Consider the following 57,370-nt stretch of genomic DNA (forward strand, 5'->3'; position numbering starts at 1 on the left):
GGTGGCGCGCCTGTCTGGGCTAGTATCAAAAGTCGCAGGCAGCAACCTCGGTTGTTTCCTGCCTAAGATTTGGGCGATTGGCGCAGCTGGTAGCGCGCTTCCTTCACACGGAAGAGGTCGTGGGTTCAAGTCCCGCATCGCCCACAGGTAAAACAGCAGGTTAGAGGCCCTTTCTCAGAACAGCGGGAAAGGGCCTCTTCTGGTTCCACAAGCAAAACACAAACACTTTATTTACTCGCCCATGGTTCCGCGGCCTTGCCGAGCGCATCAGCAACGTTGTCGAGGTCGTCCTCAAACAGGTCGGCATACACGTCGAGGGTGACCGCTGCGGACGCGTGCCCGAGCATTCGCTGTACGGATTTCACGTTCGCACCAGCATGGATTGCAAGTGATGCAGCTGCGTGCCGGAGGTCATGCGGTGTGATGTTCGGGAACGGTTCGAACGATTCCCCCGCGGCGACCACTGACCGCGCCTCGTTCGCGTTCTCCACCGCTACTTGAAACGAGCGGTCACGCCAGTTGTTCAAACGGATTGGTCCGCCGCTACGACCCGGGAATACCAAGGCTGCACTGAGTCGTCCCGACGTAGCCTCTGTGACCAGAACTGTGACGAACGGCGGCATTGGCACGGAGCGGCGCCGCTTGCTCTTTGTCGGCCCCTCCTGCATGACACCGAGAACTTCCGTGACCGACGAGCGTACGTTCACCCGGCGTTTCGGTATGTCGAGGTCAGCAATAGTGAGGGCAGCGGCTTCTCCGAAACGCAGTCCCGTGTAGGCGAGGAAGATGACGAGCGTTCTGTGTTCTGGGTGTATCGCGCCCGCCAGCTCGAACACCTGCGCGTGCCCCAAGTACACGTTCTTCCGTGCACGTGATGACGGCATTTCAAGTTCTGACGCGACGTTCGCTGGTACCAGGCGAGCCGTCACGGCGATTCTCAGCGCCCCGCGCAGAACACCGACAGCCTTCTCGATGGTGGCACTTCCAGCCCCGTCATCGTCCATCTGCTGAATCCAGGCTTGAACGTCAGCGTTCCCCACGTCACCCACCGACCAGTCTGCCCACTTCGGCATTGCCCACTTCGACGCATGAAACCGACGTGTCGCCACGGTCGATGGAGACAGTGAGGCTGTGCGCGTCAGGTGCTCTGTGATGAGAGCGCCGACCTTGCGTTTGCGGGCGCTCTCCGCAATGAAGGTCCCGGCGTTCTTGTCGATGAGGGTCGCGGCTTCCCAAGCGGCGGCATCCCTCTTCGTTTTGAAGCCGCGTCGTTCAGTGGATTTGCCGGTTGGCTGACGGTACCGCACCATCCACCGGTCCCCGGATTTGGTCGTGTACTTTGCGAGCGAGGACATGTATTGAGCCTATCGACCGCTTCCGATGTGTTTGTACCAACAGTCACGGATGTGTTCTTTATCCGCCACGTACATGCAGTTCATGACGACTTTGAGAACGACGTACGAAACCCGCCGCAGGGGAACAGGTATGAATGCTTACCAAGCCCCCACTCCCCTGCTGACCGCGAAGGAAGCCGCCGTCTGGCTGGCAACGTCAGAGGCTGCGCTCTCCCAACTCCGTTACCGGAACGAGGGGCCGGCGTACGTTCAGCTGGGTCGCGCCGTCCGCTACCAGGTCGCCGACGTTCAAGCGTTCATTGACGCTGCTGTCGTCCGCACGAGTCGCTAGGGGAAACACGAAACGCCCCGCCCCGCACGAAGCAGGACGGGAACGTTTCGTTCAAGGTGGTGCTAGGCGGCCGGTGCGGTGACCGGCGTGGATGCCGGTGTCGCGGGGATGCCGTAGACAGGGTTGCGTGCCACCCCGAGCAGCCAGCCGAATGCGGGGACGCGCGTTGCCAGTGCCTGCACGCCGAGGTAATACAAGCTGCCGGCCAGCGCGCTGATGCCCAGCACAGCTTCAGCCTGAACGGCCGGCTCGAGGGCCAGGCCAATGCTAGCCAGCCATCCAGCGACGGCCCCAACAACTGTCGAGCAACTCGTAGTCGATGCGGTGCGAACAAAGCCAGCACTGTGCCTGCTCTGCTGCGAACCGCGCCCGGAACTCCCGGCGAATGAGTTTCCAACGGCGAGTGGAACGACCAGCGTTCTTCGCGACACCGGTCTGTTCCGCGGGCATCACGTAGTCCGTTCATGGTCCGTGAACCCGGCTGGTGTCAGAAGCGGCCGGTAGGGTGAAATCACTATCAGCCGGGGGATTTCGATGCAATTGATATTTGAGGTTTGCGCTCAGTGCGACGAGCGACATGCACTGCAGGCCAGCGGTGCCATGTCTATTCACACGACAGCCGCTGGTGAGCGTTGCGCAGGCGCACTGAATGAACCGGCAGCGCCGGTCGTCACGGCGCTGCCGGTAGTCGAAGCAACTGCGGTAACACCACGTAAAGCACCCAGCCGTTCAGTGCCCAGTCGAGTGCCAGTGGAGCCTCCCGTTGCGGTTGCCGAACCACCTTCCGAGACCTCGCAAGAAAGGGCAGTCAGACGGGAGGCTCAGCGCGAGGCGAGGTTCGCTCCGCGCAATACCCGTGAGATTGTCGACGCCGAGTTGGAAGCCGCATTCGAGGATGCCCGTGACGGGAAGCGACCTGCCAAGTTTGCACCTGGACCGATTGATAGAAGAATCTACGCAACCAACGGCGCACGCATAGTCAGAGGCGGGCTGCCGACCCTCGGTCGCAATAGATAGCTGTGGATGGTACGGGCGCCACGGGGAGCCAATACACGCCAGCGCAGAGGAGGAGCTGCTATGGCGCGGAGTTGCCTCAGCTTCGACCCGTGACGGCCGGCTTGACGTACACCCCGTTCGAGGCGCATAAGAATGGGGCGCACGGCCCGCGCAATGTCAGACGCGGGCGGTGCGGGTGACCGCTAAAGAACGGTCAGGCTTTGAAGGTCGAAGCCCTCGGGAGTCACGTCGAACACGAGAATGCCCGGGTCAGAATCGTCCCCGTTTCGGTGACGAAACCAGTCGCTCGAGTTATCCATGGTCGGTGCTTGAATCCACCATTTCGACTTGCCGGTGAAGGCACTGCGGCCAGTCGGCTCGATGCGAAGATGATGGCAATGGCCGGTCAGTAACAGGTCAGCATGAGCGAGGGATTGACCGCCGTGGGTATGCTTGGCCCAGAACGCAGGTGCGCCGCCGGGGCCGAATTGGTGGCCGTGGGTGACGCCGAGACCGACGCCGAACAAGTCGAGCACGAGGCTCTCATCCCAGTCCGCCGGAAGGTGCCACTGCGCGCGCAGTTTCGAAGCCGCGGCCAGGCGCTGTACTTGACGGTGAACATGGAGGCCGAGGTCATCGGCAGGCTTGCCCAAGTTCTGTTTGCCGGCTCTCCATCCCGTGTGGTTGGACGGGACTGCCATAACGTCGAGCGGTGCGTGCCGTTGCAGCCACGACGGTGGTGTTGTTCGGTGTCAGCGGCGCGCGCGCCTTGCGGCGGGATGCGGCGGACAAGGCTGGCAGGTTGGTGTCAGCACTGTGACGGGCACGGACGGAGAACCTGTAGGCGGTGAGCCAGGTCTCGTCATACCGTTGCCAGCGTGACGTTCGGCACCGACAACCTCGACCAGCTGCGGGTCATGCCCATGCTCGATGCAGCATGTCAGAGAAGTCAATGAGGGGCTGACCCTCAACCCGGCGGGAAGTAATCTCGCCGGTGGCGCCGTCCCATGTTGCTGAGGCCGACCAGCCGGCGGGTGCCGGGCGGGTGACTGCGGCCTGTGTGATGTTCTCGAAGGCCATCAGACTGCGCTCCCGATGAACTCACGTTCTCCGAAGCAATTGGAGTCGAACGGGAGCGACTCGCAGCTGCAAATTTGCTGTCTGTGTTTTGACACGGAGTTATAGCCGATGGAGCGCGGTCCGAACTCGCTCCGGATAGCTGCCAGAATCGCGCCGGTATTCAGAGCGCGGGTCGGGGCGACAAGCGCTCGGTTCAAGTTCAGTGCCGACTGTGCGTCCAGGCCGGCAATGAGGCGACCGAGAATGCAAAGTGGAGCTGGTCTGGGTTCTAGTAGTGCTGCAAACATGATGTGCCTTCCTCAGTCGCCCCTCCGGACGACTTGCCCCGGCATGGGGGCTGATGGGGATGCAGCATCCAGCTGCATGCGCGGGTGGCTCTGGGCAAGCCAGAACGGTTCGCGTGCGCCGGCGTGGTCCGTATACATCAAGGGTGGGCGGACTGCCGGTTAGAACCGTGCTGACTTAATCACAGAACGACACCGGAGCCGGGTGGCTGGGGTGTCGCGTTACTTAGGTATCAGTTAAGGCCGCTGGGTTTTGCAACGTCACGCCGAAAGTTTCTTCGACGTAGTCATCGACTGGTCCCCTTGAGCACCGGAATGTTCCCGGAATCTTCCAGCATATGTTCCCTGAGCCGGGAAGATTCTTCCCTCCGGGCGAGCTACGGACGTACTTGTCATTCACTTCGAGCAGGAACCCGAATGCAGCAACGCCGCCAATCAGATACCCGGCACCGTTACAGGGAACATTTCGGGAAGATTCAGCTAAAAAACGGGAACATTTCGGGAACACTATTTTCTAAAAATAGGTCAACTTCCCCGTCTTACCGGGGCAAAAGGAAGAAAGGAGAGTTTGGAACCTTTTTGAGATTCTTTTTAATACAGCTGTGCTGTATGCACTTAGGTCCCCCAGTTTTAGCTGGCGGCCAAATAATCTTCCAAACTCTCCTTTCTTCCCGACCGGCGTGAAGACGACCGCCCCACGTCGTCCGAACAACCATGCGCCGGCAGGTATTTGGCAAGCCCGCGTACATCACTGCTAGAGGTCGCAAACAGGGTCCAAAAAGATTCTCAAAAAACTTTCCCACTTTTTGCCTCGTTCGCACCTCTACATAGTGAAGGCATCAAACCCCGACATTGCAGCACTGACACTCACCCACACAGAACCCGCCTAACCAGCACCCATATGCGGAACCCCCGTCACGGAGGATTCCCTCCCTGGCCTAAAGCGCCGCCATATGCGGCCCCCTTGGTTAGGAACCAACAACATGAATTCCATCACTACAGTCCCAGTCATCATCAGCCCGTCTGTTGCTGGCATCAGCGTCACGCAGCTCGACCCCTCTCTGCCGACACAGCGCCTCGACCCCGCGCACGCCGAATACCTCGCTGTTCGCGGGGTGTCACCGCTTGTTGCCCAGGCGCGTGGATACGCGTCCTGCTCCCCCATCCCGCTGCCGGTTGATTCGCCGAATGAAGGCCCGATTCAGCACCGTGGTTGGAGCCGCGCGCAGGTTGAGGCATTCCACGAATTCAACCCGGAAACTGGTCGTTCGGTCCGCGCGCTCATCATCCCGTTGTTCAACGGCGTCGACGCTGAACCGGTCAATGACCAAATTCGCCTCGATGTCCCCCGCCGGGTCATCGACATGGAAGCAACCGCGAAGGCCAACCCAGCGCCGAAGGCCGGGAAGGACGGCGTTATCCCGGCCTCGACTAAAAAAGAACGCACCCTCTACAGGACGTTGAAATTTGAGGTTCCTGCATTTGAGGGTGCAGAGGCTGCTATGGACGGCCGCCAGTTTGGTGGACCTGCTGGTCCGGCCGGCAACTCTACGGTCCGCGGCTCCGACGAGGACCAGCTGCCCGTCGATATCAACCCGCTGGCGAACGCATGGGTCGACGACATCAGCGTCCCCGTCCTGCTGACAGAGGGCATCCCGAAGGCCGACGCGGTTCTGTCTGAGGCCTTGCGCACCGGTGTTCGCATCCTGCCTCTGGCGCTGACCGGGGTGACCATGGGGTACCACGGTGCCGGCACGGAACTCAACCCGACCGACGCGCCGGTGCTCGTTGCTGAAACTCTCGGGCGCATCCCTTGGGCGGGCCGCACCGTCTACCTGGCGTTTGACGCTGACTGGGCCACGAACAAAATGGTCAAAAGCGCCCTTACGACGACGGCCAAACTGCTGACCGACGCGGGTGCCGTCGTCAACATGGTCTGCATCCCGGCGACGAAGTCTGACCCGAAGCGCGGCATCGACGACTACCTGACGGCAGCACGTTCTGCCGGTGCGGTCGCACCGCTCACCGCGCTGCTCAACGACATGACGCTGAACCCGGCTCAGGCCGAATCACTAACCCGCTACTTCTCCGCGGATGACACCGGTAGAGGCGACCGGCTTGCCGCGGAGTGCATTGCCCAGCGCGATGCCCTGTTCAACGTGGACAGCGGGACTTGGATGCGTTGGAACGGCGCTATCTGGGACCGCCGCAGCGAGGCGCTGCTCATCCGCCGCGCGATGGAGCTCACCGAACGTGACGCTGACAACCAGGAGAACTACCGTGCGTCCCGCGGCAGTCGCGCCCTGCACGCGGCTGTCAACCTCGGCTCCACGCATCCTGACGTTGCCGCGAACGAACTCGACTTCGACTTAGACCCGAACCTGTTCAACGTAGCTAACGGCGTAGTTGACCTGCTGACCGGCGACCTGCTTCCTCATGACCGTGCGTTCAGAATGACCAAGCAATCCGACACTGTCTACGACGCGGCAGCTAAGGCCCCGACGTTCTTCGCGTTCCTGGAAGAAACGTTCGGCGGCGACAAAGAACTCATCGCCTATGCACAGCGCGCGTTCGGCAGCGCACTGTTCGGTGAGGTCCGGTCGGAGTTCGCAATTTTCTGCACCGGCTCCGGCCGGAACGGTAAAGGCGCGCTTCTGGCGGCGCTCTCGTTCGCGATGAGCAATGACTACGTCGCGACGTTGAACGCGAATATCTTGCTCGGCGAGACGAGCGACGAGGCGATGGCAGAGCTGAATGGCAAGCGCCTCGCTGTTCTGCAGGAGACGAAACCCGGGCAGTCAATTGATACCGCTGCGCTCAAGCGCATTGCATCCGGCGACCCTATCTCCGCACGAAAACTGTTCCAGGACCGATTCACCTTCAAACCGTCTCACACGACGGTGTTCGCTACGAACCACTTGCCGACCATCTCCGAACAGGACCGCGGAACTTGGCGCCGTATCAAGCCCGTGCCGTTCAACAACCAGGTTGCGGACGACGCGGAGGACGCCGCGCTCGGTGGCATGTTGCAGCTCGAAGCCGCCGGCATCCTCGCTTGGCTTGTTCGCGGTGCTATGTCGTTCCGCGAGGACGGGCTAGGTAGCTGCAAAGTCGTAGACGCGCTGCTCGAGTCCTACAAGAAGAGTGGTGACACCCTCGGGCAGTTTCTGGAAGAGCGTTGCGTCGTTGATGACAATGCCACCAAGAACGTCCCGTTCGCAGAGCGCTCGAAGACGGCCGCCTCGCGTGCAAACCGTTCAATGACCTACCGGGCCTTCCAAGAATTCTGCTTGGAGAACGGGTTGCGTTCTTGGACGCAGCGAGCACTGGTCGCCGCTCTCGGTGAGCGCGGCATCGTCGACCGCCTGGAGCCAGCCGTCAAGGAGGGCGGGGCCTGGTTCTGGACCGGGTTCAAGCTCGACGCGTCCAATGAATCCAACAAGCGGCACTTCCTGCCGTACTAGCGCCACCGCGGGGCGGCTGCAACTTTCTAGCCGCCCCGCGTACCTCCCGTACGTAGCAATAAAACCGCAGGTCAACCGACAAGCGGAACGCACAACCTTTTTGGAGAAACCTCATGTCCACCTCAATCCCCACCCGCATCGTGTCCCCTCGTGAAATCACGTCCGCCGAAGCTCGCCTGGCAATGAAGCGCAGCTTCGAACTCAATCCGACACGCACCACGTACCTGTTCTCAAGCCCGCTGCCGAGCGTGACTAATCCGATTGAGTTCCGGCGGATACGAACGACACCGACCGCCGCGTAACCAGCCTCACCGCAGGGGCGGCGAACTCACTCTCGTTGCGCAGGTCAGCGTTCACACGTCATCGGACACGGCCACCCTGACCGATGCCGAACGCGCGACCCTCACTGCGACAGGTGTCACCGCTGCTGTCGCAGCGTTCACCGCGGCCCTTGGCGACGTTGCGGAACACGCCTGGTTCGAGGTCGTCGGTCGTGACTCTGACCGGGTCCAATTGTTCATTGACGAGCGCGTCGCCATGACTGACGACGAGGTCCACGACCTCGCATGGCGGACGGCTGCGTCGGTCATCTGCGACAACCGTGCGACAGTCCGCGTCAACGCCTCGCTCTAGCACCACCGGGCGGCTGGCACCTACGTCAGCCGCCCTCAACCCGCACGACCAACTCATTGGAGAAACATCGTGTCAACACTCACGCTCGACTTCACATCAACCGCCATCATCTCGTTCGGCGCAACCGGTTCCACGGCGGCAGCTGTCACGGTCAGCATCTGGCTGCCGTCCGTCACCGACGACACCATCGAACAGGCAGCGAACGCAGTGTCGACCGACGCCGCGGTGGTTGCTATCGCGCACAGCCGGCTGACGGTCGAGGCGCGTCGCGCTCTGAACGCCGCGTCCGATATTGCTTATGGCGCGGTCGAAGACGCTGTCGCCGCGTCTGGCCTCACGGTCGGTGGAACACGCAACCACGAGTCGATGCTCTGGCTCGATGTCGTGACCATCAGAGGTGTTTCGAATCTGAAACTGCGCGGCCTTGTGCCCATCCCCGCCGCGGCAATTGCGACGGCTGTAGGCGCTTCGATTACCAGAAGCTTCCACGTCACGGTATCGGCGTTCGGCAGCACTTCCCTCTAACAACACCGGGCGGCTGACACCAACGCCAGCCGCCCTCAACACGCACGACCAACTCATTGGAGAAACAAATGTCATTCGAATACGCCACCGCCACCCCATGCGCCGTAACCCACCGTCTGGTTCCCGATGCCGAAGCGCCCGCCGCGACACGCGGTGCTCTCTGCGAAGCATGTTACCGAGGGCTTGCCAGCAACCTCGCACGTGCCGGGTCGGTCGCCGAACATGTAGCCACCCAGATTATCCCGTCGGTCAAGGCAGTCGATGCCGCCGGTTCATCGGGCGGGTCGAGCGGTAGCTCCGAGGCCCGTCCCCCAATAAATTTGAGGGCCGTCCATGTCGCAGACGAACTTTTTGGGACAGTCGCAAGGTTCTGCCAGGAGCTTGCAGCCGCATATAAGGAGTCAGCGCCTGCGGCGCCGCGTCACGCACGTCGAACAGCACGTGGAGAACTTGTCGCCCTTCCCGCAGGACTCACCCCTGACGGGGTGCATCAAGCCGTTGCGTTGCAGGCTCGCTGGCTCGCCGACCGTATCGACCGTATTGCTGCACCGCGTGACTCGGCGCTCATGGAGCTGCTTGTGTTCGTCGTGACCGACGTGCGAAGCGCTGTGTCCGGCTCCCTCGCCGCGTTCCCTCAGGAGGCACGCGCCAGCTACAGCGAACTCCCACACCCCGGGTGCGGCGGACGCGTCGCCACGTTCCCGCCGCTGCGGGCCGGCGATGCCGCTGCGGTGCAGTGCGAACGTTGTGAAGCTGTTCTCGACGAGGTCGAGTGGGAGCGCAGTTTGGTCATGGCAGGTGCGGAGGCCACGTCACCACGTGGGCGTGAAGCCGCGAGCATCATGCGGCACCTGAACCGTAAGCTCCTCAACGCGGCGGCTTAGTCTCTGAACCGCAACACCAGCCCCGCCGGGACCCGAAACCGGCGGGGCTTTTGCATGCCCCGATTAGGGACGGGTGGGAGCAAATGGATTCAGCGGCGGCATGGGCGGTAAACGGGCTGACCTCAATCGTGAATGACCTCGCTTTGTAGCGCATACCTCGGTACCTAAAACAAATCCCCAGGTCACGACAGCTTTTGCACCCCCCGCGTACATAGCGGTCATGACAGGTAACCAGCACAACCCAGTCCCCCGTGTCACCCGTGAGCAAGAGGCCGCATGGCACGCGGCTGCCACCCTAGGCCGCGCCTCTGCGCTCTCGCTAGAGGCGATAGAACACCACGCGCTACGGACGCTCACAGCCCGCACCCTGTTGCGTGAGGCGGCGGCTGGCCGCGCCGCTGAGGCCGCATTCACGGCAGCGTACGACGGTCTGTGCATCAACGCCGCCGCGCGCGTTCGAGGTCGCGGTGTCGACTTAGAAGACCTGATTCAGGAGGCTCGACTCGCACTCGTCCGGGCGACACGTCGGTTCAAGCTGGAGCTGGGATTCGCCTTTGCCACTTATGCGGTTCCGTTCGTGGCTGGAGCTTTGTCCAACCACATTCAGGCTGCTGGCCGCGTCATCCGACTACCCAAAGATGTCCACTCCGAGCTCGCTCGCCTGCGCCGCGTGACCGAGACGCTGACGACACAGTGGGGTCGCGAACCGACCAGACGCGAGCTTGCTCTGACCCTCGGTTGCGAACCGGAGCGCATCACTGAGTTGGAGAACTGGGTAGCACCGACGGGTGTCATCACTGAGGCAATGGAGGAGACGGTCTCCGACCCGACTGCCGCCGACGTGGACACCGCTCTGACCGATGCGGCCGCGGTGCTCGCCATGCTCGAACCGGTTACCGGGCGGGCGCGTGAGGTGCTCGAGTTGCGCTTCGGCTTGGCCGGCGGTTGGCCGATGACGCAGGAAGAAGTAGGTGCTGTTCTGGGCATCAGCCACCAATCCGTGTCGGCAGCTGAGGCACGCGGTTACGCAGCTATCAAGGCGCCGAGTTGTGCCTCGACAGCTTTCTGAGCGCCCCGCGTACACGCCTCATATAGGGCCGCAAAAAGATTCTCAAAAAACTTTCCCGTTTTTCCCGCGCTCACCTCTACAGGGTGAGAGACAAAATACCTCCCCGGCCAACCGGTCCGGGGAGCAGCAACAAACAAACGTCCTGGAGGACACAATGAATTTTCGTCAAGGCTCATTCGGCACAGTTTTCAACTCGGTCCGCTATTCAAACGGCAGCATGTTCGCGGTGGTCGTCGCGCCCATCGGCGCGGCGATATACCTCATCCGCGGCTACTGACAGAACCGGTTCATCTGTCCCCATGACCGTAATGGTTCGCGGTCATCTCCAACCCAGTTCCATGCCACGCGTACGGGAACGGCTCGGCGCTGGTGACGCTCTCTTGACCGAGGGCTAGGTCGAGTACCGGCATGTTCACAGCCGCAGCGAGTTCGCGCTCGAGTCCAAAATCGACCTGGAGTCACGAATGTACCCGGCGAGTGTGTCCTTCACAGGGCTGCTACTGGTTGGTGTCGGCGTCTACGGAGAGCGGGCGTGGGCTCACCGCTAGAACGCACCGCCCCGTGTATCGTCCCAGTACTCGATTTGAAGTCCAGGGATTTCCTGTCTCGCCCGTGCGACCACCATGCGCTGGCTCGACGCCGGAAATCCAACCATTTCCGGAGAGAAGCGCCAGTAGTCTTCATCTGATTTGAAGGTCAAAATGCCGACATCGCGCGCATCGTTTAAGTGGTCAATCACCTCAGTCACATCGTCTGCGGCGTGCGCCACGAGCCGCTCCATCGCCCAGAGGATGTCTAGTGGGATGGCTTCCGTTCCAGCCTCCCATTTCTTGACCGATTCCTCCTCAACGCTCAACACCTCAGCCAGCGAGCCGACCGAGTGACCCAGCATCTCCCGAACAACACGCAGCTCAGCAGAGGTCATCAAGTCTTCATCGAAGGGAACAAGGTCCTGTGTGCTGTAGACAATAGAGAGACCCGGGACTTCTGCGGCGATGCGTGCCATCAGGCCACGATTCCACGAGGCAGAAAATGGTCGCATGTCCGGCGCGTCTTTCCAAAAGTCTGCATCGTTCCTATAGGTCAATATGCCCACATCAGCCATATCGTTGAGTCGCTTGACGTTCATCTCAAGGTTGTACTGAGTGAGTTCTTCGATATCGCGAATCTTCAGGGCGACAGCATTCGGGACTTCGACTTGTCCGCTCTCCCACTTCTGGACGTCGGTGAGCTCCACATTGAGGACTTCCGCCAACGTGATGAGCGAAAGCTTTAGGTATTCGCGCTTCACCCGAAACTCAGCCGAGCGGAGAATTGTCATGAGGCTGCTCCTGCAGTGAGCAGGCGGCCGTTCGCCGTTGTGGTGGAAATCGGACTCTTATTCGTGTCTTTCGCATTCATTATTGGTCTCTTCGTTTCGGTTGAATGACGACCGCCAGAGTGCGGTGGTACACCCTACCTATGTGCGGTCCTATGAAGAGGGAGCGACGTCAAGTGCTCGATGGCAGCAGACTCCTGCGTGATTCCAAGGAATTCAGGCATGTAACCGATAGAAACTGGCTTAAGTATCGAGCGTTGATGCCCGTCTCAAAACATGCTCATCCGTGACGCGCACCCATGCCCCTTCGGTGTGAATTTTTGAAATCTCCACGACGTCTAATTCTCCTCGAGCCACACGTGCATAGATGGTGCTCGTGCTGACGCCAAGAATGCGAGCCGCGTCAGGTACAGAGACACCGGGAAGGTCAGCGGGCTTGAAGCCAGGTCGAGTCTTCTTCGCTGTTCTTGCCCCAGGTTTCTTCGTCGTTTCTGAGTTACGGCGCGCACGGGACTGCCTGGAAACTTCCGCTGCCTGTTTCGGACTCCATCGCCCCTGCGCTTCACCTGCTGACTCAAGTCCGGCCAGTTTTGCAATCTGCTCCCAAGTCAGCCCGCGGCCGACCAACGCCTCAGCCAAGTTTCGAGCCTCAATGGCGAGTAGTAACTGGAGTCGCGCAAGCCGATGCAGGGCCTCCTGCTGCTGAGGCCGAACCACCATGCCCGAGGGAGTTTCGGCCGGTTCCAGCATCGCGAATGCCGCCTGGGCGTCCGCAAGGAGTTTGTGAATACTGGCCATGCCTCAAGGCTACCGGCGCCTATTTAAGTCGAAGCCACAGATTTTAGCGATTGCACTCCAGCGCACGTGCTCACTGACGTGGATACGCTCCGCGGGCATAGGGGCGGCAGACGCAATCTGCGACGCGGTGCGGGGTGGGCGTTCCAATTGCCAGTACCACTGGCCTGGAGCCACCACGTCTATGACACAGACCTTGGCGAAAAATCCTTCAGACTGCCGCGCATTGGTAAGTGGATAGGCGAACAAACTTCAACATCCTGTTGGAGTTCAGCCGATACTCTGAGGTAACACTCGGAACTTCGCTTGGGGCGGAATCGCTGATACGAGAAGGAACACCACTATGAACATCGACCTCTCAGATGAGATTCCGACGCCACAGCCCGGTGTCTTCACTCGTCTCCGCACCGCTTTCACCGCTCAGACCACGAAGGTGCGCGCCATCAGCAAGACTCGCAAGGTCATCCTCGCCAGCACCCTGGCTGCCACCCTTGTGGTCGGCGGGACGTTCGGCGGGTTCGCCGCTGTTGCCGCTGTGCAGGAAGCGGCGCACACCAGCGCCCTCACCGCACACCAGGACGCAACGGTCACACTCGCCGCGGCGCTGAAGAGCGACGCGCAGGCTGACACCGACCTGACCGCTGAACTTGCTGCCGCCTCAGTTCTTGACGCACAGGTTCTCGCTCTCGTAGCCGCGACCGACGGGCTGGTGGACGCGGAAGCCCGCGCCGCCCTCGAAGCCGCGCGGGTTGAACTGACTGCAACCGCCACTGACATCGCCACCGCCCAGGGACTTGACCTGGCAACCGGCGCCGTCATCGAAACCGTCAGCGTCCCGAAGGCCCCGTCGGTCAAGGACACTGCGACGACCGACAGCATCCTCGAGTCCACCGTCGCCGTGGAGAAGCTCACGACTGCCGCTGGCACGGAACTGAAGAGCGTCACCGCGCTGTCCGCTGACCTCACGGCCGCCACGAACAGTGTGACCGACACGTTCCCCGCTCTCACGGAGTCTGTCGCCACAGCCGGTCAGGCACGCCTTGACACCACCCCGTCGGCCGGCGCCCCTGAACGTGACGCTCTCGCAGCAGCTATCGCCGCTGTTCTCGACGACTCAGACGCGCTCACCGCGCTGACCGTCTACACGACCGCTGCCGCAGCAACCACCGCATCACACGAAGCCGCAGTAGCAGCCGAAGCAGCAGCCGCCGCACAAGCCGCCGCCGACGCAGCAGCACGCGCCACAGCACCCCGCAGCTACACCGGCGGCGGCTCTGGTGCAGGCAAAAGCAGCGGCGGCGGAAGCAGCTCAGGTGGCGGTGCGGCCGCGGGTGGTGGGGCAGCTACAGGTGGCGACGCCCCGGTAGCAGGCGGTGGCGGAGGAAGCTACCTCACCGGCGACCAGCCGTGGTACCCGCTGCAGGTTCGACCCGGTGGACTCCCGTGCAGTGGTTCCGGGGGCGGTCAGGAAGTGACCTATGGAAGCACGCTAATGCCGCCAACCGATGCCTACAGCACGAGCACCTATGAAATCGCAGGCTACGGCTGGGGCATCACATGGACTTGCAGCCACGGCTGGTAACAACTCCCGCAATCTAGCCTCGTTCCCTCACGGGTGCGAGGCTAGATTCGTTGATGGGCCGTGGTTGCGTGAGTGCTGGTGAGAGCCGGTGTCTCAACCGTGTGTGCTTCAACCATGTGGGGCATGGGAGCTACGGCGGTGAGCGGCTTGATGAACAGGTTGAGTGCGGTGGATATTAGAACGTTCATAGCGATGCGCCTTTCTCATTCGAGCACCAGCGGTGCCCGCTTTCTATGTGCCCCCGTTTACCAAATGGCAGTAGCGGCCTTGCGCCGCCTGTGAAATCGTATTCTCCCCAGACACCGCGCATAGATAGTGCATGGAGCATGAGGCGTTTGGCATTCAGCTATCTTCCGCGAGCGAAAGCGTCGGGTCGCTCATCGTGCCTTTCATGACGAAAGCCGACGCTATTTTTCACGGGAGGTTGGTCGTCGGCGCCCAAGAAGGAATTCGTTTCGCACTCATGCACCGACCCTCTCCCACCGACGCGTGGCGCAGCATCGAGAACAGCACGGCCGGTATGGGCGCTGCCGAGGTGGCACGGTCGTGGTGACCGACTACGGCGCCTCGACACCGGAAGAATATGCCCGTCGGCTCACGGCTCTGACCGCCGCCTCGTGGAACGGGGAGTTGTCCGGGCTGCCAATGCCGGCTGACACGAGGGAGTTTGCAATGCGGCACGTCCGTGGCGAAATCAGCATGGAAGAACTCATCGCGCTAGTCAAAGGCCAGGCGCTTGAAGACCTCAGACAGGAGCGGGAATGACCGGCGGCGGTATCTCCGATGAGGAGCGGCAGTCGCGCTTGGAATCGTGGGAGTCAGCGTCGTGGAACCAATTCTTGTCGAGCGGCATCCCGCTCAGCGCGGATGCGAACGCACATGCAATGCGGTGGGTCAACGGGGAGGTCACGCGTGCCGAGCGGGCAGCTGAACTGCGCGCTGCCCGGGGCCTGCCGCCGGATTCAGAGGCCGAGTGACCCGCCAGAGTTGTTGCCGTCGAGCACGTCATTTTCTCGAACGTACGAGAGGAGGACCTTGACCGAAGTGTGTCGGCTTGTGCGCATGATGTCTGTCAAATTCACGCCCGCCCTATTTGCTGCCGTAATGTGCCCCGACCGTAGACCATGAACCGACAGCCCGGTCATGTCGACACCGGCCGCTCGTGCCCTCGATTTCAATATCAGATTCATGCTCTGCGGGGTCAGTGAACCGGCGAGGACAGAACCGGTCCGGCTGACCCTCGTGAAAACCGCATCATTCGTCGACCCTCCGCGGGCGCCCAACCAGATTCTTAATGCGCGAAGTGGACATGTTTCGTCGTTTTTGCCCGCCGGCAGGCCAATAATCACGCCCTCGCCGTTCTGGTCAGTTTTGCTGCGCTGGATACGGATGCGGACGCCGTCGACCGATAGGCGAACGTCGCGCCGCACCATCGCGGCCAACTCGCTGCGCCTCATAGCCGAAGCGAACCCGACCAACAGAATGGCGGCGTCCCTTTTGCCGGCAATGGTGCTCCGGTCCATGGAACTTAGAATCCTTTTGAGTTCCGAAAGTTCTATTGCCCTAGCCTGATGCGCCGGTGCGGTCCCTAGCTTCCTGCGTAATCCGGCCAGTACCGTCGACACCCCTCGTGAAGCACATGGGTCCCGGTGACCTTCCGAAAGATGGATGTCACGGATACTCGCGGCCGCAACGGTAACCGTTGACATCGAATGGTTCGACGCGAGTGTAACGAGGTACGCTGCGACAACGGCGGGCTCTGCAGGGACAGCCTGGTGTCCCTGCATTGCGCACCAGGCCGTAAATCCTCTGAGTGCACTTGCGTATGTGCGTCGGGTATTCGCAGACTTGCTTTCCAGTAGCGCAGCCTCGACGAGCAGGATTTGGGCTGGAGTTAGGTGAGTGCCGGCGACCGGTTCGAGTTGTTCCATGACCACTCTATGCGCGGTCGAGGTAGCGATAATGAAAAGCACAGTGAGTTATCGCTAAGGGGTGTTATAGATAGTGACCGCGCTGACATCGCCGGCCGGGTCGTGCAGCCTGCACCGATTGTGTCGCTACGGGTAGGCCGCGAGTATGGGGAAATTATTTTTGAGTCTTGTAGTTGCGACGATGTCCATAGCAATTTTGGCGGGGTGCACATCGACAGGCGGAGTTGGCGCTGCCGAGCCCACGTACACACCGGTCGCGGTCGAACTACCAGACGGCTTCGTCGATTTGGGTTCCGGCCTCGGCGCGAAGCGAATAGACGGCAAGGACTGCTCATACAAAGCGGGCGGCTGCTCGTGGATTGAGGTCTACTCAATCGCCGGCTGCCCAAACGGGGTCAGCCTGGAACAGAATCTAGAAAGTGCTGACGGGGTGGTTCTAGACACAGTGCATGGTTCGCTAGGTCAGATAGGCGCCGGACAGCGCGGTCAGATAGAGCTTGCGTGGACGACCTTCGGCATAAGAAACGTGAGTGTGACGAAGTCAAGCTGTTTCTAAGGCACGTTCGTCAGAACGGCTCGTCTCGGTCCTGGTCGAAATCGCCGGACCGATAGTATCGCCTCACCATGTCATTCATCCATGTTCCATTCACGCAACCGCCTTTACCTCATGAATGCAGACCGCCGTCACCTTACGCAGCCGCAGCGTTATCACCGCTTAGCTACGAAGTATTGCAACTCGGCACAGTGTGGAAATGCACGTGTGGTCGATGCTGGGGGCTGACGAGAAGTTTCCATTATTTCAAGCAGCCACTCGTCTGGCAGCCAGCACTAGCTTCCAGCTCTGCTCCATCAGGATGGGTAGCTAAGCAGCCTGTGAGCAGGTGGGTTAAACCCGGTATGTATGCGCTATTGGCATTGCCTTTCATCCTCATTGTTACCGTCGCGAACGCCACCTACAACACGTAGGTTTCTGCGTTCTGCGTCTGTCAGAAAGCTTCGTCCGGGTCAGGGTCGAACCCGGAAGGCGCTGGTGAGCTCGGAGCATGCTCATCCAGCCCGAGAATCCTGCAGACGCGAGCTGCACTCCAAGCCGTCATCCCGGTCCAAGGGCCTGAATCAATGAGGTGGAGTTCCCAGCTCCCCCAGCGCAAATCCCAGGCTCCGTCGCTGCCCTCAGGCAAACTCGTTATTCGACCGACAACGATTATGCGCGATGGCTGAAACGTATCGCCCTTCGATTCCAAGTACGCAACCACACCAGCGTCTCCGTCGACCTCGATGACCTCGACACCCGGGCAGACGGAGGCGCGGTCCATGACCGACCGGGCGGTTGCTCGACCCTCGCGTGCCACCGGGACGGTCATCGTCGGTGTCCGTGCCCGGAAGAATAGGTCACGCTCGTTCAGAGAATCCGTATCAACCGGCAGTACGCGAGCATCCGGCATCGTTATCAGTACCGACTGAATCACACCGCCGTGCCGTCCAGCCGGTACACCCGAACCGCCGCTGCGTCCATGTCGCTCTCGAGGAGTAGCCAGCGCACGTCTGCAGCGAGGTTGGCCGCTGCCCAGGCTGCGGCGGCGGTTGCGGTTGCGGTTGCGGTTGCGGTTGCGGTTGCGGTTGCGGCGAGGATGACAGTGAATACGGTGAGAGTGTTCATGCCCTCTCTATGCGCGGTGGGTGTGAACAGGGCAGACCGCCGCGTTCTATCGGCGTCAACGTCTGTCCCGGAGCGGCCACGGCGTTCGTCAGCCATGCGCGGATAGCGGCGGAGGCATCATCGCCGTGCATCACCTGCCCGAGCCTGCCGCAGTAATCCCGGCCCATGGATGAGGTGACCGTGGTGTGCCCGGGGATATTGAGAGGCACTCCGGCCACAAAGCCTGACTCACCGAACGCGCTTTCGGTCCCGGGCTGAAAGACTTCGACGATGTAACCGCGTCCGGACCCTCCGACAACCTGCGCCCATAACGACGGCCGGTCAGAGCGGCGGAACAACGCAAATTCTGATTCTGGGGTGCGGCCGAGCCCAGCCAGAACGCTGACCATCTCACCGAAGCCGCCCATGGGCAGCCAACCACAGTCATCGGCCAGCTTGACCTGCAGCCGTTCGTTGAGCGGCTGCGCTGCCGGAACGACGAGGGCGGGCTGTTTGCGAAACCCGTCAGGGTGCGGAAGTCAGCTATCTGGAAAACACTTTTTCCTCCGCAGACTGACACTTTTTCCTCCACTCCTGTTCTCCAACCCCACGGGCCCGTGATTACGGCCTCGACATGCACTTCCTTCACCGCGTGGTTCCTTGCTATCCTGCATCCATCCTGCGGGAGCCGGTCCCCTCGCCGCGTCGACGCTGGGGAACGATGTAGCAGTTTCACCCCGGTTCACAAGGCGATATTGGAGACGGATTCCTGCTTCCCGGTTAGGACACCAGACAGGAGAACTCCCTCCTGGAGCATGCAGCTGGAGGCACTCAAAGAGTCCGTCCTCATCGGCGGACGACTGCCCGCTCACAACGCACGCATCCCGAAAGCCGAACGCGACCCGGCATCAGCGCAACTTGCGTACTTCGTTACGAACCAGCGCAAGAATCGAAGCTCCCTCTCGATAGAACAGCGGGCTGCCCTTGAGGACATTCCGGGACTCCTTTGGAGCCCGCTCGACATGGGACAGCAACGTCCAGTAATTCGCTGACTACGTCGCCACGCACCGTCGGATTCGTCCACAGATGTGCGCGAACGGCGGGTCGCCCTGTGGGCGACAGGGCAACGAGCACTCATTAAGGGAGTCCCCGGCCGCAAGGCCCCGACTGCGGAACGGCAGAATCAGTTGACCGCGCTCTCGGGTTGAGAACGCCGAATTCCGGCCCGAATTCAGGCTGACCGGCTACAGGAGTTCACGGACTTCCTCACCGATGCAGCCCGTATACCCCGGCGACACAGTAAGAAAGTGCTGACACTTGAGCAGGCCAAAGAGTCAGCCCTCTTCGCTTGGCTGTCTGCTCAGCGCCATAAACAGCGCAAAGGTACGTTGGATACCGGAACACAACAGCGGCTTGAGCAGTTGCTCAGCTCCGGTGCGTTGCCGAACCCAGGAAAGGAACTTCCCAAGCCCTAATCGACGATGACCACGTTGACGACGACGTTCTCCGTGATGCCGCTGAACCCGGGGAGACCTCAGCGAGTTCGCCGCGCACAAGGTGAGATTGCAGACACATAGTTCCGCGCCATTGTCGTCATACCGGCAATGCCGCCACGCTCTTCACCGAACTGACAGACTGCATGCATGACTATCGAATTCGAGCTCGTGAGCCTTTCTTCCAACGCGGGCGATGAAGTTTCTCTGCCACGGGGTGCAGTCACTGCAGTTGTTGGAGGCAACAACGTCGGTAAGTCTCAATTGCTCCGTGATATTCGAGGTCTGGTTCACCAGAACGAGTACGTCCCTGTAACGATTTCCGCCTTGACGGTGGTTCGCCCAGTCGCCGACGGCGACGAGGAAATCATCGATTGGCTCGATGGACACGCAGCCCGAGCGGAAGTACGCGATGGGACGCAGCACTACGCGCCGCGGCTCGGAGGGGGCGAAGTTGGCCTCCGCCAGTTCAAGCAGTTCTTTAACTACCCAGCTGGAGAAGGTGTCCCATGGATGGGTCCCGACGCTGAGTTCTTTCTTCATTCAACTACAGCCGGAGCCTTAGCGGGATATGCCACAGGGTCTGCCCCAACCGGCGGCACATATGCGGCGGGGGCTCTGGCCCACTTGTACCGAGATGGAGACCTCGAATCGGAACTCAATGCGCTAACTGAGGGTGCTTTTGGAGTGGGAATCCTACTTGACCGAGCAAACACGGATTTTCGGCTCCGGGTCGGCAAGACGACCGTTCCGGTACCTCCGCTGAACCATCCGACCCGGGCATACGCGGACGCCCTCCTCAGATTGCCAACTCTTGACTCCCAAGGCGATGGCATGCGCAGTTTCATTGGACTGTGCCTGTTGGTGATGTCCGTGAGTCCTGGAGTGCTACTCGTGGATGAACCCGAGGCGTTCCTGCATCCGGGGCAGGCTCGCGCCCTCGGGCGGTGGCTCGGAGAGTCTGCAGCAAGTCGCGGAATTCAGATAGTGATTGCGACTCACGACCGCGACCTACTCCTCGGGCTCCTGGAAGCGTCCGCTCCTGTGAACGTCGTCCGGGTTGCTCGTGAAGGGGGCCTGAACCGTATGTCGCAGCTCTCCCCGTCCCAAGTACGGGAGGTTTGGAACGACCCCGTACTCCGCTACTCCAATTTGCTTCAAGGGCTGTTTCACAACCAAGTCGTCATCTGTGAGGGAGACGCAGACTGCCGCTTTTACGGTGCAGCGCTTGAGGACCTGGCCGAGTCGACTGAACGGCGCGCACGCGCCGACGACGTCCTCTTTGTCCCTAGTGGTGGTAAAAGCAGGATTGCTTCGATGGCCGACTCATTGAGGCACATCAAAGTCAGCGCGAGCGTGATTACCGACTTCGACATCCTCCGGACGAAAGCGGACATCAAGGGCATCGTCGAAGCCGTTGGGGCTGCTTGGACAGACCAGGTTGCCTCCGACTTTCGTATCATGGCCGAGTCTCTCCAGTCCAATGACCTTTGGAGCCAAGCGAAGTCCCGGGGAATCGTCGCAGTTCCAGCGGGGCCACCAACAACCGCCGTGCGGAACTTGCTGGCGACCTTGAGCTCTTTCGGCATTCACGTTGTTCCCATGGGTGAGATGGAAGGGTTCGATAGGACTGAGAGTGTGCACGGAGCTGCGTGGGTTAGCAACGCTCTCGAGAGCGGTGTCCATCGGACTGACCAATTACACAGTTTTCTCGAGCCAATTTTGAGCAAGGGAACGCCATGAGGATTTAGGAAGAATCGGAGGGGGACCCACGCCGGTGGCGCAATCGAAGGGAATCGTGACGCGCCATAAAAATTGTATGGTTCATAGGCAGTGGCATGGCGCGGCATCGGTGTCAGGGAGTTGAAGTCGCTGCAAAATGGATTCGTCGACGTGGCTGAATCCGTCACGGCGACCAATACGGCAACTGACAGTTGCCCGGCTTGTCCAGAACGATGGTGGCGCTCTGTCTTGCCCTGGTCGCTGCTACGTAGAGCTTCGAGCGAGCCCCGGGAACCAGAACTAACCCTTTGCGCAGGTACTCTTCCATAGGCACGGTTGGCCCGATGAGGACGCGAGGGAACGTGAGCCCTTTTACCTCTCCCATGTTGCGAGCGGACAGCCCATAGGTATTGCTTGTCTTCTGCCAGACGAGCAGTTGTGGTGCAAACGCGTTTACATAGGCGTCGACGTCGGTGGTCCGCACTAAGAACACTCCGTCATGCTCAGTTGAAGTCGTGTTCAGGGAGCTTGTCGGCGTGAGCTGCGGAAAAATCTTGTCACCGAAGTCGCAGATGTCCTGAACACAGCGCCGGGAGAAGTTGTGCTCCTCCAGCCGAAGGACGCGTTCCGCGTCGAGTCCCTCTAACCAGTCGGCAATCCCAAAGCCTGACCACTTCCTGTTCGTCCTCGACGTCGTCGTGGAGAACGTGGCCTGTCGAGGGTCACCGCTCAGGGTGACAGCCATCGGTGAATCAAGAAAGAGGTGCACCACCTCGAAGTCGCGAGCCGAAATATCCTGAATCTCGTCAAAGAAGAAGTGCTTGTAAATTCTCGTGACTCGGTCCACCACTGCGCCGTTTGCTTCCGCGTTTAGCAGGAGCACAAATTCGGCAAGAAATTCCCCGTAGACACGATTCGAACTATTGACGTAGTAGGCGATGGTCCCTTTCCTAGGGCGACCTAGGCGTTTTACGTTGATTAGCCCCGCCACCACGTTCACGTCCAGAAAGGTCTGCTGGTAGGGTTTCACGCCATGTCGAAGTAGAAAAGCGAACCAAGTCAGTACATCGATGTTCGACGGCACAACTCCTCGCTTTTGGATAAGACGCTCTCGTATCTCCTTGGCTCCGTTGTTCGTGAACGTCGTCAACAAGATGCCCTCGTCCGGCGGAATCGCTAGCGCGCGATTGACTAGGTCTTCGGTCTTTCCTGACCCCGCTGCGGCGATGAACGCCCTATTTGACGAATGCAATGGCATCCTGAATGTACTTCGGCATCGTGAGAATGCCAGAGTGTTCAAAAATTTTGAGCGCAGTTTCAGTCTTGTGAGATGTCATGTGCTCTAGGAGTCCGCCCTCTGAGTCGTACGAGGTTTCAAACACTGCGTTTAGTGCGGCTAGTCCGGCAGCTGATATCAACTGCGGCTCCAGGGTTTTGCCAGCCTCCAGCTCTCCGACAAAACCTTTCACCGTACCTGCTATCTCGAAGTCTTCAAACCGTTTTCGGGCCTTGGAATCTGTGTCGGTGTCATCCAAGTCAGTGACAACTGCTACTTTGCATCCGAGTTCCTTTCCGAGTTCGAGGAAGCGTTTGAAAGCGAGCGATTGGACGCTTAAAACGTCAACCCCATCTTCGAGCGGCGACTTGTCATATTTCTGCCAATAGGCTTTCTGAACAATCAGTTCGTCCGAAGGCCCTTCGACAAGAATCACCGCTCGGGCCAAGACCATACGAAGTGTGTCAAAGCCCGACAAGCGCAGGAAGTAACTCTTCGTGTCGGCCTTAAGGTCATCCAGCGAACTCACGTCCCCGCCGGACATCAAACGCAGTTTGTCGATTCCCAACTTGTTGAGCACGAACGAGCTATGAGTGGTCAAAATCAGCTGCTGGCCTTTGCTGCGTTCCTGGAGCAACGAGATGAGTTGGTTCAGGTTGCTGTGAGAGAGGTGGTTCTCGGGCTCCTCGACCATGACGATGTGACGGTCTTGGCCGCTCTTTTCCAAGGCGAGAAGTATCTTGAAGGCGGATTGCTCGCCTTGCCCGACTTGAGAAAACGGAATGGAGTCGAGGTGTGGGACGATGCTCGTTTCCCACGACGCCCGCGCCGACACGTCGGCGGCGAGCGTCAGGCTTTTCTCACTGAGCGTTTTGCGCTCCGCGCTCAATAGCTTATTTGCGTCCACGAATGCAGGCGCGTCGAGCAGCTCGTCGCGATGGGTTCGGAATTCTAGGGACAGCTTTGCGCGAGCTTCAGGCGTCAAGTTCGCAGAAATCGACTTTCGGAGGTAGTAGTCGGTGCCGCTCTGCAGTCGTAGTGTTGACGCGTCAATGACTGCGGCAGTAACGAGCGGACGAGTCCCATAGGTGGCCTCACCGGCAAAGTCCCGTCTGTCTATGCGGTAGAACTCGATAGGCACCGACCGCACGACCTTCGGGTCGGCAATGTAAGCCGCGTACTCTTCCGCATAGGCCGAATCGAGGCTGATTGTGAGTCGGATGCCAGCGGAATCGTCCGCGCACGAGTTGTTCTTGCCTTTGAGCCGGGCAAGGGCCTCGTCGTCCCTGAAGTAGGCCTCAATGAGTATCGTTGGCGTTGGCGTGCTCGTGCCTGTTTGAAGGGCAGCTAAGTATTCGGCGACCACAGACTGAGTGAACCAGAACGGAGAAAGCTCTCCGTCAATCGGCTTCCCACTCACTCGACCGGTGAGCACCATTTCAAGAGCCTGTAGGACGGTCGATTTACCTGAGTCGTTATTCCCGACGAATATGTTCATTTCGCGGTCGAAGGCAACATCGAGTGATTTGAACTGCAGAAAATTCCGTACGACTAGCTTTTCAAGCATATTTCCCCCTACGACGTCACGCGGAGCCCCACCGACCGCCCGAACACCCAGTTTGGTGCATACCTTCTCTGGAACATGACCATTCAACGTCACGCATTCGAGGGGTATATGCAGTCTTCCCAGTATCGCCGCGAGGCGTGAGTCTTCGCCCCAGTCCCTCCCAAGCTTTGCAAAGTGACTCCGATAAGGCCCGAGACATGCCGCTACCCGACCGCTAGGCTCTACCCGTGCCCGCACATATGGAGAACGTCGACGTCCCCACAAACCTCGCCTGGCATTACTCCTCCGCCGCCGGATTGCAAGGAATCATCGCGACGCATTCCCTCCGAGCGACGTCAGCCGCCTATATGAACGATGCAAATGAACTTAGAACGGGCGTGGCCGCGCTCAAGAAAGCGTACGAGCGTGAGAAACCCAACCTGACAGATGAGGAACAGGCCCTCGTCGAATCCGCGGGCATGCTTCGTGACTCCGCCGTGTTTAGTACATTTCTGGTCTCCGCATCGAAAGAACACGACCTGCTCACCCTTTGGCGCTATTACGGCACCGACCACGTTGCCTACTCCATCGGGTTCGACCGAAACGTCCCGTTGATGCCACGCGAACAGGTCGGCGGGGAAAACCATCCCTCACCGCCCCCCGGTTACGACTACGTGGAATGGGACGAAGTCGATGGCCACCGATTCAGAGCAACGCCTGACCCGGACTACCTTGGCGTGCTTGGTGGACAGTGGCGAGACGTCACCTACGTCGACCGCGACGGTGATGATTCTCACACCGAGTACATCCGCAACTACGTTGCGCGCCGCCAGTCGGCAGAAGGCAGAAAAAAGTTCTGGGTCGACTTTGGGAGTATCGCGGACAGCCCCATCAACCTCGAAAAGGACAGCGGATTCGCGGATGAATGTGAAGTCAGAATCCTCATGGACCTCAATCCTCATTGGAAGTTCGTGAAGTTTCGCGAGAGCCGGTTTGGGCTTGTCCCCTACATTGAGCTCAGCACGTCCGTTGATGCAGACAGCCAGGGTTTTGTGCCTGATGGCGTCCCATCGCATCTGCCTATCCAACACATAATGGTCGGCCCGACGGCAAATCCAGAAGCAGCAAAGCTCGCTTTGCGTCTGTTCCTGGACAATGCTGGCTACGGAGACGTGCAGATTGGTTCCAGCGAGATTCCCTTCCGATAGGCCCTGCCATGCCCGCACGGCACTCCAACGGGAACCGTGCAGTGAATACACTGCCTGACGAAGTTGCGGGATTCCGTAGGTCTCTCGTCTGAGAGGTGCCATGGCTGGCCCATGTACTTGACTCGACCCGGACGGAGATTGCCCAACCGCACTGACACTCCGCCAGACTTGCGCGGTCGTCGTCAGCGACGACACAGCTCCATTCGGCGTCACGGAAGCTGACGCGTCGCTCTGCGGCAATAGAGAATCGACTGTCGATTTGACCGCGCGTGGGTGGCCGACGCGTGCCTCTGCTGTTCGGTCAACCGGCGTTGCTCATCCGGAAAAGAAGCTCAGCCACGCCCAACGTCATGCGCCGCCCTCGGACAACGCCAGACTCTCCTCATCGGCCACAACAGCCTTGTTCACGTCCACTGTCGAGTCCCACAATCCAACCGTCTCAATCCCCATGTCTGAGTTGACCAAGTCTGCGTAGTGCAGGCTTGTGTTCTCAAATGACTTGAATTGGTATATCGCCGAATTCATATGCTGGGCGTTGAACACGCCGATGCTGTTCAGGAGCTTGAAGTCGCCAACGGTGAGTCCGGTTGTTCGTTCAAACAGCTCAGAGTCGAACGATTCGATGACGTCTTTCAACGCCTCTTCGCGGAAGTCCGTGATGTACATGAAGACCGGCACCTTCGCGACGAATTTCTGCAGCTTCTCACGAATCTCTTTGCGATGTTTCGAAGCTTCGGATTGCACCTTCTTCTGCCCTGGGTCAAGTTTTCCGCCCTGTGCTCGCTTCACCTTCTTCAGGAGTTTGCTGGACGTCACGACGTGTTGAGCGGAGTTTGCCAGATTGCGAAAATCCTCAATCTGCTCGAGCGCCTTGAGAAGTTCTGGCTGGTTGAGCAGCGCGGACAGTGTGTGCTCGCTAACTTCCACGAGCAACGGTGAACTCCACCGCTGAGCAAGAGCAGTCGCTCCGATACCCGCGGTCGCCCAGTTGAGCAACTCCCCCGCATCGAGTTGCGTCATGCTGCCACCGGAAAATTGAAAGATAGGGAGGTGATTCAGCAGTTGCCCGATGGCTTCCGAAGGAGAGATATCGCCAGCAGTGGCGAGCCGTAGCCCGTATTCGGCGACGAGTCCTAGTGCTCTGTTGGGGTCAAACTCGAAGACGTAACACGTGTGCTTCTGAACGTCCATGGACCCATCGGGGTTGCGAAAGGCCCATGGAGATTGAACACGGAACGCAGCTTGAAAGTACGATTCTGGTGACTTAAGGGAGCGCAACATCATGATTGCGCCCCACTCGCGAACGGTCACTCCGGTCATCAGTTTTCCACAGGACAACGTGATGGAGCCAGTGGAAGCCCCCTTGCTGATGGCCGTTTCCACCGGTGGTTTCGCGGCGGCGCCCTGGCCCGCTTTGTTGCCTGCGGCTACAACCACAGTGAAGTGTTTGAAGTAGGAGTGTTTCTTGAGCATGTCCCGCATTGCGTAACAGGCTGCCACATCGGCCATATACCAAACAGAGTGTCGGATGGATTCAGTGAACTCAGGCGACTCGTACGGGAACGGGGCCTTCTGCCCGGTAACAACCTTCGTTTTCATCTGGTCGGTGAGCTTGCCCCGTAGGAGTTCCAAGAATTCTGAAACTCTTTCCTTTTCTTCAAATTCATAGGCGCCAGGCTCGGTTGACTTGCTCGAAGGGGCGAGCTTCTTGGCTCTGAAATACTCGCTCAACGAGAACCCGTTGAACTCTCCGTCTTCTGCCCACGCGCTGGCCTGGTCGCCAAGCTCGTAGGAGAACATCTTCATCTGAGGCAGGTCGACGTAGGGATTCTGTCCCTCATCTGCCTTCCAATTACTTTTCGCTGATTGCTCGTCTACATAGGTCCAGTTGAAGATGGCATCTTCAGTGAACTCACCGTTGGTAATGGCTCGAAAAGGAGTGCCAGAGAGGTACAGGTGGTGGCGGGATTTCAGCCCCAGGTCCTCGTCTGTCGTCCGTTCATCTGGCTCCTCCGTCTCTGCGATTTCTTTGTCGACGGGGTCGTAGAGGTCTCGTGCTGAATCACGCCAAGCTCCGAAGTGGTATTCGTCCAGAATGACGCAATCCCATTCGAGCAAGTGAATAGTCTCGTTGTGGGCCTTGATTTGGCCGTCGGGTGTCTTGCCGTTGAGGTCCTGGAATGATGCGAACCAGACCAAAGGGTTTGGCTCGTCTGCAAGCTTGTCCATCTCGGCAATGGACGTGTCACGGTCGACGAACTGCCATCCCTCGAAGTCGACATGGCCAAGCAGGTCGTCCTTCCACGCGGCTTGTACGGCGGGTTTGTACGTCAAGACCAAGATGCGTTGCCAGCCCATCTCTCTCGCCAGCTGATAGGCCGTGAATGTCTTGCCAAAGCGCATCTTTGCATTCCAGAGAAACTTGGGAGCCTTCCCGCCGGAGGTCTCGGTGCCATGCGCCGCAAAATAGCCGGCCGTGACTGCGACAGCATCTTCTTGTTCTGGGCGCATTGGAAAATCGAGAGTTCTGGCCGAGTCGAACTCCGTTCCGTTCCGGACAGCGGTAATGGCCGCTTCAACCTCATTGAGCGTTGCTTCGAACCATTCACCGCCCGCACGCTTGATACCTTGCGCTTTCAGTGCCTGGTGTACGGCATGGTCACGGAAGAATGAACCGTCAGTTCGTTGAGCAGGCTTATCCAACAAGATTGTGACGCCTTCAAGAGCCGGGTACGCAGTACCCAATTGCTGCTTGATGCGAGCGTGCGCCGACGATTTCGTCGTCTCGCCAACCTTGATGACACCCTTGCCAACGATGCGTTTGTTACCGACGGTGCGTTCCCATTTCACGTCATCGCGTCCAATAACCGTGTACGCGTAAACCCGGCGAGGCGTGCCGGGCGAGCCCACAGTCTCGACCTCGCTGAGCGCGAGACCCTGGGCCTCCGTATGCGCTGTCATTTGGAAGCCACAGGTGAAGGTGCTGGCATTTCTTTCACTTGCGATTCAATGAACTCAATCTCAGTGCTAGTCAGGCCATAGCGCTCGTAGAGCATTCCGTCCGTCCAATCTCGGTTCACGGCCAAATCGGGGACAAAGGCATATACGTCTCTAGTTGCGTGCTGAGTAGCCTTTCGAAGCGAAACGAGGAACCTTACGAAGCGGGTTCGTAGATAAACCGCGTAGCGTTTTGCTTCCAGTTCCGAGGAGAAGCGGCCGGTCACTACATATGTCTCTGTACAAGCTTCGCCGGGGGCCCCAATAATTGGCTTCCCCAGGAACATGGTCTCGACTGCGGCGCTGGTGCCCTGCACCGCGCTCAAGAGGACCTTCCAGTCGTCAATCCATTCGGAATTTTGGGGAATCGAAGCCCTTTCGACCCAGGACACTCTCTGCGAACCATAGAGTTTCACCGGGTTCGAGAGTCCGTCCGGGCCTGCCGCACCGTGAAAGAAGGTACGGAGGCCGAATGGCTTCGCTCCCGAAACACGTTTGGCCAGCGTGGTTTCGCTCACACCCGCGGGCTTGAAGCTACGCACCTTTTCGAGTATTGATACCGCTTCATTCCGGCGTACTAAAACATCGTAAGCACCGAGGTTTCGCTCGGCGGGGCCACCAATAGGCTTACCGTCCCACATCGTCTGCACCGAACAGAGCCCACTGTGTTCGCGCGCCCAGAGAAAATAGGACACGCCTCCGCGAATCTTTACGCCTGGGAAGCCGTCGTAAAGCTTCGGATAGTCGACGAGTTTGCGCATCCGTTTGTCGGCCAACATCCGGGCGCGAAACTGGTCGAGTCCCTTCCCGCCAGTGAACCATCGTGACGGCGTAATCATGAGGACGTAACGTGGGTTCAGCTTGATGGCCGCTTCAACGAAATGTTGGTAGATGGGCGTCGCACTCGCGCCGTGTCCACCGTCTTCGGTCTGATACGGCGGGTTGCCGACGATTACATCGAATTTCATGTCGGGAAGCTCCTTTGTGGGGAAACCCCCATGGATAAATGCGTAAGCGTGGTTCTCGCGCTTGTCGCCACGCTCAAGCGCCGAGGGCGCTCCACACACAACACAGGACTTGGATTTTGCCCCTTTGCCGAATATGTGTTTTGCGGTCACGAAGGGCAGGTTCCCGTCAGCCGTCTCAAATTCGACCACTGACCTCGGGCTGGATGCATCGCGCGAGTAGTAGACGCTCCGCCGGGCAATGTGCCCGGTCATCTCGGTGATTGACGCGCCGAAAAGCATCTTTCGAAAGATGTGCTCGCGCCGTTTTTCGAAATCAGGCTCCCAGTATTCGAGCCCGTCAAGCAGCCGAGCTGCCACCTCACGCAGGAAAACGCCCGATTTGCAGAACGGGTCAAACCATCGATAACTCGGCTCACGCCACACTGCATCGGGCAGCAAGTCGAGCATTGCGCGCGCAACGGCAGGCGGGGTTGGGACCTCGTCATTCGAGAGCTGGGCTAAACAGTCAAGTATGTCCGGCACGTGCTGGCCGGATTTCTGGGCACTACTAACTAGACGCATTTACGTTCCCCCGACGAATGGCCCGGGATGCTGGGCCAACGCACTGTAGTGAATTCCCAAACTGTCTCGTCCCGGATTGCTAAAAAACTCCCCAAATAGGTCGAGCTGGGGCGCTTCCTCAGGCTCCGCCAGCGTCTCCCATTCACGGATGAAAGTTGCCCCTCTCCCCGGACGGTATCTGACAAGCACAATGTGCTTTGAATCGAGGAGAGTGTCGGCTCGAATGATGTTCGTGACGAGGATAGCTTCGACTGCAGTGGCAAAGCCTTGTGTCGGTGCTTGGGTGTTCAGGTCTCGGTCGAGGTGCGACGAAATCACTGCCCTAAGGCGGTCACGAGACTCGGTGACATTTTCCGGGTCAATGTCTATGCCGTAGGTAGCCGCAAGACATCGGAGAATGCGGTGTTCGTATCGCTCACCACGCCCATAGCTCCGGACGGTGACTGTGGATAGCTTGCGTTGGAGGATTTCCTCGAGGAAGTTTCCAGAACCGCATGCTGGCTCCAGGAATGTCCGGTCGTGGTTGCCGAGGTCTTCTGCGCTCGGAAACATATCCGGAACTAGGTCGAGCATCGCATTGACTTCGCGCTCATGGGTGTAAACCTCAGCCAAGTCTCGAACGCGGTCGCGAGTCCTTATTTGGGCATGTCGCTCACGCGGAGCGATATCACTCGCGTTGGACAATCCAGACACCGGCTGCAACGGACTAGCATTTCCCACCATCTGCTCCTTGTATCGCACCGAAGCGAAATCCCTAATTCATTGCAATAAAACCGAGCATGGAGCTGGGACCCCGGGATAAACACAACCACGCCTCACCTTCACCCTAGCGAGTCGGGCCGACACTACGGCCACGACGCGGCTCACGGGCGCTTCGACGCGCGCGTTCGTCATCAACTGACGCGAATCAGGGCGGTTGTGTCAGAGGTAACCAATATCGTGCAACCACACGAGAGGACCTTCAACGATGCGAGCGACTTGTCCGGTCTGCGACCAAACTGCCACGGTAAGCACCACACAGGTGATGACGGCCCACGAGAATGGTGGAGGTCGCTGCGCAGGAACAGGCGGACCGCTAGGGAGGCTCGTCGAGAACGCCGTTCGCCAGCGACCAAGGCAGGTCAAGACCGCGAGTTACTTTGGGCGTCTCGAAAGGTCTTAGCGCCGAAGCCGCCTGTTCGACGGCGACTCGTCGGGTCCGTAGCTCCATTCCGTCAGTGGTGGAACATAGTTCAAGCACGCGAACTGAAAGCGTCGACACCAAGACCGACTGTTCCCCGCGGCATCACGAAGCCGGGAAGAGTCGGCAAAGCAAAGTCATTGGAATCACGCCGACAGGCGTCGATTGAATCCGGACGAATTTACGAAGCCGAGGCGGCCGCTCGCAAGAAATAGAACCTTGAACGTGGACCCGTGCCCAAACGCAAGTCAGCGCCCGACCCAAAGAAGAAGAGGTGGGTTGAGTCGATAGTCGGCGGCGGTTCTCCAGGGCTGGGTAAGAGGTAGCTTCTCACCAATGCTCAGCTAATCCTTCGGATGTGTGGAGCGAGGGTGAATAGCTAAAAAACGTCGAGTCGCTTCTTCGCGGTGTACGACTGACCCGTCACCACTCGCTGCCCGCATGGGTTCGGAAAACTTCAACGAGCCGTTCGGGTTGGCCAATGTAGCTCACCGGTGGGCCGCCACCGAAATACGTCGTCGGCGAGTAGAGCCAGAAAGTCAGTCCGAAACCCGAGTAGTCCAGGTCGACAGCAGCTGCGATGAGCGGCCGCACTAGGGTGGCGACCTGGTTTGGGTCGCGTCCAAATTGGCAGCTTGGGAACACGATTCCCTCCTTCCAGATGAGTCCGAGGAGCTGGCCTGTTGCGAGCATCTCCGTCACTCTGTCCTCACCAAAATTCAGCATCGCCGCGACATCGGTCACCGCTTACGGTCCGTCCATGGCATTGATGTTTTGAAGTGCAACTTCTCTGGCTGCCTTGCCGAGCTCCATTCCGGTGAGTAGTTCGATGCGCTGGATGGTGATGGTGTGATGCCCAAAGAAATCAGTGAAGAAGTCGTCGGATTCCATGGTCCAATAGCCCGCCTCGCCGACCATGCATGCGTCAAGGGTGCGTAGCGGCCGTTCCAAGTCCTTGATGGTCGGGTTGCTGCCGACACCCGGGAGGTGGGTGACTATGCCGCGCTGGAGATTCACGATGTAGCTGCTGCCAACTGTCGTGACGCGCCAAACACCGTCTTCGTCGCCGCTGAGTCTTTCGACGGTTTTCATAGGGTTCTCCTCCGTTTAACTTTCGGCCGGGCTTAATATCGACGTTGAGTACGTTCGGCATCGGTTGATGTTTTGAATGACGGTGGAATTCTGGGGCTGCGCCGTCGCCTTGGGGACTTGGAAAGACCAGACGCCGCGACTGTCCGTCTCGCAGACCTCAATGGCCAGCAAGGTGCCCGTCACCTGGAATGCCATCTGAGTGGAGTTCGGCTCCAGCGTTCAATGGACTCTCTTCGCATCCTGGATGTTGGATTCCTCTGGCTACCACGATGCACCTCGGCGACGCTGAGCGACATCATTGAAATTCGCCCCGCCCAGCGCCTCACGCGTTTTGCCGGAAGCGAGTGTCGTGCGCCAGCCGAGGAAAATATCGGCGATTCTTGGGCCTAGCCAGCGCAATCCATCATCGGCGAGCGGAAACTGGTTGAGACGCGTGAAGCCTTCACGGATGCCATCGACGAAATAGAAATACAGGGTCTGAGCCCGGCACTCGAGGCGTCCGCTCAGTACGTCGACGCCGTTTTCACAGTTGTGGTCGGGCCAGACGAAACCGAAATTGCCCAGGACCACGAGGGTTCGTATCCCGCGTGCGTGGAGAATGCGGGACACGATGAGCACGTGCTCAAAGCCGGCCAGGGTATCGCGGAGAAGCCCGATGCGCCGCGCCGTAGAAAGCAATGGGCTCTCGCAGGCTCCGCAGCCCCACCCATCGAATCGCCACCACAACCGCACGCTAGTACCGCTTAAAACAGAAATCGCTCCTGAGAATCCTCAGGAGCGATTTCTGTTTGTTCCAACCAAACCGTTCCGCCAAGAGTTTCGCGAACGGCCCGAGGGTGTCGGTCGCTTCCATGCTCTCTTTATGCGCGGTCGGTGCAAACCGCCCACCACAAACAAAACACAAACACTTTCCTTCCACACCAGTTGTTTCCAGTGATGTGGAGTGACCTCACATCCGCGTAATTACGCGTTTTTATCCCTAAGAACAGGACACTCATCTTCCTTCACACGGAAGAGGTCGTGGGTTCAAGTCCCGCATCGCCCACCATGATTCACGGAGAGCCCCGAGAAATCGGGGCTCTCCGTGTCGGTACGCCAACTCTGTGCCGCGAATGCGGATGAACGGATTCTTAGCGCGTCTGGAGCAACCGGTCACCCGCTCTCGGTATAGGCGGATAGTCGCACGGGGCAACCTAGTCTGAAGGACATGGACGTGCTTATCGATATTTGGCAACGCATGACGACGACGCACGCCGCGCTGGAGCCACTCGCCGCGTGGCTGACCGTGGGCGGGGCAGCCCTCATCGTGCTCTTTCCGCCGGTGTGGCGCCTGGCCCGTCACGCCGTCACGATCGTGCACGAAGGCGGCCATGGGGTCGTCGCGGTGCTGTGCGGACGGCGGCTGGGCGGTATCCGCTTGCATTCGGACACGTCCGGGCTGACCGTGAGCCGTGGGCGTCCGAACGGCCCCGGCATGATTTTCACCCTGCTGGCCGGCTACCCGGCCGCCGGGTTGCTCGGTCTCGGCGCCGCCTGGCTGCTCAGCCGGGGCTACGACGTGGGCCTGCTGTGGGCGCTGCTCGCCGCGCTCGCCCTGCTGCTCGTGCAGATTCGCAACTGGTTCGGGCTCTGGTCGGTCGCCGTGACCGGCGCCGTCGTGTTCGGAATCTCCTGGTTCGGGTCGCCGCAGGCTCAGGGGGTGTTCGCCCTTCTCATCACGGCGTTCCTGCTGTTCGGTGCGCTGCGCACGTCGCTCGAGCTTCAGCAATCGCGCTCACGGCGGCCCGGCTCCTCGTCGGACGCCGACCAGCTGGCCGGGTTGACGCACATTCCCGGTATTTTCTGGGTCGGTGTCTTTCTTGCTGTGCAACTGACCTGCGTGGCGCTGAGCGCACGGTTGCTCGGCTTCGTGTGACCGGCGGAACCTGAGAACTGCACGCAGCTAACCGTGACAAAGCGCAGCTAACCGTGACAAAGTTGGTTACATGACAAAAATTGCGATCATCGGCGGGCACGGAAAAGTTGCCCTCCACCTGGCCCGCTTGCTCACGGCCGACGGTCACGAAGTGACGTCGCTCATTCGCAACCCGGCTCACTCCACCGACGTCGCAGCGACCGGTGCAACACCCATGCTCGCGGACGTCGAGAATCTGTCCACAGACGAGCTCGCGACCGCACTGGCCGGACAGGATGCCGTGGTCTGGTCGGCTGGCGCCGGCGGCGGCAGCGCGGAGCGCACCTACGCGGTGGACCGGGACGCGGCCATTCGCTCCATGAATGCCGCCGCCCAGGTCGGCATCTACCGGTACGTGATGGTGTCCTACCAGGGCTCACGCGCCGATCACGGCGCCTCCCCCGACGACGGCATGTTCGCCTATTACGAGGCCAAGGCCGCCGCCGATGACTATTTGCGCGCCACCTCGCTGAGCTGGACCATTCTCGGCCCGAGCACCCTGACCCTCAACGTCGCGACGGGCGCCATCACTGTGGGATCCGATGTGCCGAGCCGTGACACCTCACGCGAGAACGTGGCGCTCGTCGCCGCGGCCGTGCTCGCCAGCGACAACACCGTGGGCAAGTTCATCGAATTCACCGACGGCGACGTACCGATCGACGAGGCCATCGCCGCTATCCGCTAACCGTTCTGCAGGCTTAAAAGCCGAAGTCGCCGCCGGAGTCTCCCCCCGCGTCGCCTCCCGCGTCAGCGTTCGTTTCGGTGTTCGCTTCAGCACCGGCGTCCGTTCCTCCGCCGTCCATCGGCATGAAAGCGCTGACCAGGGCCGAACCGATGACAAAGCCAGCGACCGTGCCAAGCAGTGAGCTCCCCATCATGCCGCCGAAACCCATGCCGTTCTGGTTGCCGAACGACCGGGTGAGGGTTCCCGGCTCGCGCAGTTCGGCCCGGGTCGCGGCCTGTGCGAGCGTGGCCGGTGCGGCATCTGCTGGTCGTTCGCTCGGCGGGACATTTTCGGTGAGCTGGCGAAAGAGAATGTCACGCTGCTCATCGGTCAGCTTCGAGAAAGCCTCGGTGTGCACCTGCTCGATGGTTTCGGGCGGTGCCGTGCGCAACAGGTATTGGTAGCGCTCGACCGCGATCTCATCGTCGCTGCGCGCGGGCGAGCCTCCTGAACGGTGCGCGGGGTACCCGGTGGGCGACTGTTCTTTTCGGCCGAGAATGAAGTCGAGAAATCCCATGGTCTGCTCCTAAGTCGGTGGATGAGTCTTAAAGTTAGTCTCCACGCCCGAACCAGGTCGTGACGCCGGTCGAATACAGCACGGAATCGGGAGCTCGATCGGCGAGGCCGACGAAACCCGCGGCAGCCAGCAGCGTGTCGTCGATACTCAGGAGTTCGGCGCGCAAAACTGGCCAGGGATCGTGGTGGTTACGCAGATGCACGGTGCGCCCGCGGATGTTCGTGAACAGCGCCCAACGAGCGGTCAGAAAATCGGCCAATGGGTCGTCGGTCACGGCTACGGAACCGGGGCGAGCGAGGATGTCGGTGTGCAGGCGGCGGTTGCGGTGCCGGGTCGAGGTGTACCGGTACGTGCCCGAATCGACCTGCAGCCGCGTGCGAGACCACACATAGGGCAGCGAGAACAGCGAACGCGCGGCCAGCACTGCGGCGAGGCGACTGGCCTCGAGTGACACGAACACAACACCGCGACGGCCCTGAACGTCTACGGCATAGAGCCGCACGTTGACCTCGACGAAGGATCCGAAGTAGGGAATGGGCGGGCTGCCAAGAACGGTGGCGCGATCGAGCACGAACGGAATCAAGCCGACCCAGCTCGACCCATCATATTCATCGGGGACGAGGCCGGCGGGCAGGAGCGGCGCGACCAGCGCAGCGTCCACTCGCCAGTGCAGGAAGACCAAATGCGACCAGCGCTGGCTCGCCACAGCACGCCCGGCCAAGGGCGGTGCGATCGCCGAAATGGGATAAGCCTCGGCATTCGTCACGACTTCCTCTCCCGGGATTTTCAATATCTCTCCTTCACGGTAGTCGCTGGGCAGCGCGCGCGCCTGTTGATCGCCCTGGAATGCGGGCCGGCGGGACGGCCTGCCCAGCAATCGCGGAGGCGACCTGTGTAAACATGAAGAAGGCGACATCGTCGTGACACAACCGCGAAAACACCAGATGAGGGAGAAAGATGCCGGGCTCAACCATTCTCGATCTCGTTCTGATCCTGATCCTGGTCATTGCCCTCGTCAACGGCTACCGCAGCGGACTGCTGCAGAGCCTCACCGGCATTGTCGGCGCCGTGGCCGGCGGAATCGCCGCCTTCTTCGTGGTTCCCCTCGTGGGCGGCTGGATTCCCGCCCCGGAATGGCGCACCCCTGGCACCCTCGCGGTAGCTATCCTGCTCGTGCTCATCGGCCACTCGCTCGGCGCTTCGGCCGGAGGAAGGGTCGGACGCCGGAAGAAGCGTTCTCCACTCGGTGCCATCAACCGGGTGCTCGGGGCGGCTTTTGCCGCCGTGGCATCGGCCCTCGTGGCATCGATGGTGGCGTTCAGCATCGGAGCCCTCGGCATTCCGTTCCTTTCCCCCGCCATCGCCTCATCCACCGTCGTGTCCGGAATCGACTCGTTGACCCCTGACCCGGTCAAGGCGCTCATGGCCCAGCTGCGATCCGTGGCCGTCACGCAGGGCCTGCCGCGTATCGTCGATGCTTTCACCGGCCCGACACCGGATGCCGCCGAGGCCGACACGAGCAGCCCAGCACTCGCCGTGGCCGCGCAGTCGGTCGTGCGCATCACCGGCACGGCGTACGCCTGTGGGCAGAGCCAGTCCGGCAGCGGTTTCGTCGTCGCGGACGGCCGCGTCATCACCAACGCACACGTCGTCGCAGGGGTGGGACAGCCGGTCGTTGAGACGCCGGCGGGTGTCGCTCTCGCCGGCGAGATCGTGTATTTCGACCCGGTAGACGACCTCGCCGTCATTTCGGTGCCCGGCCTCGACACTGCGCCGCTCACCGTCGGGGAGGACCTCGCTGCCGGTAGTGGCGCGGTCGCCGATGGATATCCCTACGGCGGACCGTATGTCTCCGACCCGGCCCAGGTCATCTCGATCAGCACCATCAGCGTCGCCGACATCTACGGCCAGGATCCGACGCCCCGAGAGGTGTACACCCTGGCTTCCGACGTGCAGCAGGGCGAGTCGGGTGGACCGCTGCTGAGTGAATCCGGCCTCGTGGTCGGCGTTATCTTCGCCAAGGCCAGCAACACCGAGAACGTCGGCTACGCCCTCGCGCTCGACGAGGTTCAGCCCGTCATCAGCCAGGCGACCGGCCTATCGGCGCCGGTCACTTCCGGCACCTGCGTTCGCGGCTGAGCCGTCGGCATCCGCTTGCTCTCGGCTGCCACGGTAACCGGTCGGCAATCCGGCAGGCACAGCGCCGGCAGGCACAGCGCCGGCAGGCACAGCGCCGGCAGGCACAGGAAGAGGGCGGTACGGAAAGCAGGTGAACCCGCTTTCCGCACCGCCCTCAACCCGCCAACGGGATGGCGAGCGTCAGAACCTAGACACGCTCGAGGGCATAACCCTCTTCGCCGTGGACACTGGTGTCGATCCCGGCCAGCTCGTCTTCGTTCTTGATGCGGAAGCCGATGGTCTTCTCGATCGCGAGCCCGAGCAGATAGGCGACGACGAAGGAGTAGGCGAGAACCGCGAAGGCGGCGATGGCCTGGACCAGAAGCTGGCTGAGGCCGCCGCCGGTGAAAAGTCCGGTGCCGATCGCGAAGAAGCCGAGGTACAGGGTGCCGATGATGCCACCGACGAGGTGGATGCCCACGACGTCGAGCGAGTCGTCGAAGCCGAGCTTGAACTTGAGTTCGACGGCGAGGGCGCAGACGGCACCCGCGACGGCGCCGAGAAGGAGTGCCCAGCCGGGCTCGAGGTTGGCGCAGGCGGGGGTGATGGCGACCAGTCCGGCGACAGCACCGGAAGCAGCGCCGACCGAGGTGGCTTTGCCGTCTTTGAACTTCTCGACGAGCATCCAGGCGAGGATGGCCGCGGCCGCGGCACCGAGCGTGTTGACGACGATGATACCGACATTGGCGAGCCCGTTGACCCACTCGGCGCCGGCGTTGAAGCCGAACCAGCCGAACCAGAGAATAGAGGCACCGATGAGTACGAGCGGCACGTTGTGCGGCTTGGTGATGCCCTTCTGGAAGCCGACGCGCTTGCCGAGCACCAGGGCGAGGGCGAGGGCAGCGGCACCGGCGTTGATGTGCACGGCGGTACCACCGGCGTAGTCGATCACGGCGATGTCACCGAGGCCGAGCGTCTCGCCGAGCTTGAGGATCCAGCCGCCACCCCAGACCCAGGCCGCGACCGGAAAGTAGACGAGCGTCGCCCAGACGCCGGCAAAGATCATCCAGGATCCAAACTTCGCCCGGTCGGCGACGGCCCCGCTGATCAGTGCGACGGTGATGATGGCGAAGGTCGCCCCATAGGTGGCGCCGAGAAGATCGATGCTGCCGGTCTCGCCCATAGCAAGCTGGCCCAGACCGAAGTCGGAGAAGGGGTTACCGGCGAAGTCAGTGGTGTTGCTGACGGCGCTCATGTTGAAGCCGTAGAGAATCCACAGGACGCTGATCAGGCCGAGTGCCCCAAAACTCATCATCATCATGCTGATGACGCTCTTGGCCTTGACCAGGCCGCCATAGAAGAAGGCGACACCCGGTGTCATGAATAACACCAGTGCGGTGGCTGTCAACCCCCATGCAATGCTTCCGGTATCCATAGATTGTCCTCACGCGTCTCGAGTGTGCAGGGTGTACCGCGAGGCGAGCCACCTCGGATACGAATCCAGTATCCGAGGTGACTGTTACAACAAACGTTCCGACGTGTTTCGTACCGGTTACGAGCTCTTGCGAATTGTTAACGCCGCGTTTCGGAGTCAGTCGGTGTGCGGCGGCAATTCTCCCGTGGTGAGGGCGACCATGCGTGACTGCGACCGCTGGTACTTCTTGCGATACCCGCCGGCCATCATCTCATCGTCGAACACCTCGTTGAGCGGGCGCCCACTGGCGACGATCGGAATCTCCGCGTCGTAAACCCGGTCGATGAACGCCACCAGGCGGAGGGCATCCGACTGGTCGGTCAGCAGGAAGACGCCACGCAGGGCGATGACCTCGACGTCGCGAATGACCTTGACGTACTTCGACGGGTGCACCGTGCCCAGGTGACGAATCAGGGCACCGAAGTCATCCTCGGTCACCTTCGAACCGCGACCGAGCAGCGTGTTGACCAGGTGCTCACGCGCCTCGGGCTCCACCGCAACGGCCTGGCCGGTGACGTTGCGACGCCGATAGTCGAGGCCGTCGATACGCACGGTCTCGAAGTTCGCACTCATGGCCGAGATCTCGCGCAAAAAGTCCTGGGCGGCGAACCGGCCCTCGCCGAGCGAATTCGGCGGGGTGTTCGACGTGGCGGCGACGCGGGTGCCGGTGGCGACGAGTTCACCGAGCAGCCGAGTCATCACCATGGTGTCGCCCGGATCATCGAGCTCGAACTCGTCGATGCAGATGAGCTTCGCGCTGCGCAGCTCCTTGATGGTCTCCTGATAGCCGAGCGCCCCGACGAGGGCGGTGTACTCGATGAAGGTACCGAAGTATTTCGGGCCGGTCGCGGCGTGCCAGAGCGCGGCGAGCAGGTGCGTCTTGCCCACCCCGAACCCACCGTCGAGATAGATGCCGGGCAGGTCGTCCTTGGCCTGGCGCCGGCGCGAGAAGAATCCCGCCGGCCGGGGGTTCACGAATTCCTGCAGCTTCTCAACGGCCGCTACCTGGGACGGGTAGTCATGATCGGGTCGGTAATTCTCGAACGAGGCGTGTTCAAACTGAGGCGGCGGTACCAGCTCGGCGACAATTTCCCGGCCCGTGATACTCGGGGAGCGGCCGGCCAGTTGCGGAACCGTGTGGTGTGCCTTCTGGTGAGCCTCTGGTGCCATGCTGAAACGCCCGTTCTCGGTCTTCGTGCTGTGAATGCGCAGAGTCTTGCAAATGCGCTGGGTGCCAGCACCGCGTAGATTGAAATGGTGGGCCCGATAAGCCTAATCCGCGGTCAACCCGAATCCGTATGCATCCCGGTCCACCTGGAGGTACCATGACCGTTCCGAGCGACCCCACCCAGAAGTTTGCCGCTTACGCCCACCCCTCTACTCTGGTTTCGACCGAGTGGCTGGCCGAACACCACGGTGACGCCGGAGTGGTCGTGGTCGAATCCGACGAAGACGTCTTGCTGTACGAAGTCGGACACATCGAGGGCTCCGTGAAAATCGACTGGCACACCGACCTCAACGACAAGGTCAACCGCGACTACATCGACGGCGCAGCATTCGCCGCCCTGATGAGCAGCAAGGGAATCACCCGCGACAGCACCGTGATCATCTACGGCGATAAGAGCAACTGGTGGGCCGCCTATGCCCTCTGGGTTTTCACCCTGTTCGGCCACGCCGACGTTCGCCTGCTCGACGGCGGCCGCACGAAGTGGCTCGCTGAAGGGCGCGAGATCACAACGATAGCTTCCCCCGTCATCCCCTCCGACTACCCGGTGATCCCCCGCAACGATGCACCGATTCGCGCCTTCAAGAACGACGTTCTCGCCCACTTCGGTAATCCGCTCATCGATGTGCGCTCCGAGGAGGAATACAGCGGCGCCCGTACGACGATGCCCGCGTACCCCGAAGAAGGCGCCCTGCGCGGTGGCCATATTCCGACTGCCGCGTCGGTGCCCTGGGCCCGTGCCGCAGCCACCGACTCCACTTTTCGGACACGCTCCGAACTCGACGCCATCTATCGCACGGAGGCCGGCCTGGCCGACGGCGACGACGTGATCGCCTATTGCCGCATCGGCGAACGGTCTAGCCACACCTGGTTCGTACTGACCCACCTGCTCGGCTTCGAGAATGTGCGCAACTACGACGGATCCTGGACCGAGTGGGGCAATGCCGTCGCCGTGCCGATCGCCGTCGGCACCGAACCCGGTGCGGCGCCGCAGCGATGAGCGCACTTCCGGACTCTCTGACGGAAATTCGCGAGGACTTTCTCGCCCTGGAGCAAAAGGACCGCCTGCTGCTGCTGCTCGAGTTCGCCAACGAACTGCCGGAACTCCCGCAGAAGTTTCAGGACCATCCCGATCTGCTCGAGCGTGTCGTCGAATGCCAGTCGCCGGTGTTCATCTTTGTCGAAGTGGATACCGCCGGCGCGTTCCACCTGCACGCGACGGCTCCACGCGAGTCGCCGACCACCCGCGGGTTCGCGTCCATTCTCGCCCAAGGCCTCGACGGCCTGACCGCAGAACAGGTGCTGGCCGTCGCCGATGACTATCCGCAGTCGATCGGTCTCAGCGAAGCCGTCTCGCCGCTGCGCCTGCGCGGCATGAGTGCCATGCTCGGCCGGGCCAAACGCCAGCTTCGGGAACGCCTCGCCTAGACCGCTGGCAGTCGCGCCAACCAGGCCCCGATCTCGGCGTTCCACCGGGTGGGGTCATAGTTCCAGAGCTTGGTGTGCCGGGCTTCGGCAAAATCGACAAAGGTCACGATGTCGGGCCGCCGGTTCGCCAATCGGCGCGATCCGGTGGCCGGAACGAAACCGTCATCGTAGCTGTGCAGCAGCAGGACGGGCCGATGCAGGTCACCGGCGCGGGAGACGAAGTCCAGCCGACCGAAGTCGATCGGGGCAGCCTGACCGGTGACGCGGGCACCCCAGCGTGACCCCATCAGGAGCATGGCTCCGCGCGCAATCGACCGCGGGAGTCTGCGGTCGATGGCCTGCGCCGCGACGACGTCGGCCCAGTCGATCACAGGAGAGTCCAACACCACACCGACGATCAGGTCAGCGTGGCGTTCCCGGGTCAGGGCCTGCAGCACCACGGCACCACCCATCGACCAGCCCATCAACACGATGCTCGTGGCCCCTCGAGCGGCGGCATAGTCGATCGCTGCCGCTACGTCCGGCCATTCGGTGTCGCCGAGGCCGTATCGCCCGTCGCTGCTGGCCGGGGCGTCGCCATCGTTGCGGTACGACACGAGCAGCGAGGCATAGCCCGCCGCACGAAACACCGGCACCGCCCGCAACGCCTCCTCTCGGCGCACCGCCCGGCCATGTACCTGGATCACCCAGGGCCGGCCGGGCGCAGCGCCGGCGGGTGCTGCGGCATCCGCTGGAATGAGCCAGGCGGGGGCCGGGCCGACGGGGGTGGGAATGGTGACGTCGCTCCACTCGACACCGAGATCGGCCGGACCCGTGTAGAGCCAGCCGCTGAACCGGCCACGCCGCGCGGCCGCCAAATCGCCGTAGTCAACGCCGAGGAGACGCCGGGTGACGGTGGTCGCGGTGCGCGTGATGATCTCTCCGACCCGGGCGTGGCCGGCGCCGGCGCTGAAGAAGAAGCTGTAGTCGCCCGGCAGCACGGAATCGCGGTGGCGTTGCAGGGTTACCGTGCCCCCATAGAAATCCACCGCGAACACGCGGGTGTCATCCTCGCGCTTGGTCGGAGGGGTGACGATGGTCTTCGCCATGACCGCCGAGAGAACGCCGGCCGCGCCGACGAGGGCCAGGGCAAAGCTGGCGACGCTGATGCCCGTGACACCCAGAACCGCTTGCAGAACACCCGGTTGACGTCTGTTTGGGGCCTGTGAGTCGTGCATGTGCACCTCCGGCTGGTCGGCGTGCCTCACGGACAACATCCAGAAAAAACTCTAGTCTGCAGACGTGCCCGAAACAGATCAATCGCTTCCCGCGGAGTTCGCCGCGGCGTTGACCGCGATTCGCCGCGCCACTAATCGGGCCGAATTAGTCGTCACCGAGATTGCCGCGCCCGCCCAGCTGGCACCGTACGCCATCGCCCTCGCTGCCAATATCGCGCCGGTGCGGCACGGCAGCGATTCCGACCTGGGAACCGGCCGCTTCATTCTGCTCTACGACCCGGAGGAACCCGAAGGCTGGAACGGCGCCTTCCGCGTGGTGTGTTTCGCGCAGGCGCCGCTCGAGGTGGAGATCGGGTTGGACCCGTTCCTGGCGGAGGTCACCTGGGCCTGGCTCGTCGATGCCCTGGACTCCCGCAAGGCCACGTACACCGCGGCCTCCGGAACGGCGACTAAAATAATCTCGTCAGGCTTTGGCGAACTCGCCAAACAGGGAGATGGCGCGCAGATTGAGCTGCGCGCGTCGTGGACACCCCTGGATCACAATCTCACCGCCCACGTCGAGGGGTGGGGCGAGCTGCTCTGCATGCTCGCCGGACTCCCTCCCGCTGGGGAAGGAGTCAGCATGTTGTCAGCACGCCGAGCAGCCCGTGGCTGAATCGCAGTCCCATCAGAATCTCGTTGCAGCGCCCGTCGCTCACCGCGTCATCGACACCCGCGAGGCCTACCTCGCCGCGACGGCCGCCCTGGCTGCCGGCAACGGGCCGGTCGGGGTCGACGCGGAACGAGCATCCGGTTTCACCTACTCGCAACGCGCGTACCTGATCCAGATCTATCGCCGCGGTGCCGGTACCTTTCTGTTCGACCCGCCGCCGATCGGTGACTTCAGCGAGTTGAACGATGCCCTCGCCGATGTGGACTGGATTTTGCACGCGGCGAGCCAGGATCTCGCCTGCCTTCGGGAGGTCGGACTCGACCCGGCACGCATCTTCGACACCGAGCTCGCCGCCCGGCTGCTCGGCCTTCCGCGGGTCGGCCTCGGCACCGTCGTGGAAGAGCTGCTCGGGATCCACCTCGCCAAGGAACACTCAGCCGCGAACTGGTCGACCCGGCCGCTGCCCGAATCCTGGCTGGTCTACGCCGCCCTCGACGTAGAGCTGCTGCCCGACCTACGCGACCAGATGGTCGACCTGCTCGTGGAATCCGACAAGACCGACATTGCCGACCAGGAGTTCGCTGCGACCCTCGCGAAGCAGGCCAAGGCTGCCCGCGTGGACCCGTGGCGGCGACTGTCGGGCATCCACTCACTGCACGGCCAGCGCAATCTGGCCGTCGCGCGTGAATTGTGGCTGGCCCGCGACGAATTCGCCCGCGAGGTTGACGTCTCCCCCGGGCGGCTCATTCCGGATGCCTCCCTGCTCGCCGCCGCCCGCGTGCTGCCGGCCACGCGCCAGGCGCTGAGCGACCTGCGTGAGTTCAACGGTCGGGCAAGCCGCAACGAATTAGACCGCTGGTGGAGTGCGATCCAGCGCGGGCGGGCCACCGCCGACCTGCCCGCGCTCAAGGCCAGCAATGACACCCTGCCGCCGCCGCGGGCCTGGGCGGACCGTAACCCGGAGGCCGATGTGCGCTACAAGGCAGCCCGCGCCGCACTGCAGACGGTCACCGACGAACGCAAGATTCCGCTGGAGAATCTGCTGACGCCGGATTACCTGCGCCGGGTGGCGTGGGCGCCGCCGGAGCCGGCGGATGCGGCATCCCTTGGGGAAGCGCTGGCCACTTTAGGGGCCCGCCGCTGGCAAGTTGACGTGACTGCACAATTAATAGCGGATGCTTTTGTAGAAATTCCACAAATGGCCGATCCCCTGCCGGATCACGAGTCGTAGAAACCGGCAAACGATTCGAGAGGCCCATTTGAGCCACCCTAGGATCGGTGCAGACCTAACAGGCCGCTCCGGACCTGTTTGACGTACGGGAGGCATTGTGGCCGAGAGAGCAGAAGTCGTCTTTGTGGACGGGGTTCGAACCCCGTTCGGACGCGCCGGCGAAAAGGGCATGTACTGGAACACCCGGGCCGATGACCTCGTGGTCAAAGCGATTATCGGCCTGATGGAACGCAATCCGGGCGTGCCGCCGGAACGCATCGACGACGTCGCGATCGCGGCCACGACCCAGACAGGTGACCAGGGACTGACGCTCGGGCGAACGGCCGCACTGCTCGCCGGACTGCCGAAATCCGTTCCCGGTTTCGCGATCGACCGTATGTGCGCCGGGGCGATGACGGCCGTGACCATGATGGGATCCTCGATCGGTTTCGGCGCCTATGACCTCGCCATCGCCGGCGGCGTCGAGCACATGGGCCGCCACCCGATGGGTTTCGGGGCAGACCCGAACCCGCGGTTCCTGTCCGAGAAGCTCGTGAGCGAGGACGCTCTCAACATGGGCGCCACCGCCGAACGCATTCACGACCGGTTTCCTTCGTATACCAAGGAACGTTCGGACCGGTTCGCGCTGCGCAGCCAGCAGAAGGTCGCCGCGGCCTATGAAGCCGGCAACATCCAGCCCGATCTGATTCCTGTGGCCACACGCAGCGAATCGGGCTGGGGCCTCGCGACCCGCGATGAAGCGCCGCGCCCCGAGACCACCCTCGAAGGACTCAGCACGCTGCGCACCCCGTTCCGTTCGCACGGCCGCGTCACGGCCGGCAACGCTTCCGGCCTCAACGACGGCGCCTCGGCCTGCCTGCTCGCCAGCGGCGCCACGGCCAGGGAACTTGGGCTGGGCGTGAAAATGACCATGACGAGCTTCGCCTTCGCCGGGGTGGAGCCCGAGGTCATGGGACTCGGCCCCGTGCCCTCCACCGAAAAGGCGCTGCGCAAGGCCGGCCTGTCGATCACCGACATCGGCCTGTTCGAGCTCAACGAAGCCTTCGCCGTGCAGGTTATCTCCTTTTTGGACCATTTCGGCATCGATGATGAAGATCCCCGAGTGAACCAATATGGCGGAGCGATCGCGCTAGGGCATCCGCTCGCCTCGTCGGGCGTTCGCCTGATGAACCAGCTAGCCCACCAGTTCGAGACGCACCCCCAGGTGCGTTACGGCCTCACCGCCATGTGCATCGGCCTCGGCCAGGGCGGCACCGTGATCTGGGAAAACCCGCACTTCAACAAGAAGGCAACCAAGCGATGACGAACACGAGCACAACTGACTACAACTCCCTCGACTTCAGCGCACTCGTCGCGATCTCCGGCGACGAGGTCGTCACGCACTCCTTCGTGCGCGACGTGCCACTCACGGCCGGCCGCACCCTGGCCCTGGTCACCCTCGACAACGGCCGCGACCACACCCGGCCGAATACGCTCGGGCCGGTCACCCTGCTGGAATTCGCGGCGACCATGGACGAGCTGACCGCCCGCGCCGGGCGCGGCGAGATCCACGGCGTCGCCGTCACCGGCAAGCCGTTCATCCTCGCCGCAGGTGCGGACCTCAGCAAGGTCGCGGAGATTCCGTCGCTCGAGGCGGGCAAATTGCTCAGCCAGCTCGGCCACCACGCGCTCGGCAAGCTCGACACCCTGGGCGTGCCGTCCTTCGTGTTCATCAACGGGCTCGCTCTCGGGGGCGGCCTGGAGATCGGCCTCAATGCCAACTACCGAACGGTCGACGCGGCCGTGCCCGCGATCGCACTGCCCGAGGTGTTCCTTGGCCTGATCCCCGGCTGGGGCGGCTCCTACCTGCTGCCGAACCTGATCGGCATCGAAAACGCCCTCAAGGTGATCATCGAGAACCCGCTCAAGAACAACCGCACGCTCAGCGGAGCGGATGCCCTCCGGCTCGGCATCGCGGACATCATGTTCACGTCGGCACGGTTCCTCGAGGACTCTATTATTTGGGCCGACGGGGTCATCGCCGGCACCACCAAGGTATCCCGCCCGAACGCGCCCGGTAAGGTCGAGCGCCTCGTCAAGTGGGACGTCGCAGTCGGCATCGCCCGAAAAATGCTCGTGACCAGCATCGGCGAGGTCGCCAAGTCGCCTTACGTGGCGCTGGACCTGCTGCAGGCTGCCAAGAGCGGCACGCGCGCCGAGGGTTTCCAGCGCGAGGACGAGGCCCTCGCCGGCCTCATCACCGGCGACCAGTTGCAGGCCAGCATCTACGCCTTCAACCTCGTGCAGAAGCGCGCCAAGCGCCCCGCCGGAGCGCCGGACAAGGCGCTGGCCCGGCCGATCACCAAGGTCGGCGTGATCGGTGCCGGCCTCATGGCCAGCCAGTTCGCCCTGCTCTTCGTGCGCCGCCTCAAGGTGCCGGTCGTCATCACCGACCTCGACCAGGCCCGCGTCGACAAGGGCGTTGCGTACATTCACGACGAGATAGCCGCCCTGCAGTCCAAGAACCGCATCTCCCCCGACGAAGCCAACCGGCTACGCGCTCTGGTCACCGGCACGACCGACAAAGCGTTGTTCTCCGACGCCGACTGGGTGATCGAGGCCGTCTTCGAGGAACTCGATGTGAAGCGATCCGTGTTCGCTGAAATCGAGAAGTTCATCTCGCCCGAGGCCATTCTGGCCACCAACACCTCGTCGCTTTCGGTCGAGCAGATCGGCTCGAAGCTCGAGCATCCGGAACGCCTGGTCGGGTTTCACTTCTTCAACCCGGTGGCGGTGATGCCGTTGATCGAGGTGGTCAACACCCCGCAGACCGACGAGGTCACGCTCGCCACCGCCATGGTCGTCGCCGGCAAACTGCGGAAGAACGCGGTCATCACCCGGGACACCCCCGGCTTCGTGGTCAACCGGGTTCTCGCCAAGCTGCTCGGTGAAGCCATGCACGCCGTCGACACCGGTACTTCGTTCGAGGTCGTCGAGGCCGCTGTGGCGCCGTTCGGGCTTCCGATGACCCCGTTCGAACTGCTCGAGCTCGTCGGCCTCACCGTGGGGGCTCACGTACTCGACACGCACCACGCCGCCTTCCCCGAGCGGTTCTTCGAAAGCGACAACCTGCACAGGCTCGCTGAGCACGGCAAGATTCTCGAGCGCGACGGCAAGGGCCGCCGCACCGGATTCGACAAGGGGGCGCTGAAAATCGTCGGCGGCGGCACCACGCCGATGACGGCCGAGCAGATTCTGCAGCGGGTCGAAGACGGCCTCGCCGACGAGATCAAGCGGATGCTCGAGACGCAAGTTGTGCACGCGGCCGAAGACATCGACCTGTGTATGATCCTCGGCGCCGGCTGGCCGTTCCAGATGGGCGGGATCACCCCGTACCTCGACCGGGTCGGCGCAAGCGACCGGGTGTTCGGCGGCACGTTCCACACCCCGCCCATTCGCGGCATCGGGGCTGCCGTAGGGGCGGCATCCGCTCAAAGTTAGCGAGAACGCGGCCCGGTCATCGACCGGGCCCACCCTACGAACACGGGCCCAGTCTATAGACTGAGCCCGTGTTCGGGCCCCGGGCCCCGTCAGTGTTCTGGACGGGGACGGGACGATGGCGTGGATGGGGCTAGTCGCGGCGGGTCACCCGGATGGACCCGGTGTCGGTGTGGTCGGCGGGCAGCGGCCTGGCATTGGGAATCTTGCTGCCGAGCACCATGGCGACCACGTCGCGGGCGATCGCCTGCGGGGTCAGACCGACCCGCTCGAGAATCTGAGCGCGTGTGCCGTGATCGAGGAACTGGTCTGGCAGGCCCAGTTCGGTCACCGCCGTGTCAACTCCGGCCTCGCGCAAGTCCTGGCGGATGCGCGTGCCGATACCGCCCACCCGGATACCGTCTTCGATCGTGACGACGATGCGGTGGGCAGCCGCGAGGGCGATGATGCTGCGCGGCACCGGAACCACCCAGCGCGGGTCGACGACGGTCGCGCCGATACCCTGCGCTGCGAGACGGTCGGCCACGTCGAGACCCATCGCCGCCATCGGTCCGACCGTGACGATGAGGACGTCGGCCTGGGTCGCTTCCTGCAACACGTCGACGCCGTCGTCGAGGCGGCGAATCGCTTCGAACTCCAGCCCGACGCTGCCCTTGGGGAAGCGCAGCACGGTCGGGCCGTCATCGACGACGACGGCCTCGGCCAGTTCTTCACGCAGACGTACCGAGTCGCGCGGTGCGGCCAAACGAATGTTCGGCACGACCTGCAAAATGGCGAGGTCCCACATGCCGTGGTGGCTGGGGCCGTCGGGCCCGGTGACCCCGGCGCGGTCGAGCACGAAGGTGACGCCGGCATTATGCAGAGCGACGTCCATGAGCACCTGGTCGAAGGCCCGGTTGATGAAGGTCGCATAGAGCGCGACGACGGGGTGCAGGCCACCGAAAGCGAGCCCGGCCGCGCTCGTGACGGCGTGTTGTTCAGCGATCCCCACGTCGTGCACGCGCGACGGGAACCGTTCGGCCATCTTGTGCAGCCCGGTCGGTCGCAGCATGGCGGCGGTAATGGCGACGATACGCTCGTTCTCGGTCGCCAGGCGAAGCAGTTCGTCGGCGAACACCGACGTCCACGATACTGCGCCCGGCTCTTCGACGGATTCGCCGGTTTCGGGGTCGATCTGACCGACCGCGTGGAACTGGTCGGCGACGTCCTGCACGGCCGGGTCGTAGCCCTTGCCCTTTTGGGTGATGGCGTGCACGATGACCGGCGCACCGTACCCCCTCGCCTGGGCCAGAGCCTCTTCCAACGCGTGTACGTCGTGCCCGTCGATGGGGCCGATGTACTTGATGTCGAGGTTGGAGTACAGCGCCTCATTGTTGGTGACGCGGGCCAGGAAGCCGTGCATGCCGCCACGCACACCGCGCCAGACGGCCCGGCCGGGGGCGCCGAGGCGGTCGAACACGTCCTTGCTGGTGAGGTAGGCATCCCGATAGCTGGCCCGGGTTCGGATGGTGTTGAGAAAACGGGCCATGCCGCCGATGGTCGGTGCGTAGGACCGACCGTTGTCGTTGACCACGATGATGAGCTTGCGCGTATTGTCATCGCTGATGTTGTTGAGGGCTTCCCAGGTCATGCCGCCGGTGAGGGCGCCGTCGCCGACGACGGCAACGACATGCCGGTCGTTCTGGCCGGTCATCTCGAACGCCCGGGAGATACCGTCGGCCCAGGACAGCGAGCTCGAGGCGTGCGAGCTTTCGACGATGTCGTGTTCGGATTCGGAGCGCTGCGGGTACCCGGCGAGCCCGTCCAACTGGCGGAGCTTGCTGAAGTCCTGGCGTCCGGTGAGCAGCTTGTGCACGTAGGACTGGTGACCGGTGTCGAAAACGATCGCGTCGACCGGCGAGTGAAAAACCCGGTGGATGGCGATGGTCAGCTCAACGACGCCGAGGTTTGGCCCCAGGTGCCCACCGGTCTTGGAAATCTCCCGCACCAGAAAGGAGCGGATCTCGGCGGCCAACTGAGGCAGCTGCCCTTTCGAGAGACCATCGAGGTCCCGCGGACCGTGAATCGTCTCCAGAAGGATCATCCGTCACACCTTTCACGTCACTGTTCATCAACACTCTTCAAAAGCAAACCGGCGCGTAGACCCCAATAGATCGAGTCTACGCGCCGGTGTCGTGCTGGTCGCGCTATGTGCCGGCTCAGACGAGCGAGCGCAACACGTACTGCAGGATGCCGCCGTTGCGGTAGTACTCGGCCTCGCCCGGGGTGTCGATGCGCACGATGGCGTCGAATTCGACCGGTGCCTTGCCGGCGGCCGAGAATTCACTCGGGGCGCAGGTCACGCGCACGGTCTTAGGCGTCTTGCCGTTGTTGAGCTCGGTGATGCCGGAGACCGAGACGATCTCGGTGCCGTCGAGCCCGAGCGAGTCGGCACTCTGACCGACCGGGAACTGCAGGGGCACAACGCCCATGCCGATGAGGTTGGAGCGGTGAATGCGCTCGAAGCTCTCTACGATGACGGCCTTGACCCCGAGAAGACTCGTGCCCTTCGCGGCCCAGTCCCGGCTGGAACCCGAACCGTACTCCTTACCACCAAAGATGACGAGCGGAGTTCCGGCGGCCTGGTAGTTCTGGCTGGCATCGTAGATGTCGGACTGCGGGCCTCCGGCGACGGTAAAGTCGCGGGTGGAACCACCCTCGACGTTGTCGAGGAGCTGGTTGCGCAGCCGGATGTTCGCGAACGTTCCGCGAATCATGACCTCGTGGTTGCCGCGACGCGAGCCATAGGAGTTGTAGTCACTACGTGCGATGCCATGCTCGGCCAGGTAACGGCCGGCGGGGCCGTCGGCCTTGATCGAACCGGCGGGACTGATGTGATCGGTAGTGACGGAGTCGCCGAGCTTGGCGAGTACGCGTGCACCCGAGATGTCGACGACCGGGCTGGTTTCAAGGCTCATGCCGTCGAAGTACGGGGGCTTCCGCACGTAGGTGGACTCGGCGTCCCAGGCGAAGATGTCACCGACGGGAGTTTCGAGCGACTGCCAGCGCTCGTCGCCGTCGAAGACGCCAGCGTACTGGGTCTCGAACATGTTCGAGTCGATCGACTCGTCGATGGTCTTCTGAACCTCGGCCGCGTCGGGCCAGATGTCCTTGAGGAAGACATCGTTGCCCTCGGTGTCCTTGCCGAGAGAGTCGGTGTCGAAGTCGAAGTTCATCGTGCCGGCGAGGGCGTAGGCGATGACGAGCGGCGGGCTGGCCAGGTAGTTCATCTTCACGTCGGGGTTGATGCGTCCCTCGAAGTTGCGGTTGCCGGAGAGCACCGCGGTGACGGCGAGGTCGTTCTCCTGCACGGCGGTGGAGATCTCGTCTTCGAGCGGGCCCGAGTTGCCGATGCAGGTGGTGCAGCCGTAGCCGACGAGGTAGAAACCGAGGTCCTCGAGGTAGCCATTGAGGCCGGCCTTCGCGTAGTACTCGGTGACGACCTTGGAGCCGGGAGCGAGCGTGGTCTTGACCCACGGCTTGCTCTTGAGGCCCTTGAGGCTCGCGTTGCGGGCCAGCAAGCCGGCCGCGAGCATGACGGAAGGGTTCGAGGTGTTGGTGCAGGAGGTGATGGCCGCGATCGCAACGGAGCCGTTGTCGATCGTGAATTCACGGCCGTCGGCGAGGGTGACGTCGGTCGGCTGCGGGTGCGACTGGGGCGGGTGGCTGGTGTGGCGGGCCAGGCCACTCTCGAACGCGTGGTTGTGCGCGGTCTGTTCGTCCTGCGAGGTGAGGCCGATCGGGTCGGACGCGGGGAAAGTACCCTCTATTGCCGCATCGACGAGGGAGACCGGAGCATTGGCGTAGTTGTCCAGGTCGCGTTCGAACTGGGTTTTGGCCTCGGAGAGGATGATGCGGTCCTGCGGACGCTTCGGTCCGGCGATCGACGGAACGACCGTGGAGAGGTCAAGCTCGAGGTACTCGCTGAAGATCGGTTCCTGGTCGGGGTTGTGCCAGAGGCCCTGCAGCTTGGAGTAGGCCTCGACGAGTGCGACCTGCTCCTCGCTGCGGCCGGTGAGGCGCAGGTAGCCGAGGGTGACATCGTCGATCGGGAACATGGCGGCCGTCGACCCGAACTCGGGGCTCATGTTGCCGATGGTAGCGCGGTTGGCAAGCGGTACGGAGGCGACGCCCGATCCGTAGAACTCGACGAACTTGCCGACGACGCCGTGCCCCCGGAGCATCTGCGTGATGGTAAGCACGACATCCGTTGCGGTGACGCCGGCCGGGATGATGCCGGAGAGCTTGAAGCCGACCACCTTGGGGATGAGCATGGACACCGACTGGCCGAGCATGGCTGCTTCGGCTTCGATTCCGCCGACGCCCCAGCCCAGCACGCCGAGGCCGTTGACCATGGTGGTGTGCGAGTCGGTGCCGACGCAGGTGTCGGGGTAGGCCTGCAGGACGCCGCCTACCTCGCGGGTCATGGTGACGCGGGCGAGGTATTCGATGTTGACCTGGTGCACGATGCCGGTTCCCGGCGGCACGACCTTGAAGTCGTCGAACGCGGTCTGGCCCCAGCGGAGGAACTGGTAGCGCTCACCGTTGCGCTCATACTCGATCTCAACATTGCGCTCGAACGAGTCAGTCGTGCCGAACAGGTCGGCGACGACGGAGTGGTCGATGACCATTTCGGTCGGGGCGAGCGGGTTGATCTTCTTGGGGTCTCCGCCGAGTTCGACGAGGGCTTCGCGCATGGTAGCGAGGTCGACGATGCAGGGAACTCCGGTGAAGTCCTGCATGACGACGCGAGCCGGCGTGTACTGGATCTCAGTGTCGGGCTCCGCGGTGGGGACCCACGCGCCGAGGGCACGAATGTGCTCGGCGGTGATGTTGGCGCCGTCCTCGGTCCGGAGGAGGTTCTCCAGCAGCACCTTCAGGCTGAACGGCAACTTTTCGTAGCCATCAACCGCGTCCAGGCGAAAGACCTCATAGTCCGTCGAACCGACGCGCAGGGTGTCCTTGGCTCCGAAGCTATTTACCGCGGTGTTTGTTGATTCCGACACAATGCCCTCTCCGTTGTGGGAGCCGACGGGAGACCGGCGGCAATCCTCAATTCTTGTGACGGGCACAGCCTCGTGCCAGCAAGGCAAGCCTAACCAGCGGATGCCGGGGGGCTGTCTTTTTTCATCGAGTTGCACCGGCGAATATTCGCCGCACAACTATCTTGACGTCGAGATAACTCTAGCAGTGCGCGCCGGAGCTGGCGACTCGACGGTCAGACCGCTTCGGCGGCATCCGCTTTGCGATAAACCGAGCGCACCATGAGCCACGAGACGACGAGCAGCGGGGCGTAGAGCGGGATACCCATGAGAAGTTTCATCGACGCAAGCAGCTCGACGTTGTCGGCGAGGTAGAGCGGCAACTGCACGGCGAGGCGCCCGAGAAAGAGGCCGGTCCAGCACAGCGTGAGAATGGTGAGCACGCGCCGCTTGCTGGCGTCGAGCTTCCAGGCAATGCCGTCGCCCATCAGGAAACCGACGGCCACGCCGATGAGGGGCCAGCGCACGAGCACCGACAGGAGCAGGGCGGCGCCGTAACCGGCGTTGGTCCAGAGACCAACGAGGAAGAAATCGGACGGTTTTCCAGAGAACAGGGCGAGGGCAACGCTGATCGCGGTGCCGACGAGGCCGCCGAGGGCCGGGGTCGTCGTCTGCCTGGTGATCGCGCGCAGGGCCACAAAGATCACACCGATCACGAGCGGGGCTACGAGCGATGGCAGCAACGTGCCGATCGGGTCACTCGTCACGTCGGTCGACGGGTCGATCGTGAGCGAGTAGGTGACCAGAAATACGAGGCCGGGCAGCACGGCTTCGACCAGGCCGCGGATGCCGCCCATCGCCGTCAGCAGTGCCTGGCCACTGATCGGCTCCCCTTCGGTCGCCGCACCGAACCCGGCGCGGCGAGCCGCCCCGGCCATCGAGTCGGCGAACAGGTCGGACGCCTTCGGCGGCACGGGGGCTGGTTCGTCCGGCTTCGGATTGGTGTCACTCATGGCCTGGTCAGACTGCGGTGGTCTCGGTCGCGCCGGCCGGGGTGGCCGGCATACGCAGCGGAATCAGGTCCCGCGGCGGCATCGGGGTCGATCCTCGTACGACCACGATGCTGCGGAACAGGTCTTCGATCTGGGCCGCGGCGTCGGGGTCGATGGCGCCCTCGCCGGCGATCACTCCGCGCAGAAACCACCGTGGACCGTCGACGCCGATGAAGCGGGCGAGGCGGGTGACGCCGCCGGCTTCCTGCCCGGCGGCGACGGGAATCTCAGCGACGAGTTCGGGGCCGAACGGGCCTTCCCGCGGGGTCGTGGTGCCACCCTGCTTGCCGATCTGGTCGGCTATCTGATCGCGAATCTCGTGCCACAGGCCGCTCGAACGCGGTGCGGCGAACGGCTGCACCTGCAGGGTCGAACCGGCGAAGTCCAGGCCGATGGCCACGACCCGCTTGCTGCCCTCTTCGATTTCGAGGCGCAGATGCAGTCCTTCGCGCGGGAGGATCTTGATGCCGCCGAGATCGACGTACGGACGCACCGGATTGGCCTCTGACTCGTCGAGCGGGCCCTCAATCTCGCGGTCGTCAGGCGCCGACTTGGGCATCGGTTCGGGGGTCTCCCCCGGGTTTGTGAGGTCACTCACTGCATGTCTCCTGTCTGCGGGGCGGTTCGGCCCGGCACTGGTGCGCTGTCTGTTGTCGAGGCTTGCACCCCGGTCGAACCGAAACCACCCTCGCCGCGCTGGCTGCCGGGCAACCTGTCGACGGCGATGAACGTGGCGCGGGCGACGGGCATCACGAGGAGTTGGGCGATGCGGTCGCCGACGGCGATCGTGAACGGCTCGGTCAGGTCGGTGTTCAGCAGGGCCACCTTGATTTCGCCGCGGTAGCCGGCATCCACTGTTCCGGGAGCGTTCACGATGGTGATGCCGTGCTTGACGGCGAGGCCGCTCCGCGGAACGACGAACGCCGCAAAACCGTCGGGGAGGGCGATCGACACGCCGGTACCGACAAGTGCACGGGTTCCCGGGGCAAGCACGAGCGCCTCGGCCGCGTGCAGGTCAGCCCCGGCATCGCCGGGGTGTGCGTAATTCGGGAGGATGGATGCCTGGATCAGGACTTCGACGCTTTCTGCCACGTGTCGAGGGTAGTGCAGATATCTGATCGAATAGAGCCATGCCTGATTACCGTGAAAAACTGTGGCCCAACGCCTGGGCCTTCATCGTCACCGCCCTGGTGATACCGGCGAGCATTCTTGTGCTTGTGCCCATCTCCCTGTTCGCCGGCATCGTCACGGCCGCCGTTCTCTACGGCGGCTGCGTGCTGCTGCTCGTGCTGGCGGCGCCGGTTGTGCGCGTGCGGAACGGCGAATTGATCGCCGGGCCCGCCACGATCTCCACCGGACTGCTCGGAGAAGCGACGGCTTTCGAGAAATCCGAAGCCACCCAGGAGCGCGGGCCCAGGCTGGACGCCCGGGCCTGGCTGCTCATTCGTGGCTGGGTCGACCCGGTCGTGCGCGTACCCATCATGGATGCGACCGACCCGGCGCCGTACTGGATAATCTCCAGCAGGCACCCAACACAGTTGGCCGCCGCGATCAATGAATCGCGAACGGCCAACGTGGGGTAATTCGGGTCGAGCTGAGTGCGTAGATCTAGGAGTCGCACTCCAGGCAAACTGTGCCGAGCTTGGTTTCGTGGCCCATCTGCGAGCGGTGCTTCACCAGGAAGCAATTCACGCAGGTGAACTCGTCGGCCTGCGCGGGCAGAACGACGACATCGAGGTCCAGGTCGGACAGGTCGGCGCCCGGAAGGTCGAACCCACCGGGGTTGTCGGAGTCGTCGACATCAACGCTGCCGGACATCTTGTCTGGCACGCGTTCCTTGAGGGCCTCGATCGACTCAGAGTCGTCTTCAGTCTTTCGGGGTGCGTCGTAATCGGTTGCCATGCCCATCCATTTCAGTTACGCCGATAAACGAAATCGGCGGGCACAGTTTCCAACAATCCGGACGGAATAGCAAACCGTCCGCCAACCTATTTATTCGGACACGAAGAAACAACTTGCGGCACGCCCGGCGTATTCCCGCAAAAAAGCATCAACTCATGGCAGTCTTGCAACCAACGGTAATCGCGAGAGGGCTTGTCTTCATGCAGGAATTGAAGGTTATTGGGGTTGAGAACGGAGCGCTGCTCGCAGCGTCCGAAGATGGCGACCGATATCGCATCGCCATCGACGAAGTTCTCCAGTCCCGGCTTCGCCAAACCCAGACAGAACGCACGAACGCCCCGAAGCTCTCCCCGCGGGAGGTTCAGGCGCACATTCGATCCGGCATGTCCGCAGAGGATGTCGCCGCGGTCACCGGTGCATCGCTCGAGTACGTGCGCCGCTTCGAGGGCCCAGTCGTGGCCGAGCGGGAATACATCGTGTCGTCGGCACTGAGCGTTCCTGTGCACACCGCCATAGACCCCGACCCGATCGACGAGAACGTCAATTTCGGCAGCGTCATTCGGGAGCGCCTCGCCTCACTTGGTGCGACGGGTGAACGCTGGGCGAGTTGGAAAGAGCCCGGGGGCGGCTGGATCGTGAAGTTGTCGTTCACCGCCGACGAGATCGATCATGACGCACGCTGGGGTTTCGAACCGAAAAAGAACTCTCTGTCGCCGATCGGCAGCGAAGCCGTAGCCCTGTCGCAGCAGGGTGAGCTCAAGGGTTCTCTGATACCGCGTCTGCGCGCGGTCGGCTCGGAGACGAGCACCGCCGACGTGTCGCGCTTCGACAGTAATGCCTTCAACTTCAAGGAATCCCTCGCCGACGAAATTCTGAACGACACCAGCCCGAACCTCGAAGCTGTTCCCTACTCCCGCTCGCTCAGCCGGGACGATGCGGTGTCGAAAGCGGCGATCAAGCGCGCCGCCGAGCCGGCCTCGAATATGAGTGAGACCGCCGACCTCCTGGAATCGCTGCGCCGCCGGCGCGGTGAACGCGAGGCAGCATCGAACGGAGATGCTGCGGCAGCCAAGCCGACGGCATCCGCTTCAGTGCAGCACCCCGCGCAACACCCCGTGCAACACCCCGTGCTGCCGGCTGCCCCACAACCGGCAGCAGCGCTGCGGCCGCGGCGAGCAGCTCCGACGGATTCAGCGGTCACCGATGCGTCCAGTGCGGCGCCGGCCACCACGCCGGAGCCCACCGGAAATGCCTGGGCAAATCAGGCTGCCCGGGCGCAGGAACGCACCAATCACGGACGCACGACGCCCAAGCGCGGTCGGGCATCGATGCCGAGCTGGGACGAGATCGTGTTCGGTGCCCGCACCGACGACGACCTCGGCTAGCGGGCCAGCCAAGCGTAGCGACGCTGCGGGCGGCCGGCCTGTCGACCGAGGGGCAGCGTGGCTA

General features: G+C 62.1%; 53 protein-coding genes, 1 tRNA gene and 1 pseudogene (1 of these 55 running past the window's edge). 28 read left to right on the forward strand and 27 right to left on the reverse strand.

Going from position 1 to position 57,370, the window contains the following annotated elements; all coding sequences use genetic code 11:
* Window positions 1–71 precede the first annotated feature (71 nt).
* Window positions 72–144, forward strand: a tRNA-Val gene (locus E3T47_RS05080).
* 83 nt (window positions 145–227) lie between these two features.
* Here E3T47_RS05080 and E3T47_RS05085 read toward each other — a convergent pair.
* Entirely contained in the window at window positions 228–1,355 is a 1,128-nt protein-coding gene (locus E3T47_RS05085; RefSeq protein WP_134554842.1) for a site-specific integrase, read from the reverse strand.
* A 130-nt stretch (window positions 1,356–1,485) separates the two neighbouring features.
* Here E3T47_RS05085 and E3T47_RS05090 point away from each other — a divergent pair, with 130 nt between their 5' ends.
* Window positions 1,486–1,686 (forward strand): helix-turn-helix transcriptional regulator, encoded by a 201-nt coding sequence (locus E3T47_RS05090; RefSeq protein WP_134554844.1) that lies wholly within the window; start codon window positions 1,486–1,488, stop codon window positions 1,684–1,686.
* A 62-nt stretch (window positions 1,687–1,748) separates the two neighbouring features.
* Here the strand turns inward: E3T47_RS05090 and E3T47_RS15780 are convergent, their stop codons facing one another.
* Both E3T47_RS15780 and E3T47_RS05095 read right to left on the reverse strand, forming a co-directional pair.
* Window positions 1,749–1,913, reverse strand: coding sequence for a hypothetical protein (locus E3T47_RS15780; RefSeq protein WP_166805614.1), 165 nt, complete (start codon window positions 1,911–1,913; stop codon window positions 1,749–1,751).
* A 972-nt stretch (window positions 1,914–2,885) separates the two neighbouring features.
* Window positions 2,886–3,335, reverse strand: coding sequence for a hypothetical protein (locus E3T47_RS05095; RefSeq protein WP_134554846.1), 450 nt, complete (start codon window positions 3,333–3,335; stop codon window positions 2,886–2,888).
* Window positions 3,336–5,029: 1,694 nt separating this feature from the next.
* Here E3T47_RS05095 and E3T47_RS05100 point away from each other — a divergent pair.
* From E3T47_RS05100 to E3T47_RS16525, 7 genes are all read left to right on the forward strand, one after another.
* On the forward strand, window positions 5,030–7,510 hold the full coding sequence (locus tag E3T47_RS05100; RefSeq protein ID WP_166805615.1) for a phage/plasmid primase, P4 family: 2,481 nt from the start codon (window positions 5,030–5,032) through the stop codon (window positions 7,508–7,510).
* 113 nt (window positions 7,511–7,623) lie between these two features.
* Window positions 7,624–7,812: a hypothetical protein gene (locus E3T47_RS05105; protein ID WP_134554849.1), complete on the forward strand. Its 189-nt coding sequence runs from the start codon at window positions 7,624–7,626 to the stop codon at window positions 7,810–7,812.
* Window positions 7,772–8,143 (forward strand): hypothetical protein, encoded by a 372-nt coding sequence (locus E3T47_RS05110; protein WP_134554851.1) that lies wholly within the window; start codon window positions 7,772–7,774, stop codon window positions 8,141–8,143. The genes E3T47_RS05105 and E3T47_RS05110 overlap by 41 nt, the downstream gene beginning before the upstream one ends.
* A gap of 69 nt (window positions 8,144–8,212) precedes the next feature.
* Entirely contained in the window at window positions 8,213–8,668 is a 456-nt protein-coding gene (locus E3T47_RS05115) for a hypothetical protein (RefSeq protein ID WP_134554853.1), read from the forward strand.
* Between the two features lie 485 nt (window positions 8,669–9,153).
* Entirely contained in the window at window positions 9,154–9,552 is a 399-nt protein-coding gene (locus tag E3T47_RS05120; RefSeq protein WP_134554855.1) for a hypothetical protein, read from the forward strand.
* 220 nt (window positions 9,553–9,772) lie between these two features.
* Window positions 9,773–10,621 (forward strand): sigma-70 family RNA polymerase sigma factor, encoded by an 849-nt coding sequence (locus E3T47_RS05125; protein ID WP_134554857.1) that lies wholly within the window; start codon window positions 9,773–9,775, stop codon window positions 10,619–10,621.
* Window positions 10,622–10,775: 154 nt separating this feature from the next.
* Window positions 10,776–10,898, forward strand: coding sequence for a hypothetical protein (locus E3T47_RS16525; protein ID WP_277871802.1), 123 nt, complete (start codon window positions 10,776–10,778; stop codon window positions 10,896–10,898).
* Between the two features lie 267 nt (window positions 10,899–11,165).
* On the opposite strand, the gene E3T47_RS05130 is transcribed toward E3T47_RS16525, so the two are convergent.
* Together E3T47_RS05130 and E3T47_RS05135 are read right to left on the reverse strand one after the other, a co-directional pair.
* A complete protein-coding gene (locus E3T47_RS05130; protein ID WP_134554859.1) occupies window positions 11,166–11,942 on the reverse strand; it encodes an Aca2/YdiL-like domain-containing protein in 777 nt (258 codons plus the stop codon).
* A 240-nt stretch (window positions 11,943–12,182) separates the two neighbouring features.
* Window positions 12,183–12,737, reverse strand: a complete 555-nt coding sequence (locus E3T47_RS05135) for a helix-turn-helix transcriptional regulator (RefSeq protein ID WP_134554861.1) — start codon at window positions 12,735–12,737, stop codon at window positions 12,183–12,185.
* Between the two features lie 340 nt (window positions 12,738–13,077).
* Here E3T47_RS05135 and E3T47_RS05140 point away from each other — a divergent pair, with 340 nt between their 5' ends.
* From E3T47_RS05140 to E3T47_RS05150, 4 genes are all read left to right on the forward strand, one after another.
* Window positions 13,078–14,316 (forward strand): hypothetical protein, encoded by a 1,239-nt coding sequence (locus E3T47_RS05140; RefSeq protein ID WP_134554863.1) that lies wholly within the window; start codon window positions 13,078–13,080, stop codon window positions 14,314–14,316.
* Window positions 14,317–14,707: 391 nt separating this feature from the next.
* Window positions 14,708–14,869, forward strand: coding sequence for a hypothetical protein (locus E3T47_RS15785; RefSeq protein WP_166805616.1), 162 nt, complete (start codon window positions 14,708–14,710; stop codon window positions 14,867–14,869).
* Window positions 14,863–15,081 (forward strand): hypothetical protein, encoded by a 219-nt coding sequence (locus tag E3T47_RS05145; protein WP_134554865.1) that lies wholly within the window; start codon window positions 14,863–14,865, stop codon window positions 15,079–15,081. Before E3T47_RS15785 ends, E3T47_RS05145 begins: the two co-directional genes overlap by 7 nt.
* Window positions 15,078–15,293 carry a hypothetical protein gene (locus E3T47_RS05150; RefSeq protein ID WP_134554867.1) on the forward strand — a complete coding sequence of 72 codons (216 nt, stop codon included), beginning with the start codon at window positions 15,078–15,080 and terminating at the stop codon, window positions 15,291–15,293. Before E3T47_RS05145 ends, E3T47_RS05150 begins: the two co-directional genes overlap by 4 nt.
* On the opposite strand, the gene E3T47_RS16285 is transcribed toward E3T47_RS05150, so the two are convergent.
* Together E3T47_RS16285 and E3T47_RS05160 are read right to left on the reverse strand one after the other, a co-directional pair.
* On the reverse strand, window positions 15,279–16,247 hold the full coding sequence (locus E3T47_RS16285; RefSeq protein WP_134554869.1) for a tyrosine-type recombinase/integrase: 969 nt from the start codon (window positions 16,245–16,247) through the stop codon (window positions 15,279–15,281). The genes E3T47_RS05150 and E3T47_RS16285 overlap by 15 nt on opposite strands.
* Before the next feature lie 1,465 nt (window positions 16,248–17,712).
* Entirely contained in the window at window positions 17,713–17,907 is a 195-nt protein-coding gene (locus tag E3T47_RS05160; RefSeq protein WP_134554870.1) for a hypothetical protein, read from the reverse strand.
* A 1,286-nt stretch (window positions 17,908–19,193) separates the two neighbouring features.
* Here E3T47_RS05160 and E3T47_RS15790 point away from each other — a divergent pair.
* Together E3T47_RS15790 and E3T47_RS05170 are read left to right on the forward strand one after the other, a co-directional pair.
* Entirely contained in the window at window positions 19,194–19,361 is a 168-nt protein-coding gene (locus E3T47_RS15790; protein ID WP_166805617.1) for a hypothetical protein, read from the forward strand.
* Between the two features lie 168 nt (window positions 19,362–19,529).
* Window positions 19,530–21,122, forward strand: a complete 1,593-nt coding sequence (locus tag E3T47_RS05170) for an AAA family ATPase (protein WP_134554874.1) — start codon at window positions 19,530–19,532, stop codon at window positions 21,120–21,122.
* 163 nt (window positions 21,123–21,285) lie between these two features.
* Here the strand turns inward: E3T47_RS05170 and E3T47_RS05175 are convergent, their stop codons facing one another.
* The 3 genes and pseudogenes from E3T47_RS05175 to E3T47_RS05180 form a co-directional block, all read right to left on the reverse strand.
* A complete protein-coding gene (locus tag E3T47_RS05175) occupies window positions 21,286–22,185 on the reverse strand; it encodes a hypothetical protein (RefSeq protein ID WP_422386473.1) in 900 nt (299 codons plus the stop codon).
* Window positions 22,186–22,209: 24 nt separating this feature from the next.
* A pseudogene (locus E3T47_RS16755) lies at window positions 22,210–22,359 on the reverse strand (UvrD-helicase domain-containing protein); the annotation flags it as partial.
* Window positions 22,337–23,944: an ATP-dependent nuclease gene (locus tag E3T47_RS05180; RefSeq protein WP_134554878.1), complete on the reverse strand. Its 1,608-nt coding sequence runs from the start codon at window positions 23,942–23,944 to the stop codon at window positions 22,337–22,339. The gene E3T47_RS05180 and the pseudogene E3T47_RS16755, both read right to left, overlap by 23 nt.
* 227 nt (window positions 23,945–24,171) lie before the next feature.
* Here E3T47_RS05180 and E3T47_RS05185 point away from each other — a divergent pair, with 227 nt between their 5' ends.
* Window positions 24,172–25,131 carry a DUF2971 domain-containing protein gene (locus tag E3T47_RS05185; RefSeq protein WP_134554880.1) on the forward strand — a complete coding sequence of 320 codons (960 nt, stop codon included), beginning with the start codon at window positions 24,172–24,174 and terminating at the stop codon, window positions 25,129–25,131.
* A 348-nt stretch (window positions 25,132–25,479) separates the two neighbouring features.
* Here the strand turns inward: E3T47_RS05185 and E3T47_RS05190 are convergent, their stop codons facing one another.
* The 6 genes from E3T47_RS05190 to E3T47_RS05215 all read right to left on the reverse strand — a co-directional run bounded on the left by E3T47_RS05190 (window position 25,480) and on the right by E3T47_RS05215 (window position 32,607).
* Window positions 25,480–27,981: a GIY-YIG nuclease family protein gene (locus E3T47_RS05190; protein ID WP_198416587.1), complete on the reverse strand. Its 2,502-nt coding sequence runs from the start codon at window positions 27,979–27,981 to the stop codon at window positions 25,480–25,482.
* Window positions 27,982–28,088: 107 nt separating this feature from the next.
* Complete coding sequence (locus E3T47_RS05195) at window positions 28,089–29,543, reverse strand: Eco57I restriction-modification methylase domain-containing protein (RefSeq protein WP_241981951.1); 1,455 nt, start codon at window positions 29,541–29,543, stop codon at window positions 28,089–28,091.
* A 114-nt stretch (window positions 29,544–29,657) separates the two neighbouring features.
* Window positions 29,658–30,269 carry a hypothetical protein gene (locus tag E3T47_RS05200; RefSeq protein ID WP_198416588.1) on the reverse strand — a complete coding sequence of 204 codons (612 nt, stop codon included), beginning with the start codon at window positions 30,267–30,269 and terminating at the stop codon, window positions 29,658–29,660.
* A gap of 991 nt (window positions 30,270–31,260) precedes the next feature.
* On the reverse strand, window positions 31,261–31,530 hold the full coding sequence (locus E3T47_RS05205; protein ID WP_134554886.1) for a hypothetical protein: 270 nt from the start codon (window positions 31,528–31,530) through the stop codon (window positions 31,261–31,263).
* 54 nt (window positions 31,531–31,584) lie between these two features.
* Complete coding sequence (locus E3T47_RS05210) at window positions 31,585–31,929, reverse strand: hypothetical protein (protein ID WP_134554888.1); 345 nt, start codon at window positions 31,927–31,929, stop codon at window positions 31,585–31,587.
* 261 nt (window positions 31,930–32,190) lie between these two features.
* A complete protein-coding gene (locus E3T47_RS05215; protein WP_134554889.1) occupies window positions 32,191–32,607 on the reverse strand; it encodes a hypothetical protein in 417 nt (138 codons plus the stop codon).
* 529 nt (window positions 32,608–33,136) lie between these two features.
* Here E3T47_RS05215 and E3T47_RS05220 point away from each other — a divergent pair.
* Both E3T47_RS05220 and E3T47_RS05225 read left to right on the forward strand, forming a co-directional pair.
* Window positions 33,137–33,844, forward strand: coding sequence for a M50 family metallopeptidase (locus tag E3T47_RS05220; RefSeq protein WP_134554891.1), 708 nt, complete (start codon window positions 33,137–33,139; stop codon window positions 33,842–33,844).
* Window positions 33,845–33,914: 70 nt separating this feature from the next.
* A complete protein-coding gene (locus E3T47_RS05225; RefSeq protein ID WP_134554893.1) occupies window positions 33,915–34,568 on the forward strand; it encodes an SDR family oxidoreductase in 654 nt (217 codons plus the stop codon).
* A 13-nt stretch (window positions 34,569–34,581) separates the two neighbouring features.
* On the opposite strand, the gene E3T47_RS05230 is transcribed toward E3T47_RS05225, so the two are convergent.
* Together E3T47_RS05230 and E3T47_RS05235 are read right to left on the reverse strand one after the other, a co-directional pair.
* Window positions 34,582–35,124, reverse strand: a complete 543-nt coding sequence (locus tag E3T47_RS05230; protein ID WP_134554895.1) for a hypothetical protein — start codon at window positions 35,122–35,124, stop codon at window positions 34,582–34,584.
* Window positions 35,125–35,158: 34 nt separating this feature from the next.
* Window positions 35,159–35,914: a YqjF family protein gene (locus E3T47_RS05235; RefSeq protein WP_241981952.1), complete on the reverse strand. Its 756-nt coding sequence runs from the start codon at window positions 35,912–35,914 to the stop codon at window positions 35,159–35,161.
* A 167-nt stretch (window positions 35,915–36,081) separates the two neighbouring features.
* On the opposite strand from E3T47_RS05235, the gene E3T47_RS05240 reads away from it, so the two are divergent.
* Window positions 36,082–37,263: a MarP family serine protease gene (locus E3T47_RS05240; protein WP_134554898.1), complete on the forward strand. Its 1,182-nt coding sequence runs from the start codon at window positions 36,082–36,084 to the stop codon at window positions 37,261–37,263.
* Window positions 37,264–37,450: 187 nt separating this feature from the next.
* On the opposite strand, the gene E3T47_RS05245 is transcribed toward E3T47_RS05240, so the two are convergent.
* Both E3T47_RS05245 and zapE read right to left on the reverse strand, forming a co-directional pair.
* Window positions 37,451–38,677, reverse strand: a complete 1,227-nt coding sequence (locus tag E3T47_RS05245; RefSeq protein ID WP_134554900.1) for an ammonium transporter — start codon at window positions 38,675–38,677, stop codon at window positions 37,451–37,453.
* Window positions 38,678–38,833: 156 nt separating this feature from the next.
* Entirely contained in the window at window positions 38,834–39,886 is a 1,053-nt protein-coding gene (gene zapE, locus E3T47_RS05250; RefSeq protein ID WP_134554902.1) for a cell division protein ZapE, read from the reverse strand.
* Window positions 39,887–40,041: 155 nt separating this feature from the next.
* On the opposite strand from zapE, the gene E3T47_RS05255 reads away from it, so the two are divergent.
* The gene (locus E3T47_RS05255; protein WP_134554904.1) at window positions 40,042–40,941 is read left to right on the forward strand and encodes a sulfurtransferase; all 900 of its coding nucleotides are present in this window, start codon (window positions 40,042–40,044) and stop codon (window positions 40,939–40,941) included.
* Entirely contained in the window at window positions 40,938–41,369 is a 432-nt protein-coding gene (locus E3T47_RS05260) for a SufE family protein (RefSeq protein ID WP_134554905.1), read from the forward strand. Before E3T47_RS05255 ends, E3T47_RS05260 begins: the two co-directional genes overlap by 4 nt.
* On the opposite strand, the gene E3T47_RS05265 is transcribed toward E3T47_RS05260, so the two are convergent.
* Window positions 41,366–42,625, reverse strand: a complete 1,260-nt coding sequence (locus E3T47_RS05265) for an alpha/beta hydrolase family protein (RefSeq protein ID WP_134554907.1) — start codon at window positions 42,623–42,625, stop codon at window positions 41,366–41,368. The genes E3T47_RS05260 and E3T47_RS05265 overlap by 4 nt on opposite strands.
* A 25-nt stretch (window positions 42,626–42,650) precedes the next feature.
* Here E3T47_RS05265 and E3T47_RS05270 point away from each other — a divergent pair, with 25 nt between their 5' ends.
* The 4 genes from E3T47_RS05270 (at window position 42,651) to E3T47_RS05285 (ending at window position 47,949) form a co-directional block, all read left to right on the forward strand.
* Window positions 42,651–43,241, forward strand: coding sequence for a DUF3000 domain-containing protein (locus E3T47_RS05270; protein ID WP_134554909.1), 591 nt, complete (start codon window positions 42,651–42,653; stop codon window positions 43,239–43,241).
* Entirely contained in the window at window positions 43,234–44,469 is a 1,236-nt protein-coding gene (locus E3T47_RS05275) for an HRDC domain-containing protein (RefSeq protein WP_134554911.1), read from the forward strand. Before E3T47_RS05270 ends, E3T47_RS05275 begins: the two co-directional genes overlap by 8 nt.
* A gap of 97 nt (window positions 44,470–44,566) precedes the next feature.
* On the forward strand, window positions 44,567–45,772 hold the full coding sequence (locus E3T47_RS05280; RefSeq protein ID WP_134554913.1) for a thiolase family protein: 1,206 nt from the start codon (window positions 44,567–44,569) through the stop codon (window positions 45,770–45,772).
* Window positions 45,769–47,949: a 3-hydroxyacyl-CoA dehydrogenase NAD-binding domain-containing protein gene (locus E3T47_RS05285; protein ID WP_134554915.1), complete on the forward strand. Its 2,181-nt coding sequence runs from the start codon at window positions 45,769–45,771 to the stop codon at window positions 47,947–47,949. The genes E3T47_RS05280 and E3T47_RS05285 overlap by 4 nt, the downstream gene beginning before the upstream one ends.
* A 130-nt stretch (window positions 47,950–48,079) precedes the next feature.
* On the opposite strand, the gene dxs is transcribed toward E3T47_RS05285, so the two are convergent.
* The 5 genes from dxs to dut all read right to left on the reverse strand — a co-directional run bounded on the left by dxs (window position 48,080) and on the right by dut (window position 55,111).
* On the reverse strand, window positions 48,080–50,029 hold the full coding sequence (dxs, locus tag E3T47_RS05290) for a 1-deoxy-D-xylulose-5-phosphate synthase (RefSeq protein WP_134554917.1): 1,950 nt from the start codon (window positions 50,027–50,029) through the stop codon (window positions 48,080–48,082).
* A gap of 115 nt (window positions 50,030–50,144) precedes the next feature.
* The gene (locus tag E3T47_RS05295; RefSeq protein ID WP_134554919.1) at window positions 50,145–52,991 is read right to left on the reverse strand and encodes an aconitate hydratase; all 2,847 of its coding nucleotides are present in this window, start codon (window positions 52,989–52,991) and stop codon (window positions 50,145–50,147) included.
* Between the two features lie 212 nt (window positions 52,992–53,203).
* Window positions 53,204–53,980, reverse strand: coding sequence for a DUF3159 domain-containing protein (locus E3T47_RS05300; protein ID WP_134554921.1), 777 nt, complete (start codon window positions 53,978–53,980; stop codon window positions 53,204–53,206).
* A 7-nt stretch (window positions 53,981–53,987) separates the two neighbouring features.
* A complete protein-coding gene (locus E3T47_RS05305; RefSeq protein ID WP_134555120.1) occupies window positions 53,988–54,578 on the reverse strand; it encodes a DUF3710 domain-containing protein in 591 nt (196 codons plus the stop codon).
* A 35-nt stretch (window positions 54,579–54,613) separates the two neighbouring features.
* Entirely contained in the window at window positions 54,614–55,111 is a 498-nt protein-coding gene (gene dut / locus E3T47_RS05310) for a dUTP diphosphatase (RefSeq protein ID WP_134554923.1), read from the reverse strand.
* Between the two features lie 38 nt (window positions 55,112–55,149).
* Here dut and E3T47_RS05315 point away from each other — a divergent pair, with 38 nt between their 5' ends.
* The gene (locus E3T47_RS05315; RefSeq protein WP_134554925.1) at window positions 55,150–55,602 is read left to right on the forward strand and encodes a DUF3093 domain-containing protein; all 453 of its coding nucleotides are present in this window, start codon (window positions 55,150–55,152) and stop codon (window positions 55,600–55,602) included.
* Between the two features lie 25 nt (window positions 55,603–55,627).
* Here the strand turns inward: E3T47_RS05315 and E3T47_RS05320 are convergent, their stop codons facing one another.
* The gene (locus tag E3T47_RS05320) at window positions 55,628–55,921 is read right to left on the reverse strand and encodes a DUF4193 domain-containing protein (RefSeq protein ID WP_092112645.1); all 294 of its coding nucleotides are present in this window, start codon (window positions 55,919–55,921) and stop codon (window positions 55,628–55,630) included.
* A gap of 200 nt (window positions 55,922–56,121) precedes the next feature.
* On the opposite strand from E3T47_RS05320, the gene sepH reads away from it, so the two are divergent.
* Both sepH and E3T47_RS05330 read left to right on the forward strand, forming a co-directional pair.
* Entirely contained in the window at window positions 56,122–57,306 is a 1,185-nt protein-coding gene (gene sepH / locus E3T47_RS05325) for a septation protein SepH (RefSeq protein ID WP_134554927.1), read from the forward strand.
* Between the two features lie 38 nt (window positions 57,307–57,344).
* On the forward strand, window positions 57,345–57,370 hold the beginning of the coding sequence (locus E3T47_RS05330) for a DNA glycosylase AlkZ-like family protein (RefSeq protein WP_479684276.1). It continues 688 nt past the right edge of the window; only the first 26 of its 714 coding nucleotides appear in the window; its start codon is at window positions 57,345–57,347; its stop codon lies off the right edge, out of view.

Source organism: Cryobacterium ruanii, from assembly GCF_004404055.1.
Classification (GTDB): Bacteria; Actinomycetota; Actinomycetes; order Actinomycetales; family Microbacteriaceae; genus Cryobacterium; species Cryobacterium ruanii.

What these genes read in the sequence shown, in the direction of transcription:
- E3T47_RS05085 (WP_134554842.1), bottom strand. Translation starts at nt 1,355, where the DNA reads ATGTCCTCGCTCGCAAAGTACACGACCAAATCCGGGGACCGGTGGATG.
- E3T47_RS05090 (WP_134554844.1), top strand. Translation starts at nt 1,486, where the DNA reads ATGAATGCTTACCAAGCCCCCACTCCCCTGCTGACCGCGAAGGAAGCC.
- E3T47_RS05100 (WP_166805615.1), top strand. Translation starts at nt 5,030, where the DNA reads ATGAATTCCATCACTACAGTCCCAGTCATCATCAGCCCGTCTGTTGCT.
- E3T47_RS05105 (WP_134554849.1), top strand. Translation starts at nt 7,624, where the DNA reads ATGTCCACCTCAATCCCCACCCGCATCGTGTCCCCTCGTGAAATCACG.
- E3T47_RS05125 (WP_134554857.1), top strand. Translation starts at nt 9,773, where the DNA reads ATGACAGGTAACCAGCACAACCCAGTCCCCCGTGTCACCCGTGAGCAA.
- E3T47_RS16525 (WP_277871802.1), top strand. Translation starts at nt 10,776, where the DNA reads ATGAATTTTCGTCAAGGCTCATTCGGCACAGTTTTCAACTCGGTCCGC.
- E3T47_RS05130 (WP_134554859.1), bottom strand. Translation starts at nt 11,942, where the DNA reads ATGACAATTCTCCGCTCGGCTGAGTTTCGGGTGAAGCGCGAATACCTA.
- E3T47_RS05135 (WP_134554861.1), bottom strand. Translation starts at nt 12,737, where the DNA reads ATGGCCAGTATTCACAAACTCCTTGCGGACGCCCAGGCGGCATTCGCG.
- E3T47_RS05140 (WP_134554863.1), top strand. Translation starts at nt 13,078, where the DNA reads ATGAACATCGACCTCTCAGATGAGATTCCGACGCCACAGCCCGGTGTC.
- E3T47_RS15785 (WP_166805616.1), top strand. Translation starts at nt 14,708, where the DNA reads ATGACGAAAGCCGACGCTATTTTTCACGGGAGGTTGGTCGTCGGCGCC.
- E3T47_RS05150 (WP_134554867.1), top strand. Translation starts at nt 15,078, where the DNA reads ATGACCGGCGGCGGTATCTCCGATGAGGAGCGGCAGTCGCGCTTGGAA.
- E3T47_RS16285 (WP_134554869.1), bottom strand. Translation starts at nt 16,247, where the DNA reads ATGGAACAACTCGAACCGGTCGCCGGCACTCACCTAACTCCAGCCCAA.
- E3T47_RS05160 (WP_134554870.1), bottom strand. Translation starts at nt 17,907, where the DNA reads ATGAACACTCTCACCGTATTCACTGTCATCCTCGCCGCAACCGCAACC.
- E3T47_RS05170 (WP_134554874.1), top strand. Translation starts at nt 19,530, where the DNA reads ATGACTATCGAATTCGAGCTCGTGAGCCTTTCTTCCAACGCGGGCGAT.
- E3T47_RS05180 (WP_134554878.1), bottom strand. Translation starts at nt 23,944, where the DNA reads ATGCTTGAAAAGCTAGTCGTACGGAATTTTCTGCAGTTCAAATCACTC.
- E3T47_RS05195 (WP_241981951.1), bottom strand. Translation starts at nt 29,543, where the DNA reads ATGCTCGACTTGCTGCCCGATGCAGTGTGGCGTGAGCCGAGTTATCGA.
- E3T47_RS05205 (WP_134554886.1), bottom strand. Translation starts at nt 31,530, where the DNA reads ATGCTCGCAACAGGCCAGCTCCTCGGACTCATCTGGAAGGAGGGAATC.
- E3T47_RS05210 (WP_134554888.1), bottom strand. Translation starts at nt 31,929, where the DNA reads ATGAAAACCGTCGAAAGACTCAGCGGCGACGAAGACGGTGTTTGGCGC.
- E3T47_RS05220 (WP_134554891.1), top strand. Translation starts at nt 33,137, where the DNA reads ATGGACGTGCTTATCGATATTTGGCAACGCATGACGACGACGCACGCC.
- E3T47_RS05225 (WP_134554893.1), top strand. Translation starts at nt 33,915, where the DNA reads ATGACAAAAATTGCGATCATCGGCGGGCACGGAAAAGTTGCCCTCCAC.
- E3T47_RS05230 (WP_134554895.1), bottom strand. Translation starts at nt 35,124, where the DNA reads ATGGGATTTCTCGACTTCATTCTCGGCCGAAAAGAACAGTCGCCCACC.
- E3T47_RS05240 (WP_134554898.1), top strand. Translation starts at nt 36,082, where the DNA reads ATGCCGGGCTCAACCATTCTCGATCTCGTTCTGATCCTGATCCTGGTC.
- E3T47_RS05245 (WP_134554900.1), bottom strand. Translation starts at nt 38,677, where the DNA reads ATGGATACCGGAAGCATTGCATGGGGGTTGACAGCCACCGCACTGGTG.
- zapE (WP_134554902.1), bottom strand. Translation starts at nt 39,886, where the DNA reads ATGGCACCAGAGGCTCACCAGAAGGCACACCACACGGTTCCGCAACTG.
- E3T47_RS05255 (WP_134554904.1), top strand. Translation starts at nt 40,042, where the DNA reads ATGACCGTTCCGAGCGACCCCACCCAGAAGTTTGCCGCTTACGCCCAC.
- E3T47_RS05260 (WP_134554905.1), top strand. Translation starts at nt 40,938, where the DNA reads ATGAGCGCACTTCCGGACTCTCTGACGGAAATTCGCGAGGACTTTCTC.
- E3T47_RS05265 (WP_134554907.1), bottom strand. Translation starts at nt 42,625, where the DNA reads ATGTTGTCCGTGAGGCACGCCGACCAGCCGGAGGTGCACATGCACGAC.
- E3T47_RS05285 (WP_134554915.1), top strand. Translation starts at nt 45,769, where the DNA reads ATGACGAACACGAGCACAACTGACTACAACTCCCTCGACTTCAGCGCA.
- dxs (WP_134554917.1), bottom strand. Translation starts at nt 50,029, where the DNA reads ATGATCCTTCTGGAGACGATTCACGGTCCGCGGGACCTCGATGGTCTC.
- E3T47_RS05300 (WP_134554921.1), bottom strand. Translation starts at nt 53,980, where the DNA reads ATGAGTGACACCAATCCGAAGCCGGACGAACCAGCCCCCGTGCCGCCG.
- E3T47_RS05305 (WP_134555120.1), bottom strand. Translation starts at nt 54,578, where the DNA reads ATGCCCAAGTCGGCGCCTGACGACCGCGAGATTGAGGGCCCGCTCGAC.
- E3T47_RS05315 (WP_134554925.1), top strand. Translation starts at nt 55,150, where the DNA reads ATGCCTGATTACCGTGAAAAACTGTGGCCCAACGCCTGGGCCTTCATC.
- E3T47_RS05320 (WP_092112645.1), bottom strand. Translation starts at nt 55,921, where the DNA reads ATGGCAACCGATTACGACGCACCCCGAAAGACTGAAGACGACTCTGAG.
- sepH (WP_134554927.1), top strand. Translation starts at nt 56,122, where the DNA reads ATGCAGGAATTGAAGGTTATTGGGGTTGAGAACGGAGCGCTGCTCGCA.